Annotated in this window: 36 protein-coding genes and 1 tRNA gene; 16 read left to right on the top strand and 21 right to left on the bottom strand. The window is 54.7% G+C overall.

The features are described from left to right. Positions 1–140 precede the first annotated feature (140 nt). From ACIQ20_RS07060 to rsfS, 4 genes are all read right to left on the bottom strand, one after another. Positions 141–1580 carry a S41 family peptidase gene (locus tag ACIQ20_RS07060; protein WP_395778780.1) on the bottom strand — a complete coding sequence of 480 codons (1440 nt, stop codon included), beginning with the start codon at positions 1578–1580 and terminating at the stop codon, positions 141–143. A gap of 145 nt (positions 1581–1725) precedes the next feature. Continuing rightward, positions 1726–2922, bottom strand: coding sequence for a murein hydrolase activator EnvC family protein (locus ACIQ20_RS07055; protein ID WP_395778778.1), 1197 nt, complete (start codon positions 2920–2922; stop codon positions 1726–1728). A gap of 28 nt (positions 2923–2950) precedes the next feature. Further along, positions 2951–3427 (bottom strand): 23S rRNA (pseudouridine(1915)-N(3))-methyltransferase RlmH, encoded by a 477-nt coding sequence (locus ACIQ20_RS07050; protein WP_395778776.1) that lies wholly within the window; start codon positions 3425–3427, stop codon positions 2951–2953. Continuing rightward, entirely contained in the window at positions 3424–3744 is a 321-nt protein-coding gene (rsfS, locus tag ACIQ20_RS07045; RefSeq protein WP_367117183.1) for a ribosome silencing factor, read from the bottom strand. Before rsfS ends, ACIQ20_RS07050 begins: the two co-directional genes overlap by 4 nt. Positions 3745–3934: 190 nt before the next feature. On the opposite strand from rsfS, the gene ACIQ20_RS07040 reads away from it, so the two are divergent. Beyond that, positions 3935–5755, top strand: a complete 1821-nt coding sequence (locus tag ACIQ20_RS07040) for an HAD-IIIC family phosphatase (protein ID WP_395778774.1) — start codon at positions 3935–3937, stop codon at positions 5753–5755. A gap of 2 nt (positions 5756–5757) precedes the next feature. Next, entirely contained in the window at positions 5758–6504 is a 747-nt protein-coding gene (locus tag ACIQ20_RS07035; protein ID WP_395778772.1) for a polysaccharide deacetylase family protein, read from the top strand. On the opposite strand, the gene pgi is transcribed toward ACIQ20_RS07035, so the two are convergent. Then, on the bottom strand, positions 6501–8105 hold the full coding sequence (gene pgi, locus ACIQ20_RS07030) for a glucose-6-phosphate isomerase (RefSeq protein WP_395778770.1): 1605 nt from the start codon (positions 8103–8105) through the stop codon (positions 6501–6503). The genes ACIQ20_RS07035 and pgi overlap by 4 nt on opposite strands. A gap of 89 nt (positions 8106–8194) precedes the next feature. Here pgi and ACIQ20_RS07025 point away from each other — a divergent pair, with 89 nt between their 5' ends. From ACIQ20_RS07025 to ACIQ20_RS07015, 3 genes are all read left to right on the top strand, one after another. Next, positions 8195–9676, top strand: coding sequence for an SLC13 family permease (locus tag ACIQ20_RS07025; protein ID WP_395778768.1), 1482 nt, complete (start codon positions 8195–8197; stop codon positions 9674–9676). Positions 9677–9767: 91 nt separating this feature from the next. Beyond that, a complete protein-coding gene (locus tag ACIQ20_RS07020; protein ID WP_395778766.1) occupies positions 9768–11300 on the top strand; it encodes a helicase HerA-like domain-containing protein in 1533 nt (510 codons plus the stop codon). A gap of 145 nt (positions 11301–11445) precedes the next feature. Then, positions 11446–12885, top strand: coding sequence for an aldehyde dehydrogenase family protein (locus ACIQ20_RS07015; protein ID WP_346382795.1), 1440 nt, complete (start codon positions 11446–11448; stop codon positions 12883–12885). 59 nt (positions 12886–12944) lie between these two features. On the opposite strand, the gene ACIQ20_RS07010 is transcribed toward ACIQ20_RS07015, so the two are convergent. From ACIQ20_RS07010 to purQ, 4 genes are all read right to left on the bottom strand, one after another. After that, positions 12945–13853, bottom strand: a complete 909-nt coding sequence (locus tag ACIQ20_RS07010) for a histone deacetylase (RefSeq protein WP_395778764.1) — start codon at positions 13851–13853, stop codon at positions 12945–12947. 4 nt (positions 13854–13857) lie between these two features. Beyond that, on the bottom strand, positions 13858–14862 hold the full coding sequence (locus ACIQ20_RS07005) for a quinone-dependent dihydroorotate dehydrogenase (protein ID WP_395778782.1): 1005 nt from the start codon (positions 14860–14862) through the stop codon (positions 13858–13860). A 10-nt stretch (positions 14863–14872) separates the two neighbouring features. Continuing rightward, positions 14873–15220, bottom strand: a complete 348-nt coding sequence (locus ACIQ20_RS07000) for a DUF952 domain-containing protein (protein ID WP_395778762.1) — start codon at positions 15218–15220, stop codon at positions 14873–14875. A gap of 70 nt (positions 15221–15290) precedes the next feature. After that, positions 15291–15953 (bottom strand): phosphoribosylformylglycinamidine synthase subunit PurQ, encoded by a 663-nt coding sequence (gene purQ / locus ACIQ20_RS06995; RefSeq protein ID WP_395778760.1) that lies wholly within the window; start codon positions 15951–15953, stop codon positions 15291–15293. A gap of 121 nt (positions 15954–16074) precedes the next feature. Between purQ and ACIQ20_RS06990 the strand changes: the two genes are divergently transcribed. From ACIQ20_RS06990 to ACIQ20_RS06980, 3 genes are read left to right on the top strand one after another with little or no spacing between them, the layout of a single operon-like run. Beyond that, positions 16075–16863: a DUF547 domain-containing protein gene (locus ACIQ20_RS06990; RefSeq protein ID WP_395778758.1), complete on the top strand. Its 789-nt coding sequence runs from the start codon at positions 16075–16077 to the stop codon at positions 16861–16863. 2 nt (positions 16864–16865) lie between these two features. After that, on the top strand, positions 16866–17594 hold the full coding sequence (locus ACIQ20_RS06985) for a VTT domain-containing protein (RefSeq protein ID WP_346382801.1): 729 nt from the start codon (positions 16866–16868) through the stop codon (positions 17592–17594). Next, positions 17591–19015: a dihydrolipoyl dehydrogenase family protein gene (locus ACIQ20_RS06980; protein ID WP_395778755.1), complete on the top strand. Its 1425-nt coding sequence runs from the start codon at positions 17591–17593 to the stop codon at positions 19013–19015. The genes ACIQ20_RS06985 and ACIQ20_RS06980 overlap by 4 nt, the downstream gene beginning before the upstream one ends. A 48-nt stretch (positions 19016–19063) precedes the next feature. Here the strand turns inward: ACIQ20_RS06980 and ACIQ20_RS06975 are convergent, their stop codons facing one another. Then, complete coding sequence (locus tag ACIQ20_RS06975) at positions 19064–20905, bottom strand: von Willebrand factor type A domain-containing protein (protein ID WP_395778753.1); 1842 nt, start codon at positions 20903–20905, stop codon at positions 19064–19066. A gap of 160 nt (positions 20906–21065) precedes the next feature. Here ACIQ20_RS06975 and ACIQ20_RS06970 point away from each other — a divergent pair, with 160 nt between their 5' ends. Next, positions 21066–22070, top strand: coding sequence for an acetyl-CoA carboxylase carboxyltransferase subunit alpha (locus tag ACIQ20_RS06970; protein WP_395778751.1), 1005 nt, complete (start codon positions 21066–21068; stop codon positions 22068–22070). On the opposite strand, the gene ACIQ20_RS06965 is transcribed toward ACIQ20_RS06970, so the two are convergent. The 7 genes from ACIQ20_RS06965 to ACIQ20_RS06935 all read right to left on the bottom strand — a co-directional run bounded on the left by ACIQ20_RS06965 (position 22038) and on the right by ACIQ20_RS06935 (position 31242). Next, positions 22038–23207 (bottom strand): epoxide hydrolase family protein, encoded by a 1170-nt coding sequence (locus ACIQ20_RS06965; protein WP_395778749.1) that lies wholly within the window; start codon positions 23205–23207, stop codon positions 22038–22040. The two genes, ACIQ20_RS06970 and ACIQ20_RS06965, sit on opposite strands and share 33 nt — an antisense overlap. Before the next feature lie 2 nt (positions 23208–23209). Continuing rightward, complete coding sequence (locus ACIQ20_RS06960) at positions 23210–24877, bottom strand: sulfatase-like hydrolase/transferase (protein WP_395778747.1); 1668 nt, start codon at positions 24875–24877, stop codon at positions 23210–23212. Between the two features lie 26 nt (positions 24878–24903). Beyond that, positions 24904–25950: a glutathione S-transferase C-terminal domain-containing protein gene (locus ACIQ20_RS06955; RefSeq protein ID WP_395778745.1), complete on the bottom strand. Its 1047-nt coding sequence runs from the start codon at positions 25948–25950 to the stop codon at positions 24904–24906. Further along, on the bottom strand, positions 25950–27779 hold the full coding sequence (locus ACIQ20_RS06950) for an arylsulfatase (RefSeq protein ID WP_395778743.1): 1830 nt from the start codon (positions 27777–27779) through the stop codon (positions 25950–25952). The genes ACIQ20_RS06955 and ACIQ20_RS06950 overlap by 1 nt, the downstream gene beginning before the upstream one ends. 93 nt (positions 27780–27872) lie before the next feature. After that, positions 27873–28955 (bottom strand): MBL fold metallo-hydrolase, encoded by a 1083-nt coding sequence (locus tag ACIQ20_RS06945; protein ID WP_395778741.1) that lies wholly within the window; start codon positions 28953–28955, stop codon positions 27873–27875. 110 nt (positions 28956–29065) lie between these two features. After that, the gene (locus tag ACIQ20_RS06940) at positions 29066–29965 is read right to left on the bottom strand and encodes a formylglycine-generating enzyme family protein (RefSeq protein WP_395778739.1); all 900 of its coding nucleotides are present in this window, start codon (positions 29963–29965) and stop codon (positions 29066–29068) included. Beyond that, on the bottom strand, positions 29962–31242 hold the full coding sequence (locus ACIQ20_RS06935; RefSeq protein ID WP_395778737.1) for a DsbA family protein: 1281 nt from the start codon (positions 31240–31242) through the stop codon (positions 29962–29964). The genes ACIQ20_RS06940 and ACIQ20_RS06935 overlap by 4 nt, the downstream gene beginning before the upstream one ends. Before the next feature lie 366 nt (positions 31243–31608). Between ACIQ20_RS06935 and ACIQ20_RS06930 the strand changes: the two genes are divergently transcribed. The 6 genes from ACIQ20_RS06930 to ACIQ20_RS06905 all read left to right on the top strand — a co-directional run bounded on the left by ACIQ20_RS06930 (position 31609) and on the right by ACIQ20_RS06905 (position 42841). Then, positions 31609–32490, top strand: a complete 882-nt coding sequence (locus ACIQ20_RS06930) for an esterase-like activity of phytase family protein (protein ID WP_395778735.1) — start codon at positions 31609–31611, stop codon at positions 32488–32490. After that, a complete protein-coding gene (locus ACIQ20_RS06925; RefSeq protein WP_395778733.1) occupies positions 32487–32933 on the top strand; it encodes a DUF305 domain-containing protein in 447 nt (148 codons plus the stop codon). Before ACIQ20_RS06930 ends, ACIQ20_RS06925 begins: the two co-directional genes overlap by 4 nt. Positions 32934–33003: 70 nt before the next feature. Then, positions 33004–33080 (top strand) — tRNA-Arg (locus tag ACIQ20_RS06920). 213 nt (positions 33081–33293) lie between these two features. Next, on the top strand, positions 33294–35090 hold the full coding sequence (locus tag ACIQ20_RS06915; protein ID WP_395778731.1) for a ShlB/FhaC/HecB family hemolysin secretion/activation protein: 1797 nt from the start codon (positions 33294–33296) through the stop codon (positions 35088–35090). Between the two features lie 45 nt (positions 35091–35135). Beyond that, positions 35136–39707: a beta strand repeat-containing protein gene (locus tag ACIQ20_RS06910; RefSeq protein WP_395778729.1), complete on the top strand. Its 4572-nt coding sequence runs from the start codon at positions 35136–35138 to the stop codon at positions 39705–39707. Continuing rightward, positions 39707–42841, top strand: coding sequence for a CHAT domain-containing protein (locus ACIQ20_RS06905; protein ID WP_395778727.1), 3135 nt, complete (start codon positions 39707–39709; stop codon positions 42839–42841). Before ACIQ20_RS06910 ends, ACIQ20_RS06905 begins: the two co-directional genes overlap by 1 nt. Before the next feature lie 619 nt (positions 42842–43460). On the opposite strand, the gene ACIQ20_RS06900 is transcribed toward ACIQ20_RS06905, so the two are convergent. Together ACIQ20_RS06900 and ACIQ20_RS06895 are read right to left on the bottom strand one after the other, a co-directional pair. Continuing rightward, a complete protein-coding gene (locus tag ACIQ20_RS06900) occupies positions 43461–44372 on the bottom strand; it encodes a hypothetical protein (RefSeq protein ID WP_395778725.1) in 912 nt (303 codons plus the stop codon). A 19-nt stretch (positions 44373–44391) separates the two neighbouring features. Beyond that, positions 44392–45831, bottom strand: a complete 1440-nt coding sequence (locus ACIQ20_RS06895; protein WP_395778723.1) for a CHASE2 domain-containing protein — start codon at positions 45829–45831, stop codon at positions 44392–44394. A 477-nt stretch (positions 45832–46308) separates the two neighbouring features. On the opposite strand from ACIQ20_RS06895, the gene ACIQ20_RS06890 reads away from it, so the two are divergent. Then, complete coding sequence (locus tag ACIQ20_RS06890; protein ID WP_395778721.1) at positions 46309–46671, top strand: gamma-glutamylcyclotransferase family protein; 363 nt, start codon at positions 46309–46311, stop codon at positions 46669–46671. Between the two features lie 290 nt (positions 46672–46961). Here ACIQ20_RS06890 and ACIQ20_RS06885 read toward each other — a convergent pair whose 3' ends face one another. Both ACIQ20_RS06885 and ACIQ20_RS06880 read right to left on the bottom strand, forming a co-directional pair. Beyond that, positions 46962–47381 carry a hypothetical protein gene (locus ACIQ20_RS06885; RefSeq protein ID WP_395778719.1) on the bottom strand — a complete coding sequence of 140 codons (420 nt, stop codon included), beginning with the start codon at positions 47379–47381 and terminating at the stop codon, positions 46962–46964. Positions 47382–47838: 457 nt separating this feature from the next. Continuing rightward, the coding region (locus ACIQ20_RS06880; protein WP_395778717.1) for an ISNCY family transposase at positions 47839–48692 on the bottom strand (854 nt) is incomplete at its 5' end.

The following is a 48692-nucleotide window of genomic DNA, read 5'->3' as shown; positions in this document are numbered from 1 at the left end:
GACCACCACACGCCGTTTGATTGGGTCGACGCGCATGGTCAAGCGCTTGGACCCAAGACGGCCGGTAAAGCAGGCTTCAACACTGCGACCAGATGGCAGGCTTAATTGGGCGACCCGTGCCACCATGTGACCACCAGCCCTTAGTTTGGCGTAACAGGGGCCCCAGATACAGGCGACCTTATACCCTCGGCTGGCTTGTTCTCAGCCCGACGTGTGGTGACAGTAGGCGCGCGCTTTGGAAGACCCGCGGCCAACAATTCATAAGCACGCTTCAGCTGGTAATCTTCGGTCTCCTTCCAGCCGACCGGTGGCATTTCCGCAGGCATGTGCGGAGGCTTGCGCTTCACGCCGCTTTCATTGTCGAGCGCGTGGGGCAAATCTTCCTCACCTTGGAAGAGCGCTTTGCGTTCTTTTAATTGCTCTTCCGTGATGCGCACGGCACCGATCTCAATATCAGGCTCAATCCCTGCACCTTGGATCGAGCGGCCGGCTGGTGTGTAATATTTCGACGTCGTCAGGCGCAGCGCGCCATCACGACCATTGCGCAGAGGGATGACTGTCTGGACAGAGCCCTTGCCGAACGAAGCCATGCCGACAATCGTGGCGCGGCCACGATCTTGCAGCGCGCCAGCCACAATCTCCGACGCCGAGGCTGAGCCTTCATTGATTAAGACCACCATCGGCACCCCGGCCAAACGCTCACCCGGCGTGCCATAATAGCGTTGGATATCATCTGCGCGGCGACCACGGGTAGAGACCACTTCGCCACGATCCATAAAGATATCGGTCACCTCAATAGCTTGATCCAACAAGCCACCGCCATTGTTCCGCAAATCAAGCACAACGCCCTTCAGGCGGCCACCCAATTGACGCTGAACATCATCAATCGCTTTGTTAAGCCCTTCAGAGGTGCGTTCATTCACAAAGGTTGAAATGCGGATATAGGCGTAATCGCCTTCAATCTTGCTGGTCACCGGCTTCAGCACAATGGTCTCGCGCATGACTTTGGCGACAAAAGGTTCTTGGCTCTCGCGTGCGACCGTGATGTCGATTGACGTTCCAACCGGGCCGCGCATCTTCTTGACGGCTTCATCCAAGGGCAGGCCCAGGATAGAAACGCCATCGACAGCAATCAGTTTGTCGCCAGCCTTAATGCCAGCCCGCACTGCCGGGCTATCGTCCATGGGCGAAATTACTTTGACCGCGCCGTCTTCACTGGTCACTTCAATACCAATCCCGCCATATTCGCCCTTGGTCGATACCTGCATATTGTTGAAGGCTTCGGCATCCAAGAAGCTGGAGTGTGGGTCTAGCGATTGCAGCATGCCATCAATGGCTGCTGCCACCAATTTGTCGTCCTTGGTTGGCACAACATAATCAGTACGGACGCGCGCCATCACATCGGCAAAAATCTCTAATTGGCGCAGCGTATCTTCACCCTTCGCCGCTGGTGCTGCCGTGTCTGGGCGGCCACCAGCAGACCACGCCACTGCCGTTGCGCCCAAAGCAGCACCCAGTCCCAATGTCCCGGCCAAGACTGGCGCAATCCACCAGCGCTGCGTCTTTTGGGAATCTGTCATAAGCGGCTACTCCAAGTGGCTAAGGCCATAGGTATATCAGGAAACTTGTACACTCTATATAATCCAACCAAAGTGGTTAAGCACCACCTACCACAGTTGATTGCGGTGATTTAATCTACAGTCGGACGGGGATGATGGGGCAGGCTTAGGTGCCGTTAGGCCGCTTTAGCCACAAATTGGGGTTTTGCGGCGTGCTTTGCTTGCGTACTTCCATATAAAGATCGGGCATAATGCGACTGTCTGTCGCCATTTCGCCAATCGGCTCCCCTGCCAAAACTTCCTGACCGGCCTCCACATAAATCGTCGCCATGCCTGCTAAAACAATGTGGTAGCCATTGCCGACATTTAAAATCATCACCCGACCATAGGAGCGGAAAGGACCCGCAAATTCGACCTCGCCATCATAGGGCGAAACAACTTGTGCTGAACGGCGGGTTCGAATGGTGACCCCTTCAGATCGCCCCCCACTGTCCAATGCTGCCCCAAACCCTGTTACGACTTGGCCATAGGCCGGATAAGGCACTGTGCCCATGGCACGGTCAAAGCCGCGCGCAAAGTCAGATCCGTCTTGTTGTTGCTGTGGGTCAAGGCCCGGTACAGAGCCACCTAACCGGACGACCAAGTCGCGCAAGTCATTGGCACGCCGAACAATCTCAGAAATCCGCGTCCTCTCTGTCTCTGCGTCACGCATGATACGGGCCTGGACCATGCGCCGTTCTTGGATCAAAGAGCCAATCGTTTGCCGCGCAATCATCAGGCGGGTGTTGCTGTCCCGATAGCTGGTATTTTGCATCAGAATCGACTCGCGCAGGCTCTGCAGCTTGGCAATATCGGCGGCCGCTTGCTTTGCGCGATTGTCGAGCAAGGGCGCAACTTCTCCCATCAAAATGGCAACACGAGCTGCCTCAGCCGCATTTTTAGGTCGGACCGCCAGGGCAGGCGGGCGGTCCCGTTCCATGGCAATCAAGGCAATGACGACATCTTCCAAGGCTTCGCGATTGCTAGCGAGCTTTGTATTCAATTGCTTTTCCTGAGCGCGCATCTGAATCAAGCGGACTTCTGAACGTTCCACTTCGCGCTCGAGACGATCCCGATCTTCGGCGGCGTCAACGAGCTTTTTTCGAAGAGCTTCTGCATCGCCTGCGACACGATTGGCATCATCGACGAGCGTGCCAACCCGTTCTTCGCGTCGCTGGCGTTCGGCTTCGAGGCGCTTGAGTTCCTGTTCCGCAGAGCTTTGGCCGTAGACCGGCATGGCTGCGCCCAGCGTCACACACAACAGAAGGATCGCTCGAAATCTGCGCATGGTCGCAGAGATAACCAGATTTGGCGCTGCGGTCATCTCGCTGTTACAGGCGGGCCTCGCCGCTCTAGACCCGGTGATAGGGCGTACCCGCAAGGATGGAGACAGCGCGATAAATCTGCTCTGCCGCCATGGCGCGCACCAGCTTGTGCGGCCAGGTCCAGGAGCCAAATGCGAGCTTCATGGAGGCAGCTTGGGTCAAGGCTTGGCCGTGTCCATCCGGTCCGCCAATGGCCAGCACAATGTGCCTTTGGCCTTGATCGCGTAGGCTTGCCAATCGGTTGGCAAAACCAACCGAACCAGGCGCTTCGCCGCGCTCATCAAGTGCGATGATGAAGCTACCCGTCTCAATCGCGGCCAACAGGGCAGCGGCCTCTTTGTCGCGGTCGGGCTCCCGCAGGCGCGGGTCAATTTCAGCTAAACGGACCGACTTGATACCCAACGGCTTTCCCATGGCGTCGGCACGGCCGAGCCAGTCGAGGGTCATAGCTTGTTCAGGTTCTTGCGCCTTAAGCCGCCCAATGGCAGCCAAAGTCAGATTCAAGCAGCACCTGCCGCGTGGCGGGTTTCCCCGGTCCAGATGCGTTCAATCGCATAAAAGGCGCGCACTTCTGGCCGGAAGATATGGGCGACAATATCGCCAGCATCAATCAAGACCCAGTCAGCATTAGGCAAACCCTCAACCCGCGCCTTACCAACGCCAGCGTCTTTTAACTTGCGAACAATATGGTCTGCAATCGCGGCGACATGGCGCTGCGAGCGGCCGGAGGCGACGATAATCGCATCTGCGATGGAGCTTTTACCTGTTAAATCAATGCACAGCACATCTTCTGCTTGGTCGTCATCCAAAGATGCGAGGATGATGTCTTTCAGATCAGGGTTTTGAGTATCACTTAGTTCGGACGACAGGGTGTTGGCCTTTCAGAAATTTGAAGACTTCCCTAGCACAAGTGAAGTCGAAATGCATGCCCTGTTGCAGACAGTCCAGAACCGACGCGAAAAATGGTTTTTTAAGGCCAAGATGCTAGACAGCCACTAAAGGGGTTTGGTGATGAAAGAGACGGTGGCGTTGGATCATGCGCAGGCCCAGATGGTGCTGCCTGCAGCCATGGCCGATGCACGCGTCGCCACCTACGATTTGATTCAAAACCGCAGCATGATCGTTTGGGGCGAACATTGTTCTGAATGCGCCGCCCCCTCCTGTTATACCGCCTGTAGCTTCTTCACCCCACGCTCGGATGGCCATTGCCGCCGCTTTACAAGGGGCATCGAAACCATCGACAGCGGGACTTCTGATAAGATCCTATTGACCCGGATCGCCTTTCGCCGCTGGGGTAAGTTGGAGGGGCGAGGACCCGTCCGTCCGATGAGTAAACAAGAAGCCGCCGCCGAAGAACAATACGCACAACCCGCCCTGGGTTTAGGTCTGGCCTTTTTGGCGCGTCGGGAAGCGCGTCAACGCACTGCAGGCCATATCCAGACGAGTCGGGGCGTGCATGGCTCGTTCAATGCATTTCTGATCGAAGGGGCAGCGCTTTCTGCCAAGTCGATCTCCTTCACGCTTACATTAGTGCCCGCCGACAAAACCAATCCTACCTTGTTCCAAAGCCAGTTCTCATTGAACGCAGACTGGACAAGGATCTCAATCCCGGTCGCAGACATTGCGCGCACCATCGACCTCTCCCAAGGCTTTCTGGTCCAGATTGAGCCGATTGGGGAGGCAGAGGGTCTTGAGGTCCTTTTGGGCCTGTGCGACTTTGTCACTTGGGCCAAGGCGGTGACGCCTCCATCAGCGCCAAACATGCCAGCCGCCAAAGCCAAGGTCGTGGTCTGGGACCTCGACCATACGATCTGGGACGGTATCTTGCTCGAAGACGGGCCAGAGGGCGTGACCGTAAAGCCCGGTATCCGGGAGATGATCGAAGCACTCGACGCCCGTGGCATTCTGCAATCGGTCGCCAGCAAGAATAATCATGACGAGGCGGTGACGGCTCTCGCCCATCATGGGCTCCTCGACTTCATGCTCGCCCCGCAAGTCAGCTGGGGCCCGAAAAGTGCGGCCTTGTCTCGTATTGCAGAGACGCTCAATCTCGGGCTCGACTCCTTTGCTTTCATCGACGACCAGCCTTTTGAACGCGGGGAAGTTGGTGAAGCCCATCCTTCTGTGACTGTGCTGGCGGATACCGAGGCGCTTACTTTGCTGGAGCGCCCACAATTTGACGTGCCTGTGACGCCCGAAAGCCGAGGCCGGCGCGCGCTTTATGCGGTGGAGGCTGCGCGCGCTCTTGCGGCCGAATCTGCTTCTGGCGATATGGACCAATTCCTGCGCGGTTGTGATCTCGCTTTAAGCGTCGCCCGTTTGTCGGCAGAGGATGCTGAGCGGATCTATGAATTGTCGCAGCGGACCAATCAACTCAATATCGCCGCGACCCGCTATAGCCGCGACGACGTTGCCGCCATGCTAGCAGACTCGTCCGGGGCTGAGGCTTGGACCCTGCGCTGCGCCGATCGCTTTGGCGATTACGGCCTGATCGGATTTGCCTATGGCACCCCGCAGACCGGACACATCCGCGATTTCTTTATGAGCTGCCGCGTGCAACGCAAACGCGTGGAAGCCGCTTTCTTTGCTTGGCTGGCAGCGCAATATGAGACGGCAGGGGCTCCTGAGCTCACCATTTCTTATCAGAGGGCGGCCCGCAATGGCCCCGCATTAGACTTGTTTTTGGGCTTAGGGTTCACGCTAGACTCGACCGATAATAGCCACGGCCAGTTGCGGTGCACCCTGCCCGCCGGCTTTGAGGGGAGCGACATTGTGCGCGTCGTACACGCCGCTAATGAACCCATTCCTGCGCTCAACACGGAGGCTGTGTAGCTATGGCACCTAGACTTCTGACGCGCCTCGAAGGGGCCTTAACCCGCGCCATTCCCTTAAACCCAATCCAATCGTGGCTGACCCAAGCAGTCGCCTCGATTAGCTTTGACGATATTCCGTTTTCGGCTGCCCGCGTCGGTGCGCCTATTCTAGAACGCGCTGAAATCCAAGGCACCTTTTACGTGTGTGGTGGCCATACCGGTGAGACCTTTGAAAACCGCGCCCAGCATGAGGCCCATGACCTTTTGGCCTTGCACCAAGCCGGCCATGAGATCGCCTGCCACACCTTTGCCCACCCGCTTGTCACCAAGCTATCGAACACCGCGCGTGATCAAGATCGGCAAGCCAATGCGAACTTTATCCGCGACACGCTGGGTGACGTGATGATGACCAGCTTTGCCTATCCTTATGGCGCGGTGAGTTTGGCGGCCAAAGCCTATTATGCGCGCCAATTCTTTACCTGCCGGGGTGTTTATCGGGGGCTGAACACAGGCCGAATAGATTTCGCTGAGCTGCGCGCGATTGGGATAGAGCGCCGTCAGCACGATATTGGCCAAGTCCGCGATCGCGTGGCCGAGGCCAAAGAGCGCAATGCGTGGATCATCTTCTTCACCCACGATGTGGGGCCAGACCCATCAGACTATGGCTGCACCCCTCAGAATCTTGAGGATGTGATCACGACCCTCAAGGACGCAGGCATTGAAACCCTGCCCGTGAAGGCGGCTGCCGCCAAAGTCATGTTCGGCTAGGCCCGCAACGCACGGATCCGCTCAATCATCGCCACGCTGGATGGGTCACGCTGGTCGCTTGGGCCATTTTGCAGATCAAGGTCGATCTCGCTGGCAATCACTTTGCCCAGTTCCACGCCCCATTGGTCAAAGGAATTGACGCCCCATAGCTTGCCTTCAACAAAGGTGCGGTGCTCACAGAAGGCCAGATAGGCCCCGAAATTGGTCGGGCTTAAGCGGTCCATCAGCACAAAGCTGGACGGGCGATTGCCTTTGAAAACCCGGTGTGGCGCGATGGCATCAATCTGATCAGGGCTCGCGCCTACGGCTTGCATCGTTTTGATGACCGAAGCCAAGCTCTTGCCATGGGTGAGGGCCTCAGCTTGGGCTAAGACATTGGCCAAAGTCATGCGCGTGCGAACCGGGGCATCCTCATCGTCTTTGGCGATTGCAATAAACTCAACCGGGGTCACATCCGGGCTCTGGTGCAGATGCTGAAAGAAAGCATGCTGGGCGTTTGTACCTTCTGCACCCCAGACAACTGGACCGGAGGTTTCAACGCCTTCTCCATCCAAATTGACGGACTTGCCATTTGACTCCATCTCCAATTGCTGCAGGAATTGCGGCAACAGGCGCAAGCGCTTGGCATAGGGAATGACGGCGCGGCTTTTGAACTGCAGGCAGGTGCGGTTCCACCAACCGATCAGACTGGCGACAACAACGGGGTTTTCTGCTAGCGGTAGGGCCTCAAACAAATTGTCCATCGCGGCGGCACCCGCATGCATCTCTGCCACGACTTCTGGGCCCAAGGCGATTTCACACGATAGGCCGACTGCCGACCACAGAGAGAATCGTCCGCCGACCCATTCTTTGAAATCAAACACACGGTCAGGTCGAAAGCCCGCTGCCTTGGTCTTTTCCGGTGCAGCACTGATCGCAACCAGATGGGCACTATCATCTGGACCGATGGCGGCTTGCAACCAAGTGCGAGCAGCTTTGAGATTTTCCAATGTTTCTAACGTCGTGAAGGTCTTTGACACGCACAGGATCAAAGTCTCACGCGGATCGAGGCCAACGAGCGCTGCGGCTAATTCTCCGGGCTCAATATTGGCGGCAAAGCGCAAAATGATGTCACTGCCAGCTGTTGGGGCCAAAGCTTCATAAACGAGGCGCGGCCCGAGGTCTGATCCACCAATCCCGATATGGACAATCGACTTAAACGGGCGACCATCAGAGGCCGCAATCGACCCATCGCGAACGCCGTTGGCAAAGGCCGTTGCCGCAGCCCGGCCTGCACGCACGGCCTCGCTGATCGCTTCACCCTTAGCCATAAAGTCTCGGTCAGGCTGACGAAGCGCCATATGCATGACAGCGCGACCCTCGGTCACATTGATTGCTTTGCCGGCGAAAAGATCGGATCGTGCTTGTTCTAGTCCAATTTCTTGGGCATGGAGCAAAAGGGCGTCTAAATCAGCTTGGCTGAGAAGGGCGCGGGAAAAATCGAAATGCAATCCGTCAGCCTGAAAGTTCAAGCGTTTGTGACGCGCCAGATCGAGCAAAAGGGTTGATAAGGAGGCGGAGGCTGCCAACTGGCCACGGGCGATCAAATCATTGTGTGTCATGGCTCACCTCTGCCAAGACCGCCCGCACTTGTCGAGGCCTTAAGACCCTGACTATCAGTCATCACGCGTGACCATTTTGAGGAAATCCAATGCCACAGCCAGTCCATGAGACAGATTTCGAAGAAGGGCATGGGACGTCGGTCCTTGGTCAGAAGATCGGCTTTGCCTTGGGCTTGGTGGTTGCCAGCGTCATGTTGTGGATGGGTGCCCCAGAGGGCCTCGACCCCAAGGCTTGGAAAGCCCTTAGCCTGTTGGCTTTGATGATTGTGTGGTGGGTGAGCGAGGCAATCCCGGTTGCGGCTACCGCCCTTTTGCCGCTAGGTGCCTTGCCTTTGCTTGGCGTCTTAAAACCGGTTGATGCTGCGGCCCCCTATGCTGACCCAATCATCTTTTTGTTCATTGGCGGATTTATGATTGCCGCAGCTATTGAGCAATCAGGCCTGCACCGCCGCATCGCCATCCATGTCTTATCCGCTGTCGGTTCAAGCCCAGCAGCCATAGTCGGTGGCTTCATGATCGCGACGACTTTGTTGTCGATGTGGATATCTAATACTGCTACCGCTTTAATGATGACGCCGATTGCCTTGGCGGTCTGCACCGCAGCGGCACCAGCAGGCCCGGATCGACGGAAACTCATGGCCGCTTGTGTTTTAGGTGTGGCTTATTGCGCGTCGATTGGCGGGGTTGGCACCCCTATAGGATCGCCCACAAATTTGATCGGGGCCAAATGGCTGGAGGCCAATAATGTAGGCTTGAGCTTCCCGGAATGGATGGCAATTGGCGGTGCAATCATTCTGATCATGGTGCCCTTGGCTTGGCTGATCTTGACCAAGATCGCCTATCGACTTCCGGCCCATTTGGGTGATGACACAGCCCGCGAAGTCATCGCCGCCGAAGCGCGAGCTTTAGGCCCGATGAGCCAGAAAGAAGCGCGCGTGATGGTCATATTTCTCAGCGTGGCATTGGCTTGGATCCTGCGCGAACCCTTGAGCAAATTGCCGGGCCTGCAAGGCCTAACCGATATGGTGATCGCCATTTTGGGGGCGGTTGCTTTGTTTGTCGTACCAGCAGGCGATAAGGCAGACCCGAATAAGGCTTTGCTGGGCTGGGACGTTGCCGAACGTATTCCTTGGGGCATCGCCATCCTATTTGGCGGTGGCCTGTCAATGGCGGCGGCCTTGGAAGCTACAGGCCTGTCGACCTTTATCGGCGGCCACATGGCAGGCATTGGCGCTTTGCCGATCTTGTTAGTGGTCTTGATCCTTGTGGCAGCGACGGTCTTCCTCTCAGAACTTGCGTCAAACGTCGCCACGCTTACCGCCATGCTGCCAGTTCTGACCGCCATGGTTGCAGGTTCGGGTGGGGATCCCTTCTTGATTGGGGCGTCGGCGACCTTTGCCGCTAGCTTTGGCTTCATGTTACCGATTGCGACGGCAGCCAATGCCATAGCTTTCGCAACCGGTGCCCCCAAGCAGTCTGAGATGCTGCGCATTGGTTTTGCTTTGAATCTGTTTGGCGTTCTGACCATTGCCGCAGCAATTGGCCTAATTGGACCTTTGGTTACCGGTTAAATTCCTGCCCTTGCCCTTAACAAGCCAATCGGACCGCAATAAGGTGATGTCAGGCCTTTTCTCGAGCATTTATAAGGATTTGGTGTAACCCATGAGTGAGTCCATTCTGATCGGCGCCGGTGGCGAGCCGCTTGCCACCATTGAGCTTTTGCTGAAGCGCGCCAACCGCCATGGCCTAGTGGCCGGGGCAACAGGGACGGGTAAGACGGTGACGCTACAAGTGCTCGCTGAAGGGTTTTCGCGCGCAGGCGTGCCGGTGTTTGCCGCCGATATCAAAGGCGATCTGTCGGGTATGAGTCAATCATGGGAGCCCTCGCCCCCGTTCAAAGCGCGCGCGGAGCAAATCGGCCTGACCGACTATAAAAGCGAATCGACCCCGGTCGTGTATTGGGACCTCTATGGCCAAAAAGGTCACCCCATTCGCACTACGATCTCAGAAATGGGCCCGACCCTGCTCGCCCGCTTGATGGAAGTCAGCGACGCACAAGAAGGTGCTTTAGCGGTCGCCTTCAAGATGGCCGATGAAGAGGGCCTATTCCTCCTCGATATGAAGGACCTCAAGGCCATCCTCGATTTCATGGCCGAAAATGATGGCGTGGTCTCCAAAAAATATGGCCTTGTCACCCCTCAATCGATTGCCGCACTTCAGCGCAAGATCATGCAATTGGATCAAGCGGGAGCCGATGGCTTCTTTGGTGAGCCTGCGCTCGATCTCCGCGACTTCATGCGGACGGACTTATCTGGCAAGGGCATCGTCAATATTCTGGCGGCAGACCGTCTGGTCCAGAGCCCAACGCTGTACTCGACCTTCCTTTTATGGATGCTATCGGAATTGTTCGAGCAATTGCCTGAAGTCGGCGATATGGATCGCCCAAAAATGGTGTTCTTCTTTGATGAAGCCCACTTATTGTTCCGAGACGCACCAAAGGCGCTGCTCAATACCATCGAGCAAGTGGTGCGCCTAATCCGCTCTAAAGGGGTGGGTATCTATTTCGTTACCCAGAACCCGCAAGACATTCCAGAAACCGTCCTCGCGCAATTGGGTAATCGGGTTCAGCACGCACTACGCGCCTATACGCCGAGCGAGACAAAGGCGGTCCGCATTGCTGCCGAGAGCTTCCGGCCCAATCCAGGGTTTAAGACCGAAGATATGATCACGGCGTTGGGCGTGGGAGAAGCCTTAGTCTCAACGCTCGACGCGAAAGGTATCCCCACCATGGTGGAGCGTACCTACATCCGGCCACCGCTGAGCCAAGTTGGCCCGTGCTCGCCTGAGGCGCGCACCCGCGTAATTTCGGCAAGCCCGATTGGCCCGCGCTATGATGCGGTAATTGACCGGGACAGCGCGTTTGAAATCTTAGAGCGCAAAGCTGCAGAACTTGAAGCCCAGCAAGCCGAACTCGAACAGCCTGAGCCGACACGCTCCAAGCCCACCCGTCAAGTGGAAGAAGCCCAAGACGATGGCGGGATCATGGGGATGATTTTCGGCACCCAACGTGGTCGCTCTGGCCGCTCGCGCCAAAGCTTGGCAGAGACGGCAATGAAAACCATGGTGCGTCAAGCGAGTTCCACCATTGGGCGGGAATTGATGCGCGGGCTCATGGGATCGTTACGCCGCCGCTAGACCCTCTGGTCGACACCCCTTTTGCGTTCGAGGCTATAAATTTCATGTGTAGGTCCCTCGCCATGTCGCGTGGACCTTGGTATGAAGGGGCCGCTACGCACAAGCTCCGATCAACGGGGTTGAGAGACGCAAAAGGGAGTCTGCCATGATTGAACGCAAACAATTCTACATCGACGGCGCTTGGGTTGATCCGGTTACACCGCGCGATCACCATGTCATCAATCCGGCAACGGAAGAAGCGATTGCCGTCATCTCTTTGGGTGGTGAAGCAGACGCGGTAAAGGCCATCCTCGCCGCACGCGCCGCCTTCCCCGCTTTCTCCGAAACCAGCCATGATGAGCGCATTGCGCTCTTGGAAAAGATCATCGCGCTTTATTCGGCCAAGCTGCCTGAAATCGCCCATGCCATCAGCCAAGAAATGGGCGCGCCCATGTGGCTGGCAACAGCCGCCCAAGCCCCAGCTGGCCTCGGCCAATTGATGGGTGCTTTGAATGCGCTGAAAGAATTCACCTGGGAGCATTCGCGCGGCAACACCCGCATTCGCTATGAAGCAATTGGTGTGTGCAGCCTGATCACGCCTTGGAACTGGCCCATGAACCAAATCGGCTGCAAGGTTGGCCCTGCTTTGGCTGCTGGTTGCACCATGGTGTTGAAGCCATCCGAACTCGCCCCACTCGACGCCATGATCTTGGCCGACATCATTCATGAAGCCGGCGTGCCTAAGGGCGTGTTCAACCTCGTCAATGGCGATGGTCCAGGTGTTGGCAGCGTGTTGTCGACCCATGAAGAAGTCGACTTCGTGTCCTTCACCGGTTCGACCCGCGCAGGCATCGAAATCGCCAAGAGTGCTGCGCCAACTGTAAAGCGCATTGCACAAGAACTGGGCGGCAAGTCTCCCAATATCGTTCTAGAAGATGCCGACATTCAAAAGGCAGTTTCCTCAGGCGTGATGCAAGTCATGACCAATTCAGGCCAGTCCTGCAACGCGCCAACCCGCATGTTTGTGCCCCGCGCAAAGCTCGGCGAAGCAACCGCTGTTGCCAAAGCCACGGCAGAATCGGTTGTGGTTGCGGATCCTGCCGGCGACAAGCGCTTTGCCATGGGCCCATTGGCCAATGGTCGCCAGTTCGAGAAAGTTCAGTCCTTGATCGAAATCGGCATGAAAGAAGCCACTCTGGTGGCTGGCGGCATGGGTCGTCCTGAGGGCTTCAACAAGGGCTATTTCGTGCGCCCAACCGTGTTTGTCAGCGACACAAATGACACAACAATCGCGCGCGAAGAAATCTTTGGCCCCGTTCTGACCATGATCCCTTACGACTCCGAGGCAGACGCCGTGGCGATGGCAAATGACACGGTTTATGGCCTGTCGGGCTATGTCCAGTCCGAAAACCTCGACCATGCCCGCTCGGTCGCCAAGCAAATCCGCGCTGGCATGATCCACATCAATGGCGCCAGCACCGACACGGTCGCACCATTTGGTGGTTACAAGCAGTCCGGCAATGGCCGCGAATGGGGCGACTTCGGTCTTGAAGAGTTCCTCGAAGTCAAAGCTGTCATGGGCTATGGCGCAGTCGCGGCTGAGTAGGGTTTAGGCCACCGAACAGCCCCTCTCCCCCTAAAAGGGGGCGAGGGGAGCGCGCTGACTCACCCCGCCAAAAAATCCGCTGCCGCATGAAACACAAAACTGTGGCGGCGGGCGACGGCGCTGACATCATGGCCATAGCCGCCGCCTAGAACCGTCACCAAAGGAATCCCCCGCCTGCGCACCGCTTCGATCACGCGTCGTTCGCGCGTCATGAGGCCTTGATCGGTCAAGGCGAGCTTGCCTAAACGGTCATCCTGATGTGGGTCAACACCTGCAATATAGAAGACCAAATCCGGGCGAACCTGATCCAATAAGGCAGGCAAACAATCATCTAATGCCGCCAGATAGCCAGCATCCCCCGTCCCCTTTGGAATGGCGACATCCAAATCTGAGGGCGGCTTTTCAAGTGGCCAATTGTCGTCGCAATGCATGGAAAGCGCAAAGACGCGTGGTTCATCGTGAAAGATCAGGGCTGTGCCATCGCCATGATGGACATCTAAATCCACCACCAAAATCTGTTGCACTAAGCCTTCTGCCAGCAAAACCGAGGCGGCAACCGCCACATCATTGAAGACGCAAAAGCCAGCCCCCTGATCGGCCCGGGCATGGTGACTGCCGCCAGCACTGTTGCAGGCGAGGCCTTCTTGCAGCGCGAGACGGGCAGCCAAAAGTGTGCCCGCAGTAGCCAGCTGCGCACGCAAGACGACACGCTCTGTCAAGCTAAAGCCAATTCGCCGAACGGCCGCTGGGTCCAAGGTTCGACCCAGCACGGCATCGACATAGGCAGGCGTATGGGTGCCGATCAGGTCCTCCCGCGCGATAGGCTCTGGCGTCACAAAGCCGTGTGGCACCAAACCATCATCGCGTAATATCTCTGCCAGACGCGCAAACTTCTGCATTGGGAAGCGATGACCATCAGGCGTATCGGCTGTGTAATCAGGATGGTGGACGATCGGCAGGAGGCGCATGGGCTCAGCCTGCCCTCAACCCGTCCTTGATCTTCTGGACGAGGCCGGGCCCTTCGAAGACCAGCGCTGTGTAAAGCTGGATCGCATCAGCGCCTGCTTCGAACTTGGCTTGCGCATCTTCGGCAGATGCTACCCCGCCTACGCCGATCAAGGGCATGGCATTGCCAAGTGCACCCTTGAACTCTTTGAGCAAGCGGGTCGATTTCTCAAATACGGGTCTGCCTGACAGGCCGCCTTGTTCGCCCTTTTCTTTGCCTTGAAGATAGTCCGGGCGGTCGACCGTAGTGTTGGAGACAATCAGCGCGTCAATCTTTTGCGCCACCACCGTTTCAGCAATGGCGCGTACTTCGTCCTCATCCAAATCGGGTGCGACTTTCAGGAAGACGGGTCTGCGGCCATGGGTACGGGTTTGCGCCTCTGCCAGCACCATGACTTGACCCAACAAATCTTCCAGTGCGGCGCGGGTTTGCAGCGCGCGCAGGCCTGGTGTGTTGGGCGAGGAGATATTGATGGTGATGTAGGAAGCATGGAGCCAAACGCGCCGCAAGCCTTCGCAATAATCCGCGATACGGTCTTCGCTGTCCTTATTGGCCCCGATGTTCGCGCCAACAATACCCGGCCGATGCGCGCGGGCGCGCAAGCGGTTCACAAAGTGCATCAGGCCGTCATTATTGAACCCCATCCGATTGATGACGGCTTGATCCTCGACCAAGCGGAACAAGCGCGGCTTAGGGTTGCCTGCCTGCGGGCGTGGCGTGACGGTGCCGCATTCGACAAAGCCAAAGCCTGCCGCCAGCATCGCGTCGGGCACTTCGGCATTCTTATCAAAGCCTGCGGCAAGCCCGATCCGATTGGGCAAGGTCAGGCCTGCCAGTTGCACGGCGTCTTCAGGACGGTCTGGCTTGGCCTTTGGGCCAAAGCCTGTCTTCAGGCCAGCAATGGTGACTTGATGGGCGGTCTCAGCCGGTAGGGCGCGTAACGCCTCAGTGGCCTTGGCATAAAGGTCGATCATGGGAAGCTCATGGGAAAATCTGGGGCAGATCGTGGCTACCGTCGGCCAACAGGGGCAAGTCGATCGCTTCTTGCACTGCAGACATCGGAATGGGGCCATAGATGTGGGGGAACAAAGCCCCGCCGCGCGAGGCCTCCCACACCACATTTTCGCCCAAAGGTGCTAGATCAATCTTAGCCAAGATCAAATCAGGCTGATCCTTGAACCACATTGTCAACGTCGCACGCACTTGGTCATGCGCGGAGAGATGGATGAAGCCATCGGTCACATCGAGGGCAGAGCCGGAATAGACGCCAGCGCTCTGGGCCTTTGCCCAAGCACTGCGCGTTTCAATCTTATAAGCAAGTGAATCCATGGCCGTGACTTAATGGCAAAACAGCTGGTGTCGACCCCTGCCCGTCATTTTTGCGGCTAACAATGGCAGGCTAGGCTGCTTCCAGCAGGCTTTGGAACACCAAAGCCCCATCAGCACTACCCAGTTCAGCTTCAAACGCGCGGTCTGGGTGAGGCATCATGCCAAGGATGCGCCCGGTTGGGTCGACGATGCCCGCAATACGGCGAAGCGATCCATTGACCTCTTCCTGATAGCGGAAGGCGACGCGGTTTTCTTGCTCAAGCTCATCGAGCACCGCTTCTTCGGCAAAGTAATTGCCTTCCCCATTGCCAACGGTCATGACCGCTTCGGTGCGATTGCCAAAGGCGCGGGTGAAGGGGGTGGCGACATTGGTGACTTCCAGCGCCACAGGCTTGCAGACATATTTCAGGCTGGCATTGCGCAACAAAGCGCCGGGTAGAAGGCCTGTTTCGCACAAGACTTGGAAGCCGTTGCAAATGCCCAAGACAGGCACACCAGCTTTAGCCGCGTCTACCACCGCGCGGGTGACAGGCGACAGGGCCGCCATCGCACCACAGCGCAGGTAATCGCCATAGGAAAAGCCGCCGGGCAAAACGATCAAGTCTAAGCCATCTGGCAGGCTCGTCTCTTTATGCCAAACCATGGAGACTTGCGCATCGACTGAGCGCTCCAAAGCGACTTTGCAATCGCGGTCACAATTCGATCCGGGGTAGATGATGACGGCAGCTTTCATAGGTCTGACCTACGCGGTTTTGGCGCAGAGGTGAAGTCCACTGGGCCACCTCCTGCAGCCATTGTGCAACCGCCCTGCAGAAAAGAGCGTATTGAGAGGCAAGAATAGGATAGGAGTGGCCATGATTTCGCGCAGAAGCTTGGTAATTGGAAGTGCGGCCCTGATGACCCTGACCCCGCCTGCCCTAGATGCAGCCCCCGGCAAGACACCGCAAGCTTTGTGGGATGAGCTTCTAGGCCGCTATGTCCGCGCTGATTCTACCGGCCTAAACCGAGTTGATTATGCGGCTTGGAAGGCCAGCGCAGCGGATATGCGCGCGCTTGATGCTGTCGTGGCTGGGCTGGCGGGATTGAAGATCTCAAGTCTACCCAAGGCCACTCAATTTGCCACATGGTCCAATCTTTATAACGCCATCACCATTCAAGTCGTGCTGGCGCGCTATCCGGTAAAATCCATCCGCGACATCAAGCCAAGTCTTTTGGCCATGGGGCCTTGGAAAGAGCCACGTGTCCGGGTTGAGGGCAAGCAACTCTCGCTCGACGACATCGAACACAATATTCTGCGCAAGCAATGGAGCGACCCACGTGTGCATTATGCAGTCAATTGTGCCTCAATCGGCTGCCCAAACTTGGGTCGACGCGGCTGGCGGACGGAGACGCTCGAAGCTGATCTCGATGCAGCGGCGCGCGCCTTCATCAATTCCCCGCGCGGAGTTCGCGTTGTTGGCCCTCAAAAACTTCGTGTTTCGTCGATTTATCAATGGTTCAAAGTTGATTTTGGGAATAATGAGGCAGGCATTCTCACCCATCTCCGCCGCTATGCGGCACCCACCCTTGTGACCCAAATGACCAATGCCCGGATTGTGGGCGATGATTATGATTGGTCCATCAATGCGACGACAGGTTCTTAAACATGCAAGCCCTCAAACGTTTCGGCCCATTGGTGGGCATCGCCTTGGGCCTAATCCTCGCCATTTCGATGGGCTGGCACAAATATCTATCGTTTGACGTTTTGGCCAAGCAGAGCGAAGTCTTGCGTGATTTGGTGACGACCAAGCCGCTTCTAGTGATCGCTTGCTATATGGGCATTTATATCTTCGCCACCACGATTGCCTTGCCTGGCGCGATTTGGGTCACGATTGCCGGCGGCTTTTTGTTTGGTCCGATGTTTGGACCCATCTTCGGACCAATTGTCGCTACGGCAATTGCTTCCACCTCAGCAACCATCGGGGCCACCTTTTTGTTTATGGCAACCCAATCTGCCTTGGGCGGCGGCTTACGCGCTCGGGCTGGTGGCATTATTGACCGGTTGGAGAAGGGCTTTCAGAAGAATGCCTTTGGCTATCTTCTAACCTTGCGACTTTTGCCCATAGCCCCCTTCTTTGGCATTAATCTGGCAGCCGGCTTCTTGGGCGTGCCGCTTCGCACCTTTGTTCTCGCAACCGCGATTGGCATTCTGCCCGGTTGCTATGTTTATGCCTCGCTGGGCAATGGGATTGAGCATTTGATCTCCCAAGGCCAAACGCCGGATTTGAAGATTATTTATAACCCCGAAGTGATGGGACCTCTGGTGGGATTGGCAGTCCTAGCGCTGCTGCCCAGCGCGTGGAAATTTGTTCAATCGAAACGGAAACAAGCATGAGCCAGCAGCAACTCAACGTCGATATTTGCGTCATCGGGGCAGGTGCCGCAGGCTTGTCGGTTGCAGCAGGCGCGGCACAGCTTGGCTTGTCGGTGGTCCTTTATGAAGAAGGTGAGATGGGCGGCGATTGCCTCAACACCGGCTGCGTTCCATCCAAGGCGCTGATTGCTGCGGCCAAGACCGCCCATGCGATGCAACATGCCAGCCGCTTTGGCATTGAAAACACCAAGGCGGTGGTCGACTGGAACAAACTGCGCGGCCATATCGACGGCGTGATCGAGACCATCGCACCGATTGACAGCCAAGAGCGCTTTGAAGGCTTAGGCTGCACTGTCTTTCGCGAACATGCCTTTTTTATCGACCCGCGTACGGTTGAGAGCGCCTCCGCCAAAGTCACAGCGCAGAAATTCGTGATTGCCACAGGGGCCAGCGCCTTTGTGCCGCCTATCCCGGGCCTTAGCGAGACACCCTTCCTTACCAATGAGACCGTCTTTGCCCAAGAAACTCAACCCAAAAGCCTGATCGTATTGGGTGGTGGCGTGATCGGGGTTGAACTCGGCCAAGCCTTTGCCCGATTGGGCACACAAGTAACCGTGGTTGAGGCCATGACCATCATGGGCCCGCAAGAGCCTGAGGCGGTGGAGATTGTGCGCGCTAGCCTGACCGCCGATGGCGTGACCGTGTATGAAGGGGCCAAAGCTGTCGGTGTATCGGGTGACCACACCGAGATAGCCGTCACCTTAGAAGATGGCCGAGTGCTCAAAGCGGAGCGCTTGTTGGTTGCGGTCGGCCGAGCAGCACGGGTTGAGAACATTGGGCTGGATAAAGCTAATGTCACCTATAGCCGCAAGGGCGTTGCGACAAATGATCGCTTGCGCAGTGTGTCTAATCCTCGCGTCTGGGCGATAGGCGATGTGGCGGGGAAAGAACAATTGACCCATGCAGCGGGCTTCCACGCCAGCGTCTTTATCCGCAATGCCGTGTTCAAGGCCCCGGCGACAGCCGCTGTCCCCTATATGCCTGCGGTGGCCTATTGCGACCCGAAAGTCGCCAAAATCGGCCTGACCGAAGCACAAGCTCGCGATCAGTTTGGCAGCGACGTCACCGTCACCAAGGCCGAGTTTGAGGATAATGACCGCGCCCAGACAGAGCGGTCTACCGAGGGCTTCTGTAAGCTCATCATTGGCAAGGGTGGCAAAATCTTGGGTGCCACCATCGTCGGGGAAGGGGCAGGCGAAGCCATCCAGCTGGTTGGTCTGGCCATGGCGAACAAGAAAGGCGTAAGTGCGATCACCAGCCTAATCTCGCCCTATCCAACGCGCAGCGAAATCGTCAAACGCGCGGCAGGGGCGTATTTCACCCCCACCCTATTCTCAGACCGCACCCGAAAATTAGTGAATTTTCTGAAGCTGTTAGGGTAAAGGCCGATAGGCGTGGCGGTCGCAGAAACCACCACGCCCAACTTTAACTTAGTCTTGGCTTTGAATTGGCAAACGCTCCAAACCTTCGGCGCGCGAGACAAGATCGATAAACTCATCTCGGAACCCAAATCGATCCTCGCCCTTGGCACCCTTGGCGATGCGGGTGACATCAGCAAAACCAAAGCCTTTGCCAATCCAAGGGTCTTGGCGGAGGAGTTGGGCATAGCCGGCCACCGCGATGGCAAAGCGGGTTGCCTCTGGCGCGCGGTCAAAGCTGGCGCTGCGGTCTGCGTCGGTAATTGGCCGCTCAATCAAGCGGGAATTGGCCTCACCGGGTACTTTGTAGCGCAAGCGCAATAGCCCCAGCTCCTTGGCCTTACCTGTTGCAGGGGTTTGAGTGACGGCCCCATATCGAAGGGGATCAACACTGCCTTGGGCACCAACGGGCGTGATTTCATAAAGCGCTGTAACTTGGTGACCCGCGCCGATCTCACCCGCATCGACGGCGTCATTGTTAAAGTCCTCGCGGTTGAGGGCGCGCGTCTCATAACCAATCAAGCGCCATTCTTTTACACGGGCTGGATTGAACTCGACTTGCGCTTTCACATCGTCGGCGATGGGGAAGAGCGTGCCACCAATCTGGGTATCAAACACTTTGCGGGCCTCTTGGATAGTGTCGATATAGGTGGCGACACCATTGCCGTTCTGGGCCAAGGCTTGCATCATCGTGTCATTGTAATTGCCGCGACCAAAGCCAAACACAGAGAGATAGATGCCCTTCTTGCGTTGGTCGGTCACATAGCTTTGCAAGGCGCGCGGATCAGAAATGCCGACATTGAAATCGCCATCCGTCATCAGGATGACCCGATTGACCCCATCTTTATTGTAATTCTTGGCAGCTGTTTCATAGGCAAGGCGAATGCCTTCCCCGCCGGCGGTTGAGCCACCAGCTTGCAGGATTTCAAGCGCACAAACGATGTCACGGGTTTGGTTCCCAGGCGTTGGCTTTAGAACCACCCCTGCTGCGCCTGCATAGACCACGATGGATACACGGTCTCGACCATTGAGGTTTGGGGCTAAAAGGGCCAAGGCCCGCTTGGCCAAAGGCAAACGGTCTTCTGCATACATGGACCCCGAAACATCCATCAGCATCGTGAGATTTAAAGGTGGGCGCTCGCTACGGGCGATGTCGTAACCGGAAAGCCCGACATGCACGATCTGCTTTTCTTCGGCCCAGGGCGAAGGCACTACCGCGACCGTGGTAGAGAAGGGCAACTTGCGATCTCGTGACTTGGCATAGCCATAATCAAAATAGTTCAGAAACTCTTCGACGCGTACGGCGTCCGCGGGTGGCAGACTGCCTTCACTCACGAACCGACGCGCATTGGCGTAGGAGGCGGTATCGACTTCCATGGCGAAGGTTGAGACTGGGTTCTCTGCCGTTTGCTTGACGCTGTTAATCGCCGCGAGGGGATATTTCTCCGTTGATTGCTGCTGTGGCATCGGGGCGATACGCGTCCCCGTGACGACAACATTCTGCATCGGGGCAGCAGCTACTTTGCTTTGCGCAGCATAGGATTGAGCCGTAGCATCGGCTAAGGCAGGTGCCGGTGGGGGCGGCGACATTATAGCTTGAGCCGGCATTCCCACGGCCATCCGGGTGCGACTTGGATAGCCACGCTCTGCCCGTTCGGGCGGAACCGGACAATTATAATCAACCGCATCTGTGGAGACAGACTGGCTGACCGGGCCTGCATATTGGTTATAGGCAGCGGGATTGGTCCCGCAACTTGCCGCCAAAGCCGCGAGAGAAATGACTGAAATGACTTGCTTGGCAGCGGACTTCATTCGGGCTGTTGGTGTGGATGGGTGCGGGTAAAGTTGGATCATGTGGCTTGCCTCCAAACGCTTCTGTGAACGTTTCACACGATAGGGAGGGTGCAACAAGGCCATGTTTGGGAGGCTTCAGGGCTAAATTGGGGCAATTTTAACCAAGAACCTACTGGCGCGCAGGCTTGCCGAAGCGCGCGCACAGGCTTAATCGATTTGCATGGTTGAACGTCCTGCATTTCTCGACTTCGAGAAGCCCATTGCCGATCTTGAAAAAAAGATCGAAGAGCTGAACGCGACTGCGGAAAAGAGCGGCGCAAAAAGCGTGCGCACCGAGGTCTCAAAGCTCCGCCAAAAGGCCAATCGCGCCTTAGCCGACCTGTATCAAAATTTGGACCCTTGGCGTCGCACCCAAGTTGCGCGCCATCCAGATCGACCGCACTTTAAAGATTATGTCGAAGAGCTGATCACTGACTATGTTGAGCTGGCGGGGGACCGTAAGTTTGGTGAAGATGCGGCGATCCTGGGTGGCATGGGCCGTTTCCGTGGCCGTCGTGTTGTCGTGCTGGGCCATGAGAAGGGCCGGACGACGCCGCAACGTCTCAAGCATAATTTCGGCATGGCCCGACCTGAAGGCTATCGGAAAGCCGCACGTCTGATGGATATGGCGGAGAAGTTTGGCTTAAGCGTCCTCACCTTTGTCGATACCGCCGGTGCCTATCCCGGTCTTGATGCTGAAGCACGCGGGCAAGCCGAAGCGATTGCACGGGCGACGGAACGCTGTTTGACTTTGGGTGTGCCGATGGTGTCCGTCATCACTGGTGAAGGTGGTTCTGGCGGGGCGGTTGCCATTGCGGCGGCTAATAGTGTGCTGATGCTCGAAAATTCCGTCTATTCAGTGATTTCACCTGAAGGGGCGGCCTCCATCCTGTATCGTTCTGCTGACCGTGCCAAGGATGCAGCCACTGCGATGAAGATTACCGCTGAGGACCTATTGGGCTTTGGCGTGATTGACGGCATCATCCCTGAGCCCTTAGGCGGCGCGCATCGTGCACGCGCCAATGCGATGAAGTCTGTGGGCGACGCTATGGAGAAGGCACTTTACCAGCTTGAATCCCTCGACGCAGAGGGCTTAAGGGCTCACCGGGCAGACCGCTTCTATCGGATCGGGCGCTCCTTAGCGGACCTGCCCTCACCGAGCGATGCGCCGACCAAAGCTAACTAAATCCTGCACGAATAGGTCTGGCACCTCCCAAGCGGCGAAATGCCCGCCATAGGGCATGTCTGTCCAATGTTGGAGAGTATAGCCTAACTCAACCCAATCACGGGGTGGATTGGGGAAGATATTATCCCCCGGGAAATTGGCAAAGCCGGTGGGTACCTCAATCTTTTGACCCGGTGGAAGGAAATAGCCACTGCCTTCCTCCAAGACCCCGCGATAGAACCAGACTGACGTGGCAAAGCGGTCCGTCAGTACATAATGCATGACATTGGTCAGAAGGTCCTGCTTGCCAAAAATGCTATCGAGGGAGCCGCGAGAGGCATCGCTCCAATTCTGAAACTTCTCGACAATCCAAGCGGCTTGTCCGAACGGGGAATCGGTCACAGCCATGGCCAGTAATTGCGGACGCGTGGTCTGAAGTTGGAAATAGGCACCGCCCATTTGCATCATCGCTTGCGACTTTTGCGCCCAAGCGCCACGCTCTGGCGTGGTTAGCGTCGACAGGTCCGGGCGCAGCCCCAGCATGTTGAGGTGAATACCCGAAACCACATCGGCGTGGTCAAAGCCTAACCAGGAGGTGACGACCGAGCCCCAGTCCCCGCCTTGGGCGATGAAGGACTTATAGCCCAAGATATCGACCATCAATTTACGAAACAGGCCGGCTGTCGTGCGGGGACCTATTGGGCGGGCGGGCCGTCCCGAAAAGCCATAGCCGGGCAGGCTGGGAATGATCAGATCAAACGCATCCTCGGCCTTGCCACCGTGCTGGGTTGGGAAGGCAAGCGGACCAATGACTTTGTGAAACTCAAACACCGAACCCGGCCAACCGTGGCTGACTAAGAGCGGCCGTTTGCCCCCTGCCTCGCCCACAATATGCAGGAAGTGGAGATCTTGGCCGTCAATTGTGACTTGAAACTGTGGCAGGCGATTGAGATCGGCCTCGACCGCGCGCCAGTCATAAGTGTTGAGCCAAAAGTCCTGAAGCCCTTTCAACCAGGTTGTGGAGGCACCGCGAGACCAATCGTCAGCCCCTTCATCGGCTGGCACCTCCGGCCATTGGAAAGCCTCGACGCGCCGCTGAACTGCATCAAGCTTGGCTTGCGGGATCTGGATGGAGAAGGGCTTTAGGTTGTTGCTCATGATTAATTCGGCCAATATGCGATGACGTCATCCTTAGTCGCCTTGGTCCCTAAGGCACGGTCGATGGCAATGGGGCCTTCCAGCGTGGCTGGGTAAAGCGGCTTACGACCGCCGGCCTTATGGTCATCCAACAACTTGCGAAGTTTGGCCACCATGTCAGGTCGGGCCGCTGCTAGATTGGTTTTCTCGGTTGGGTCGGTGGCGAGATCATAGAGGTAAACAGCGCCTGGCTTTTCGATCACTTGCAGTTTCCAGTCCAGATGGCGCACAACCCGGTAGCCATCACTCTGCCAGAAGATGGTGTCATGCGGACGCGCATTCCCGGCCTTACCTTCGGCGTGGGGTAGAATGTTGACGCCATCAATCGCCACGCCCTTAGGAAGTGCCGCACCAGCTGCTGCGGCCAAAGTTGGCATAAGGTCAATGTGGGCGACGGGCGCTTGTACTTGTGTACCTGCAGGAATTTTCCCGGGCCAAGACATGAACATGGGCACGCGAATGCCCCCTTCAAACAAGGAAAGCTTCCAGCCCCGGAAAGGCTTGTTGATCTCAGGCAGGCCGATATAGCCCGGGCCGCCATTGTCGCTGGAAAACACGATTAAGGTGTTGTCGGCCATGCCTTGTTCCTTCAAGGTCGCGACAATCCTTCCTACGCTGCGGTCAAGCGATACGATCATCGCCGCATAGACCCGCTCGCGCTCGGAACCCATCGGGCCCACCGCATCATAATCAGACTTCGTGGCTTGCAGCGGCGTGTGGACAGTCCAATGCGAGAGATTGATGAAGAAGGGCCGGTTCTTATTGGCCTTGATGACTTCAATCGCTTCATCGGTCCAGTAATCGGCGAGATAGCCGCGTGGCTTGAACCATTCCCCGTCATTGTAGGAGGCCGCATATTCCATACGTGCCCACAAGAATTTGTCGATCGGGTCAAAATCAAGCTTGGCATTGACGGCATTTGGGTCATCTTCGGGCAAGTGAAGGCCGCTAGCCATCAACAGGCTTTCGTCAAATCCTTGGGCATTGGCTCCAAATTCAGGACCAAGGCCCGTGTGCCATTTGCCAATATGAACGGTATGATAGCCGCGCGTCTTCAAGACTTCGGCGATGGTGACCTCGGAGCCCGGCAGCCCTTGCTTGTCGTACTTTGGCATCTCAGCCACGCGGTCGGCATGGTAGATGGCAGGCGGCATGCCACTTTTTCCACGCATGGAGTCCGCCACCATTTTCACGATCCGGCCCATACCGTCAGGTGTTGGGGTGAACTCAAATCCCGTGCGCGTGGGATAGCGGCCCGTCATAATCATCGCGCGCGAGGGCGCGCAGCTGGCCGTGCCTGAATAGGCCTGACGGAATGCCACGCCCGAGCCGGCTAAAGCATCGATGTTTGGGGTTTTGATTTTGCCATTGCCGAGGCCACCGCCAAAGGTTGAGATATCATTGTAGCCCAAGTCGTCGGCCAGAATAAAAATGATATTGGGCGGGCGGTCGTCAGCACTGGCTTGGGCTGCTGCAGGGCCCTGCATCCACGCGATGGGCTTATTATCTGGAATATCGGTGCGCTTTTGGGAAGCTGCTAAAGCCAGAACAATGTCTACCCGCTTCACATAGGCCAGCGCGCCTAAACCCACGACGGCAATCAAGCCACCTAACAGGATTTTCTTCAGCATAAATTCAGTCTCCCCCAAGTATCGTTTTAGTTTATTTCGAACAGCACTTCGCAGCCTGTGTCGGCAAGGATCGCGCGGCAAGCCGCAGCATCGTGGGCCGACAAGGACTTTGCATGGTCTTTGAGCCAACCCAGACATTTGGCCTGATAGGCAAAGGTTGGTTGCGTCCAAGCGCGGCCATCAATGATGGTCTCAAAACTCGGCTGGCCAGCTTGGGCAGCTTGGGCGTTGGCATATAAGAAGGGCACATAGACGCGGCCAATCTCAGCGAGAAGAGGCGCGAGACGCGTAAGCGCCTGATCGCGGGCAAGCCAGTGTGTGTCTTGAGGCTCAAGGCCGGAGAGGTCTTCCATCAAATCAATCCAAGCGCGCAGGCGCGGAGCACGTTCGGCGCAGAGAGCGGCTGGGCTTGGATCGACTACGCCCAACTGGGTCAACTGGCCATAAAGGCCAAAGTCAGCGGTACCGGGTCTTGCACCCATTACAAAGCCCGCGGGCTGGATGAGGGCCTCTAGCACGTCCACTAATCGCTCATACGATTGCTCAATCGTCGCGGCTGTGGTCGCGTTGGAGCCTACGACATAAAGGCGATCAATCTGGCGCTTGGAAATAAAGTCCGAGGCGGCTTTGGCGTCCGCGTTAGACGTTGTCGTATTATGCCAGAACACCAATTGCGGGCCCGCATGGGCAATATCGGCTTCGCGCGCCCAGCGATAATGGAACATCGCCTTGGTCAACCATTCATCGGCAAAGTCTTCGATCAAATGATCGAGAAACGCGATAACCGGATCGCTCGGCACCAAGGCGCGACCTGAATATTCGCGCTCCAGCCGCGCCAGAATGGGCGTGGAATCGACTTGCGCTTCATAACCGCCATCGGCTTGGGGAAAATAGACGGTTGGCAGGAGCTTTACCTTAGCCTCTGGAAAGCCCGGCATAGGGCTGCGATGGCTACCCCAATGCAGCGCATAGGGAATGTGGCGATAGCGCAAGGCTGCAATGACTTTGCGGGTATAGGGCGAGCCTGCAGCCCCTAAGACATGAAGGCGCGACGAGGCTTTGGCATCAGACATCAGGCAGCTTTCTTTTTTCGGTTGAAGAGGGCGAGCGCGCCACGAACAAGGGCGAACAAGACTAGGATCAGGACCAAGGCAAGGCCCGCCAAGTGCCAACCATAGAACTCCAGCTGGCGCATGGTGCTGTTAAATGCGGCCTGACGCTGAACCTTATAGCCCTCAGGCAATTCAAGCACGCCATTAGCTTTGGCATAGGCGGCATAGGCGCGCTCTAGATCTGCACGGACTTCAGGTAATTGCGTAGACAAGTCAGTTGTTTGGCCGGGGTCATTGACGACGTGAAAAAGCCGCCATTGATTGTCGCCATAAGGAGGGTTGTATTTCACCAGCGTGTAATCGCCCTTGGTGATGGCCGCATTGCCAGAAACCTCTACCCCCACCGCATCATTCGGGCCGTAAACAGCTTGCGCTTGTCCCGTCAGCACCGGGGCAAGGCTGCGTCCGGAAATCGGCTTCGCATCGGGGATAGTGGGTGCACCCCCTACAAGGTCGATCAGGGTCGGCGTTATGTCTTGCACAAAGGCTGCGGCATTGACGGCCTTATCTGCGGCAATGCCGGGGCCAGCCATCAGTAACGGCACATGTAGGCCACCGCTGGAGGTATAGAATTTAAACAAATAGCTAGGCGTTGCCAAAGCGCTTGCCCATTCAGGCCCGATCCAATTATGGCTGCCGCGTTCGCCCAGATTAGCCAACTCACGCGTAAAGCCGTGTGTCTTCATCCAGAGATTAAAGCCGCGCTCACCACCGGGATTGCTGGGCTCTGGGCCATTGTCCGAAGTGATGACAAAGATTGTATTCTCAAGCTCACCCGTCTTGTCCAAATGCGCAACCAGTCGGCCAATCTCTACATCGGTGGCCTCGATCATGCCGGCATAGACTTCCATCGCCTTGGCCTGCATCTTCTTCTCGTCAGCACTCAAACTGTCCCAAGCGCGCATGCTTGTATGCATGGCAGGTGCTTTGGCGTCTTTCGACACGAGGCCTAAAGTTTTTGCGCGCTCAAACCGATCTTTGCGTAATTGGTCCCAACCGCCATCAAACCGGCCAGCATATTTCTGGGTATACTCGCGCGGCGCCTGCACGGGGATGTGTACGGCTTGCAGGGCGACATAGGCCAAGAAGGGCTTATCGTCTTTTGGTCGCGCGGCCAGATAGTCGAGCATCTTGTTGACGATCACCGTCGAAGAGAACTGGCCACTAGGATAGGAGGTAGGCTTATCATCCTCAAACCACGGCGCCTCGTTATAAAACGGCATATAGGGCTTATCATCCCAATTATCGGCGCCGGAAGCATCAAGGGCGAAAGATCGGTCAAAGCCGCGCGAGCCGGGTAATTGCCCCGGCCCATCGCCTAAATGCCACTTGCCACTCATGAACGTTTGGTAGCCCGCCAGACGCAGACGCTCTGGCAAGGTGGCGGCATTGGGCTCCAAAGACAGACCATAGCCAGGCTTGCCGACATGCTCTTTCGGTAGCACCTCTTTAATCGTCGCCACCCCGGCTTGATGATTGGTCAGGCCCGTCAGCAACATGGCGCGGGAAGGCGAGCAGAGGGGCGAGGTTGAATAGCGGTTAAAGCGGGTACCCCGACGGGCGATCGCGTCAATGTTCGGCGTCTTGGCCTCGCCACCATAAATGCCCAGATCCATCAAGGCGGCATCATCAAACAAGATGATGACAACATTGGGCTTAGTCTTGGTCGCAGCACCTTTGGGACTTGCTTGCCCAGAGGCAGACCCTGCACCTGTAATGAGAGCCAAAGAACACAGAGCGGTACCCGCCGCGCGCATCCAGCCAAACAGATGTCTATTCGTTTTGCCCACTGTCGCCCCCAAACCAGTCCCTTGTTTTGACACGATGATTGTCATTGGATGTGCGAAGGGTCAAGACAATTCCAGTCACGATCACGACCTACCTCAATTGCGCAAGACATGACGCTTCGAAAGCTTGCCCTGGCTGTCCAGCGAGACCAAGTCACCATCCTGCATGATCCAAAACGGCCCCTTAAACTTCTGCTTGGCATCGCCCAGGAAGGGCCCTTCCAAGGCCTTGAGCGGCAAAGCGGGCACGATATGGGTCAAGGCTACGGCACCGACCTTGGCGGTATTGGCAATGTCAGCAATCTGGCTGGGCGTCGCGTGATAATTCTCAATATCGTGGAAGACTTGGCTGACACCCGCCTGCCCCGAATCCTTGGCAGCTTTGCCCATGATTTGGGTGAGGTTCGGCGCGATGGCCTCATGCACCAACAGATTGGCACCTTGAGCGGCCTTGGTCACGCAGTCACAGGCCTTGGTGTCGCCGCTGATGACAATTTTCTGCCCGCCATATTCAATGCGATAACCCAAAGATGGCTCGATTGGCCGATGATCGACGCCAAAGGCAATGATTTTCAGCCCGTCCTGATCATAAACGACAGCCTCTGACCCAATAGCAGGGGCCGCAAAGGGCTTAGCTTCAAATCCAAAGCCCGAGGGTGGAACAATCGCTGCGCCATGATGGGCGACGCGGTAACCGCGATCTTGGCTGTAGACTTGGGCAAGGCCTGCCGCAATTTGCTCAACCCCTGTTGGCCCATAGAGCGGCAATGGCGACTTGGCTGAGCTGGACGCCCAGCGTTGTAGGCCCAAACCGCCAAGACCATCGATATGGTCTGAGTGGAAATGGGTTAAGAAGACGGCCTGCACTTGGCCGGTCGGCAAACCCATCAGATTGAGCGTTTCAGCCGATCCTTCCCCCGCATCAAACACAAAGAGCTTGCCGCCTGCGACAATGGCCAAACAAGGGCCTGCGCGATCAAGGTCTGGCATGGGCGAACCGGTCCCGCAAAAGCCCGCATGCAGCCCAGTCTTCAACCCTTCGATGGTCGGATTAGCAAGGGCTTGATCGGCACCGCGTTCGAGCACGGCCAGAGCGATCTTATCCCGATTCAAGAACCCGACTGCGGCCCCGCAAACAAGGAGCCCCGCGACAATAGCAAGAATTGGTTTGGTTTTCATGGCAACCTCATCAATGGCTTAACAGCAAAACGCTATATTGACACTATAAGTGCAATAATCAGCCTGTCAAACAACCAAGACCTTTTTAGTCGCGGCTCTGTTCTTCGTGCCTATCGCTCATCACGAACCAAGCGAAAGCCGATATGGTTGCTTGAAAAGTCAATATCTTGCGGCTGACGAGCTTGGGGCCGGTAGCGTCCGCAGAAATTATCTGAACACAGCCAAGACCCACCTTTGACTGTCCCTGAAACCCCGTCCTGAAATGGCGTTTCGGTCCATTCCCAGACGTTCCCAATCATATCGTAAAGGCCCAGTTTGCTGGGCGAAAAGCAGCCCACCGGCGCGGTAGATTGAAAGCCATCGCCGCCTTCATCCAAAAAGGGAAACAGCCCCTGCCACGTATTGGCAATTGGCTTCTTTTGAGGATCATAAGCACCAGATCGCGTATTGGCCTGATCGGGCAAGCCAGACTGGGCGGCATATTCCCACTCAATTTCACTGGGCAAGCGCCCGCCCGCCCAAGCCGCATAGGCTTTAGCATCCTGGCGGGAGACATGAATCACGGGCTTATCGTCCTGGCCCTCGATCGTGCTCCCGGGTCCTCTTGGACTTTTCCACGTCGCACCCGGCACGAGCTTCCACTGCCCGGGCTGGCCGCCTTTGCCAATTTCAAACACGGCAGACCCCGCCCCACCATCTTGGCGGGTCAGCGATTTTTCGGCGTCCGTGACATAGGACTTCGCAGCAACAAAAGCGGCAAACTCGCGGTTTGTCACTTCATGTGTTTGCATCTCAAACCCGTTGACCTGCACGCGCATGGACGGGCCTTCTTCTGGGAAGGACGGGTCTTGGCCCAACAAAACTGAACCTGCAGGAATCTTCACCCAGCCGCCCTGCTGTGCGACCGGCAAACCGCAATTGACCTTGGCTTCACTATTCTTGACCTCGGCTTCTGGTTGACAGGCGGAGGCGAGCAGGAGCGGCAGCAAAATGAGGATGGCACGTTTCAAGATGTGAGCTCTTTCAAGGCGTCTTCAATTACCCATAAGCGGTCCTGCCCCCATACGCAGACATTGTTGACACGAAAGCATGGAACGCCCCAATGGCCAATCTCCAAAAGCTCCAGCCGATTGGTTTCGGCTTCCTCGCGCCAGTTCTCGCGGGCCAGTTGTTCGCGCGCCTCTGACCACGGCAGGCCTGCAATCTCGACAATCTGCTTCATGCCGGAATCAGAGCCTGCGTCCACGCCTTGTGACCACACGGCACTCAAGAACGACTCTACAAATTCATAGCCCCGCCCCTTCTGCATGGCCCAAGCCAGAATGGCATAGCCGCGCTCAACCGGCTTGCCCACTGGGTCGGCAATTCGCCCAAAGGGGATGTCGAGGCGACGGGCTTCACGCGCATTGTCGAGGGTGAAATAGCGGCTCTTCATCGGTGGCACGGGAAGGCCGCGCATCACCATGGGCAGAACGAAGCGCAATCGCAATTCCGCCCCATAGGCATCGGCCAGCGCCTTGGCCCGATGAGCCGAGAGATAGGTATAAGGGCTGCGAAAGGACAAATACCAATGCAACACAGGCTGGGTGCCTGTTGCCAGCTTAGCTGGGGCAAGGTGCAAGCCAGGTGCGGGAAAGATCAGGGCGTCTGGTGCCTCGGATATTTGTGCGCCAACACCCCTCAAGCGAGTTTCAAGATAATGGAGGCGATCAATGCCCCAATACCACTCGCCACCATAATGCAGCATTGCCCCCATGAAATGGCCTAGGCGTGCGCGTTCAGCGTCTCCTTTGGCGCAAGGATCGCCGGTCGCCGGAGCGGTATCGGGCTCAATAGTGCCAGCCCACAGCGCCTTACTAATCGACAGCGCACGCGGCCAGAAATCCTCGGCTCCCAAAGCTGCCGCAAATTGGGCTTGCGCTGCACGTACCGCCTCGGGTGCTGGCTGCACACCGTGATCCTCAAACGTAAAGCCTGACTTCCTCGCCAGCTGGGCGCTATCTTCCCGAGCATAGGCGATCAGGCGATCCCGCTCTGGTGCTGCCCAATCATCAGGAGCCCCAACCAGCCAGACGTGCAGGTCCACATCATAGCGGCTGCGAAATAGGTCCAAGGCTTGCAGCGCCAGATGGCCATACGGATCATCGATCTGGTGAAAATAGTCGACGCGGTGGCGCGCACCTTGGCGCTGGCGCTCTTTTTCGAATTTGTCGCGGGCACTATCTTGGCGCTGCGCACTGGTGATGGCCTCAGCCACTCGCGAAACTACAAGCGTTTTCAGTGACATTGCTCGCTCCCCTTTTTGTTTCTCGCCAGCCTATGTTTTGGCGCACAGAATGTCAAAAAAAGGATGCCGCCATACCCATCCTTATATACCCCAATAGACCATAAGCGGAAAACGGCTTAGGTAGAGTCAATATCTTTTGAACGAGGATAGAAAATGCGGGTGTCGAAGCTCTTAGCCTTTTGCCTTTTAGGCAGTGCCGCCTGTGCGCAGGCACCGGGGCCTCTTGCCCCAGGGCTCAACCAAGCTTTTTCCACCCAGATCAGCGCTATAAGCCTGTCCCCCGAAAACATGACAGGGATAACAAGAACAGGCCCAGCCGACTTAATCTATGCCCTGCGGCTCGACACCCAACGACAGGTGTCGAGCATGCCAGCAGAATTTGGCGGTCTCTCCTCCCTGTCCGTACACGCCATTGAAGGCGACACAGTGGTTTTTGACGCCTTGACGGACCAGGGTCACCTCGCCCGCTTTTCCGCACCCAATCCACTAACTGGGGGCGCAACCGCAGTGGCCGCAGCCAGCCAAGTGCACCTTACCACACTCAAAGATGCGGCGGATAAACCGCTGCGCGGGGCCAATCAGATCGATAGTGAAGGCCTCGCCCCCACGGACACTGGCTTCCTCATCAGCTTCGAGCGCGACCATCGCCTCGTTGAGCTGGTCAAGCAAGGCGAAAGCTATCAAAGCCAAAAAGGGCCGAGCCTGTCTGGCTTTGACGGTCTTGAATCCAATGGCGGGATGGAAGCCCTAACCCGCTTGCCCAATGGCCAATTCATAGCCGCAGCCGAATATGGCCCAGATCGGTTGGGTGACTCTGCTGTGAAGCTTAAAGCGCCCTATTGGATCTTTGATCAAGCCAGCAAAGCGATGACCGCCCCGCTCGGTACGTTTGAGAACCAAGGCCGCTTTGGCATCACCGACATCCGCGTTCTGGATCAGGAGGTCTGGGTGCTTAAACGCTCCTATGACCCCGCCACCAAGATCAACTTATCTCGGTTGGAAACATGCAGCCTCTCAAGCGTTCTAGCAGGCAAGCCAATCTGCAGTTTAAAGCTCGCCCTCTCTCCGCCCTTTCCGATGGACAATTACGAGGGCCTTGCCGTGATGAGAGACCCAAAAGGCGGGGGCAATCTCGTTTTCATCCTGTCAGACGATAATTTTTCTGCCGATCAAGGCACATTCCTGCTCGCATTTCGGTTAGATGCCCCTGCCTCACCCGCAGCCTTAAACCCAGGAGCAACGCCATGACTTCCTTCAAAACCAGCCTCTATGTCGCGACCTGTCTGATGGCGAGCCTTGCCCTATCTGCCTGCCAACCGGCCCCCACCAACACAGTGGCCGTAGCGGGGACGGACAGCATGGACCATAGCCAAATGGATCATAGTCAAATGGATCATGGCAACATGATGGGGCCTGGCGATCCGGCTGCTGCAACGCCCTCAACCAAGGCCTTTCAAGCCGCCAATTCGACCATGCACCAAAAGATGGCCATTCCCTATTCAGGTGACGCCGACAAAGACTTCATCGCCGGCATGATCCCCCATCATGAAGGTGCCGTCGCTATGGCCCGCGTCGTGCTTGAACATGGCAAAGACCCTGAAATCCGCAAGTTGGCCGAGGACATCATCGCCGCTCAAGATCGCGAAATCAGCCAGATGAAGGCGTGGCAAGCCAAGAATAATACGCCATAGACGCGGCCATCTCGACTGCCCAAGCGATGTTGAATCCAACGCCCATCTGGGCTACCGACACTTCTGCGCTGCACCCGTAGCTCAGCTGGATAGAGTGTTGCCCTCCGAAGGCAAAGGTCACAGGTTCGAATCCTGTCGGGTGCGCCATTGTTCCGTATTTGAGTTCAAGAAAATTTGCACAACCAAAGATTGGCTGCACAGCCTGGGACCAACTTAAAAACAACGTGCACAAAGACAGCCTGCCACATCCACAACGTTGCTTAAAGATTTTTCGATTTTCGTCTTGATTCTCACAATCTGTATGATAGTTAAAAATGGGTTGATAGCTTATAATTTTTTATTGGAATAAGAAAATTGCTTATGTCGCACTTTCGTCATGGTATGGCTCTAGCCTTCAACAATATTTATGACTCAAGAGTATTTACAGCTACTGTATTGGCCTTTTCGGTTTTTATTGTAGCGACGAGCGCACATGCGCAAGTCCCAGTGGGGCCAACGCAAAACAATCCAAATCAACAATTACCGCGTCCGATTCCCGAAGTTACCCCGCCTCCATCTGTGCAAGAATCTACTCCAGCCCTAAAGCCTGAACTCTTTGAAGCAGGGCCGCGGTTCATTATTAACAAAATTACCTTCGACGGTGCTCTTCCAAATGAAGGAGCAATGCTTGAGGATGCTTATTCTAGCCAAAAGGGTAGAATTATTTCCCTCGGAGATTTGCGGGCAATCGCCTTGGACGTCGAGCGCCGCCTTCAAGCTAATGGGTATCGCTTCACGCGTGTTCTTGTGCCTGAGCAAGAAATCCTAAATGGCAACGTCAAACTGCAAATCGTGCGGGGTTTCATTTCTTCAATTCAAGTTATTGGTGGTTCTGAAAAGGCGCGGCAAGCTGTTGAGCGGGCCATTGCGCCATTAGCAGATGGTCGTTTATGGCGCGACGGTGACGCCGAACGCTTTATACTTCTGGCGCGGGAGGTTCCAGGGTCGGATGTGCGAACGATTGTGCGGCGTGGAACTGGTGCTTTAGGTGCGGTTGATCTGCTCGTAGAGATAACTGACCATCGACTTAATGCGATCTCAAGCATAAACAATCTAGGTGCGAAGGCTTTGGGGCCAACTGCAGGGTTCTTTCAGGTTGCTATTAATAATGTGATCGGCCAAGCAGATATGACCCGTTTTGGTGCCTACGCCTCCCTAGATGGCGATAAACAGCGGATCGTGCAATTTTCGCATAATTCTGCGCTTGGGTCGTCTGGGCTACGTGGCAGTTTGTCATTGGGACAAACAACCGCAAAGCCAGGCGGCGAAGCTGCCATCCTAGATCTTGAAGCTCGTGTTACAAACGCCCGGGTGGAGCTTACCTATCCGCTCATCTTAAGACGCGTACGCCGCGTGGATATTGGAGTTGGATTGGACTGGATCGACCAAAGTACCGATGTATTTGGTGGCAATGCGCGGCTAGTTGAAGAATCTCTTCGTGTTGTATTTGGACGACTCGAGTTTAAGCATGACTTTGCTACTCAACGCGCTGAGCGTATCCTTTCAAGTCTTGAGACACGCGCCGGTTTCGTCGGTTCTGTTTGGGGTGAATTGGAAGTTCGCCAAGGGGTCGACACTCTAAATGCTTCCAGCGCCGACGAACGCCTTTTGTCCCGTTCTGGCGCTACCCCTCAGGCGCTGCTGATGCGCTTTGATAGCAATCTCGACCTGCGCTTGCCTAGACAGTTGACAATGAGATTACGCATGCTGGGACAAACTAGTCGTGACGTCGTGACTTCTTTCGAAGAGTTTAGTGTAGGCGGCTTTACGATTGGGCGTGGATACGATCCTTCGTCATTAACTGGAAGCCAAGGGGTTGGCGCATCCTCCGAAGTCGCTTTGAGGTCATTTCCATTGCGACGGCGGGAAAGTGAATTTGGCCGTTATCAGCCCTTTGCTTTTGTTGACTGGGGTCGAGTTTGGAATTCCTCTGACTCAAGCCTATCGCGCCGCGATTCCGCTTCGATCGGCGTTGGTGTCCGGGTGGACTTCAATAGGAAGGCCAATCTGGAATTTGTATACGCTCGGCCAATTCACGGCTTGGTACCAGGCGAAAAGCCGCCAGCCCCGCGCGTTACGATAAATCTTGCGATTCGCCGCGACTGGCTGAAAAAATAGACGGCCATACGGGTCGATTGCATTTTGAAAGAAGGGTGAATTGCCATGAGTTTGTTGCCAGTCCTTGAAATTTCCAAAGATAGCCAACAGACGTCTCGGTCACTTTTGTTGAGCAGTCTGTCGCTATTTGCGCTTAGTGTGTTGATGCCAAAAACCGCGTTAGCGCTTCCCGCTGGCGAGGTCATTGCTGGAAGTACGCCAGTGATTATACAAGGACCGGCAGCAACCTTTACGCGCTCTGGTCCAAATGCAGATTTACTTGTTAGACAGAATGCGGAGCGGGTTGTAATCGACTGGACGAACTTCGATATTGCTAGCGGGGAATCTGTCACGTTTCAGATGGGGGCCCCCAATTGGATCGCTTTAAACAGGGTCGCCGGTGCTCAGACCAATATTAATGGCATCTTGCGATCCGAGATAGGAGCGGGTGGCCCAATTGGTGGGCATGTATGGATTTACAATCCGAACGGTATGATTTTTGGAACCAATGCACGCGTAGATGTTGGTGGTTTGTTGGCCACTTCCGCTGCACCTGCAATGGCTGATTTTTTAGGTACTTCATTGCAAACGTCCGGGCTGGAATTTGGCCGAGGTGCACAGACTGCTCCGTCTACGGCAACAATAGCGATCAATGCAGGAGCGGTCATTCAAAGCCCTGGTGGTATTATCTCCTTTCTTTCGCCCGTTATTTCTCAAGCTGGAACTGTCACCGCGACAAATCCGACCGGCGATGTGGGGCAAGTTTTATTCGGTTTAGGTGATAATTTTCGGGTTGGATTTGCCGCGGACCCGACCAGTCCGGGTGGCTGGGACTTAGTGAGTTATGAGGGCTTCTACTTGGGGGCAACCAGCTCTGGTGGGTTTACGCATACGGGCATAACTCGAGGCGGCCAAGTGTTAGCTATGACGCCAACAAATGCAGCTGCGACAATCGTCAACATTGATGGCCTAATGGAGGCTACATCCGCAACAATTTCACCCACTGGGGTTGTAATTTTGAGCGAGGGCGAAGCTCGTAACATAGACAATCTTGTGTCAGCTAACTTGTATGGGATCGGCGGCTCAGGCCAAACAAACATCAATGTAGCGAATAACTCTATTGTTTCTGCTGGAAACATTATTGTGACGGGTAGTAGCCTGAATATTGGGGCGATGCGCACAACTGCCGGAAGTATCAGTCTCTTCGCTGCTGGTGGGGGGCTGAATATAAATGGTGCTTTGAATGCCAGTTCGTTTATTCGGTTTGAAACCGGCGGGACCACTACGGACATTCGCATCAATGCGGATTTAACGGCTGGCGAACGTATTTCTATGTATTCCAACCGTGATCTCTACATTGGTAATGGGGTAACCCCCATTACACTTCGTAGTAATTCAGGCGGCAGTAATGCGGCCACCGACACGTTGTATGAAGCCCGCGGTAATATTACGCAGGCTGCGAATGCGCTTCTAGTCTCTGGGGCAGTGGGAACGCCATCAGGTTTGATTAGACTTGAAAGCATTGGGAACGGGCGCGGTACTGGCGTGAATGTTGGCAATGTCAGCCTTCTTGGAACAATTCAAGCAGACTCAGTTTCCTCCATTGGCAACGATATCGTCACGTCTAATACAACTAACATTAACGCGGCACAGGTGAATATTTCTGCAGATCGCAGTCTGACAATAAATGGCATTGTAGCCGGCGGGGACATGACTTTTCGGTCAAGCGGATTGAGTGACGGTAACTTAGTAGTAAATGGGAGCGTGGTCGCAACAAGTCGTTCTAATTCGATTGGGACACGATTTGCTGGGAACGTTTCTTTACAATCAGGAATTTCAACACGGCTAGGTGCTGCCAGCGATTTGATCATAGACGGCACCATTCGTGCCGAAGGGTCCCTGAACCTCTTCTCTCTTCGAGACATCGTCCTTGGGGCCGGCACTGTGATAAATGGCGACACGGACGGCAACTCCCTCAATACCCTGTTTTCCTCCCCGATCGATGACGTTGAAATAACTTCATTTCGCAATATCTTGGCGAGCCCGACTTCGCTCATTCGTAGCGGTGCCACTGGATTATCAGGCTCTATTGAGATCCGGGCTGGAGCTGTTACCAACGCTGGTTCTGGAGGCTCGGGAACGCTGGGACGCATTGAAGGACGTAGTGTCTTTGTGCGGGCGAAGCGAACTGATAACCTTGCGAGCGGCGGCAATCTGGTTTTCAACGGAGCCATAACCGCGAGTGACAGAGTGCTTGTTTGGGACGATGAATTGGTTGCGCCTCTCGGCACCTCCACAACCTTGACGTTTAATGCACCAACTTCGGCGGGCCAATCTGTAGTAATTGAGTCCAACTATGGCCAGCTGATAGTTAACGCTCCAGTTACAAGCTCTAACATTCGCTTGAGGACTAGAGAAGCACTTAATGTAAATCAAGCGATTACGGGAGACTCGATCACAATTGCTAGCACGTTCAGTGCCGATACCACGATCAATGCCAACATTACATCGACTGGGGATGCCGTATTCATCGGCCGAGACCTACTAGTGACCGCAGCGGCAAATCTCGATGCACCCTCGATGAACTTGACTGCCAGCCGAAGTCTGACCTTTAACGGAACGGCTCGTGGGGGTGAAATTGCGATGAGTTCGGGATTTCAAGCGGACGGAAACCTTGTATTGAATGGTCAGATTACAGCAAATCGTCGCCAGAACTTAGCCGGAACCCAGTTTACTGGTTATATCTCTGTGGTGTCAGGTTCACCGACGCGGACTGGTGCTTCTAGTGATCTTATCATTAATGGTGTGCTTAGGTCAGAAGGAAGAGTCTACCTAAGCTCTTGGCGTGACATCAGATTAGGCGCAGCTGCATTTATCAATGGAGATAGCGACGGCAATTCAACCAATGGCCTCCTTTCACCAGTTGATGACGTCGCAATCATTTCGGTTCGCGACATCATTTCGGCACCAACATCCGTCATAAGAAGTGGTGCTGGCACACTTACTGGTTCAATAGCAATTTATGCAGGTGCCACCACTGCAGCAGGCTATGGAGGTTCAGGGACATTTGGCCGCATTGAAGGTGGCAACATTTTTGTTGGCTCAAGGCTGACTCAAGATTTAACCAGAGGCGGAAGCCTTGAGTTTAACGGCGCTGTAACTGCAATCAATAATCTGCTCGTGATCGATGATAACTCCGGCGCAGCGCAGACTGGTACACCGACGATCGTATCGTTTAACGCTCCAATAACAGTTGGTCGGTCGGTTTCAATCGAGGCAAATTACGGTCAATTGCGGCTAAATGTTCCGATAATCGGACCCAGCATTCGTTTATCGTCCCGGGATAGCTTTGTTCTAAATCAAGCACTTTCAGGGCCAAATGTCTCAATCACTTCTGGCGATACGATTACTTTGGCTGCCGCTGTAACAGCAATTGGTTCAAATACTGGTTCAAATTATGTCCAGTTGATCGCTGGAAATGATCTCGATATTGGTGCTAGAGTTATTGCTGACGCGGTTTACATCAATGCTGGACGCCCCGGTAGCACGCGAGATATCGTGTTAGGTGGCATAGGTGCGTCAAACGAACGAAATGCTGGTGCGGCTACCCTTACTCAAGCTGAATTAGATCTCATTACTGCACCGAATCTTGTGATCGCGAGCAGGAGCTCCGGCCAAGGAGCGGCTATTGCGACTGGCAGTATTACGGTTCGGGACCTAGCCTTGGATGGAGCGCGCATTACCAATCTGACGCTTAACACAGGTCAAACTAGCACAGTTCTGGTGAGTGGAAGAGTTACCCAATCGTCAGGTTCAACCGTCCTAAATATTGGTTCGCCCCTCACCTCAAGTACGCCACAGCCGCCAATAAATCCACAATTGGCGGGTGTCGTCGGCATTTCCGACCCAATTACGGCAACCACTCCGGGACGCGTTTTTGTTACAGGTGCCATGGGAACTCGCGCGAACCCAATCGGAACCATCAACATACGTGCCTATACCGATATAATTTTTGGCACACAGGCTTTTGTCGATCTTTTGACGTCTGTGCCCAACACACCATCGCAGGCTGTGCCTGCCGCATTTGGTGGCGCATTGCCGGGCCAAGTCTGGGTCTCAAGCAATACTTTAACGTTGGGTTCCAGCCGGCAAATCGTCATGCAAAACACCGGGACGCGATTGCTCGGTGAGGGGTTAGTAACTCAAGCACCAACAAATGCCCAAGCGCTTGCTTTGATTTTGGCGGGGCCGTCTGGCGCGCCCACTCGCGTAGATCTGTTTGGCAGTTTGCTAGGCAATGGGACCATAACAAATGGATATGATGTGGCCAGAGTTACAGGACTGTTATCTGGGGATTTGGTTCCGAGTGTTAGCTATCGTTTCAATGGCTGTGTGATTCCAAGTGGGGTTGGGTGCCTCCCGATAAGTCAGCTACCTTCCACTCAAGAGACCCTCAGTTCAACTGTTAGCGGTGCACTATTTGCTAATTCCGTTGCACCACCGATTTCCTCGTTACAGCGCGAGGAGGATGAAGAGTTGGGCTCGGGCGGTCCTGTCACTGGCTCAGGACGCGAAGAAGAGTGGATTAAGCTGCCAATTGAACCAGCAGTCGGAACACAAACAGGGGGGGCTTTGTAATGACACGGTCAAAGACTAAGTCGTTCTCCCGATTTGTCCTTGGGATTTCGGCCGCCCTACCGCTTGTTTTGGTAGGATGCGCATCAAGTGTTGCACCGCTTCGTTTAGGCTCCGTCAATTTAGGCGAGAATAACAGCGGCGAGTTTTGCCAAGCCATTAGAGCAAATCGCTTACAAGAGACCAATTCTCCTGAAGCATTCCAAGTCTACTGCGGCCGTTGGAGCCAGCCTGTTGCTCAGATTTGGCTCTCAAAGGACAACAGTTCACTCCTTCCGATCAAGGCGAACCTTGAGGCAGGCTGTATCAATGGCACAGCGAAGCCAGATGGGCGTGATTGTGACGGCTTAGCACAAACTGATGCCATCGAGTCCACTGTTTTGTTGCCGGGTTTTTTCTACAATCTAGAAATTGGAGAACATTATGTTCTCGTGAGCGGCCTGAAATCAGCGAGAACTGTCTCCGCTCGCGCAACCAGGATTTTGGCGGGCATTGAATCTGCACCGGCCACGGCGGCTACAACTAATGAGGTTGGTTTATCCGCTCTTGAGGCAATTGCGAAGCGCAGCGGCGCGGACGGCTCATTGGGAACCTATCAAAGCAACTCCGATTTAGGGGCAGAATTCAATTCTCGCTGGCGCTTCCGCGAAGCCGAAGCAAGCTTTCAAGCTGCTCTCGCGGCGCATTTAGTCGCGGCACCAGCGGACTCCGCCGGACGTGCTGAGCTCTTAGGTGATTTGGCTTTGAACTTATCAAATCAAAAGAGATTTCAAGAGGCGGGCGATCAATTGAATGCAGCAGATCGTCTCGCCAGGGAGGCGATTGAAGAGGAACGTCGATTACTGGGGACCGCTTTACGAGCAAAATTTATAGAAGCAAAACTCGCAAACTATCGGGTGATAGACGCAGCAAATGCTGGACGCAGTAAAGAAGCTTTGATTTCCTCCGAACAAGTCGGTCGGCAACTTTTAAGACTAGAGCTTGAAGCTCGCCAAATACCAGCTTCAAATTTTGTTCAAGGTGTTCAACCAACGCTAGTCGAACCAAGCACAAAGATTCTAATTGATAAAGATTTATCTCGCCGATTAGGGGCACCAACGAATCTGCGCGATCCATTTGTACTTGGAACCCGGTTGATTGGATTGCATGAGCGCATTTTAGTGCTGCAAGCTCAGAACTATCATTTAAGGGCTCGCCTCTTGAATAAGCTTGAAAGGCCCGGAGCTAGAGAGGCATTGGAAGCAGCTCGATTATGCTTAACAAATGTACCGCAGTCGACTGCAGCTTGGTTACGCGCGGTCATTTCTCGTGAGCTTGCCACATTTTCAATAAGAGAAGGACGGTTTCGAGATTCCATCCTTATCCTTGATCAAGCCATTAGTGATTATCGAAAAGTCGCCAGTGGAACCCGACTTGAAGCATTACTTTTAACCAGCCTTGCAGATGCCAAAATGGCAAACGGCGACTCAAAGGGTGCTTTGGAGGCCTATGACGAAGGGTTTGGGATTTATAGGGCGCAGCTAGAACAGCCGGGAGTTTCAGCAGAGCAAGCAATCGCTTACACCCGAGCCTTATTGGATAACTCGCCCGCATCAACGTCAAAAGCGGCGAAAGCAAAAGCTTTTAGTGCCATGCAGGCGGTGGTCGAACCCGGTGTCAGCGAGGCGGTTGCTTTGATGGCCAACAGGAGCGTACCGGGTAAAGGCGGTGAAGCAATTCGCAGACTTCAAGATGCAGACAGTCGGTTATCTTCGGCTAAAATTGCTCTTGCGCGATCAGTAGCTAGCTCCAATGTACCGCCAAACAACGTGTTAAACCTTCAAGCGGACGTAAAGGAGGCAGAAAAAAGCCGAGCGCTCGCTGAAGGCACTGTTCAGGAAGTATTCCCTGAGTATTCAAGTCTGAAAACTGATACGACGGTAGATGATATCCAGAAAACCCTTAGCGAGAATGAAGCTTTCATCCAAGTGGTAGTGGGCAGAAGCGGAGGTTTCTTGGCGCTAGTTTTGAAGGATGATCTGATAATTCAAGCTCTTAATCTGAAGGAAGCCGAAGCTATTAAGATTGTGCAGGAAGTTCGAGGCTCTCTGGATCCGGTGGCTCTAAAAACCTACGAACTAGCTTCAGCAAGACTACTTTACAAGAAACTTATTGAGCCGGTCGACGGCTTACTATCCACGAGGGGAATCAATCGTGTCTCTTATGTTTTGCCGAGTTCATTGGCAGGCTTGCCACTTGCCGTCCTGGTTACCGCGGATCCGAGTGTAGCTGATCTCAAGGCAGCAAGAGACAATCAAGACTATTCCAGCATTAAGTTTGCAGGGCAAAAGTACGAATTTTCTCAATCCGTTAGCGCTTCTAGTCATGTAAGTTTACACAAACTTCCAGCTTCGAATGCGACAAAGCCATTTGTTGGGTTCGGGGGATTTGTGCAAGCTACTGAGGTCTCTGATGAACGCATTAATCAAATTCTTTCCGAGTCGAGACTTCCTCGGTCTTGTGAAAGCAATCTTCGAGCGCGCTATGACAATTACGAGGAATTACCCAACACGGCTGCTGAACTGAGAACGGCGGCACGGATTCTGGGTGCAAACGAAGCAGATGCAATCAAGCTACAGGGCAGCTTTACTGACGCATGGCTATCAGGCAACTCAGATTTCAGTGACTTCAAAGTCATTAGTTTCGCTACTCATGGTCTCTTGGCGGAGGACGATTGCTTTACTGAGCCAGGTCTTACTACAACATTAGCAAACGACTTCGGAGATGGTGTCCTTGATCTCAGTGAAATCTTGGAATTAAAGCTTAAGGCAGATCTTGTGTTACTGTCGGCATGTGACACATCCGCGGGCGGCGGCCTTGGGCCCCATCAGCAAGAAGCATTCGGTGGACTTGTTAGAGGCTTCTTTTACGCTGGGACACGATCGATTATCGCATCCCAATGGCGCCTAGCCGACGACGCGGCACCTGAGCTGACAGCATTTTTGTTTGAGCGAATGGTTGCGGGTGACTCAGTTTCTACAGCATTAGCAAGGTCGCAACGACAACTAATGAAAGACAGTCAGCGTGCCATGAGTCATCCTGCAAAATGGGGTCCTCTAGTGACTGTTGGCGATGGTGGAAGGGTCTTGCGTCTGTAAAGTCAGAATGCAGGTTGCTAAACTTAAGTTTAAACTGGGTAGATCGCAAGACGGTCTTCGAAATATTCGAGTTTAACACGGTCCGATTCAAATACTTCTGGAATCTAGCAGTTGATTTTAGCATGAACTGGTTCGAGTAAAACGAACTTTGACCTTTGTTTGACTTGAACGCTCTTTCCCAAAAGAGTTGTAAAGGGAAACGCTTCTCAGAAGTTAGGTGCAATTAGTGGGCAATTCACGAGTTGGCAGCACAGCACTGGGATCTTGGAACTTCTATGCAGAGTCCGCAGGTGTGTGTCCATTGTGCGTATTCTCAGTCACTTTCATTCCAACCTTGACAACTTAACAACGGATCGAAAACGAATGACCTAGCGAGCGCCAGAAGTTAGGCCGTTTGCGTCGACGAGAATGTCTCCAAAGCCGATACGGCATGAACACATTGCTAAAGGGCAATTGCTTTCTGCGGGCCAGTAAGTTTTGATGCCCTCGGCGACACACAAAGGCATCAAAAATTTCTTCAGATGGCTAAAAGATCGATCTAATTAGGGTAAAATAAGTAAAGGAATTCGGTTTCATTTACCCCTATTGTCCAGTTACACTTGTCAATGGATCACGGACGTTAGTTTTGAACCGGCGTGGGTTGAATGGAGTAATTTGCAATCGAGCGACGGATGAACTCTCGATCAAGGCCTTCTTCTGGTGCTGCGCTTAGAATTTGCCCCGCTTCAAGGCTAAAGCGGCTAGGATCGGTTTGGGCCATGAGCAAGGCACGCATCGCTGCCAAGTTTTCAGCGCCCATGTCAATCGCTTCAACACCAACTTCAAGTTCTGGCAGTACTAAAGTTTCAACAACAAATGCGGAGGACAAGAACGGTGATTGTTCGTCCCTAGAATACAGTTTGACCGTGTAACTTCCCGTTACCCATTCTTGGGCTGGCATCGTTAACTCCCGCTGTCTTGATGACTGCGACGAAGCAAGAGTCCCATCTTGATTGAATATTTTGATTTGAAACGGCGCACTTCCGCCACGCCAAGCCATTGATAAAGACCTTCTCCCGGGATTGAGCGATTGCGTCGTATTCTCGAGGCCAGGCGTCAACCACCTAGGAGGCTGCCCAGCGCGGGCTGTCGCCTGTTTCGAAGTAAAATTCAGGTTAGGAAGGATCTTATCAAACATAATTTGAATAATGTTATCAGTAGTTGCTGATCCGCGCTTTATTGAAGGCAATACATGGCGTGACGGGCCGTGAATACTGAGAATTTCACTGCCGACACGATCACCATCAGTCCGTCCCACTAATTTTATTCGAGTAGCTGAATTGGCGGCGGCCTCAACTATGTCATCATTGCAAACCGGCTGTAGAGGCAAGAGCTGGGTGGCAGGTAATCCTGCGCGCTTTAACTCCGCGCGACCAGTTGAGGACTGAACATGCCCGACTACTTTGGTTCCAGCAGGGCAAGCCAATGCTTGGCCAACAAATGGTGCGATAGAAATAAACGCAGTCAGGCCGACCGTAGTTATCAATTTCATCTCTGAATAACCCTCTACTCTAAACGTGGCTAATTGACTTACGCATTTCAGAAATTTGATCGTACATATTCGTCATGGCTGCGGCAAAAGCTGGCGCTGCAAATACCGCCCAATAACCATAGTCTAACATGAAGTATGTGACGATTAAACCGACGAGTGAAAATGCCTGTGTCATCAAGGCCGTCGCTGTAATTGGATGCGTTAAGGCTTGGGCGGCCCACTTTGCGAATCGTTGAATCGAGGTAACAGACTGCATACCAGCAGCAAGCGTCGCCAGCCGGGAAACCCCTTCAAGAATTGTGCAAACAAGCAAAGCCAATACAGTGATATAGAAGATTCCGGGAACATAGCCAACACGGCGGATCTGACCAGCAAGGTCGACACCGCGGGCTGCATTAGCCACGACGAGAGCGCCGGGCATTTCACCAAGTGTCGTTAACAAGATGTCGCGCGTAACTGGGGCGCTGGATCCTACAATGACAATAGCGCCACACAACCCCTCTCTAGAGGCACTCTCAGCGTTGGGCGCTAATAACAAGCTTACAGGATACGTAGTCAAAACAGGTGCGCCTACCTTGTCGCAGACCCCTCTGCTTTTTGGGCGAAAGATAGCCTCTGCTCTCGACCCCGTCCCCTTTAGTGAAAAATGGAAGTTTATCGGTGATACTTGCTTGTCGAGCAATATATCCCCTTGGGTGAGTCTGAGATCTAATCTGCCAATTGGTCTATTAAATCCACAGTTTAGCCCGATTAATTGTTCTGCAACAGCGTTCCGCGCCTCTAAGGCAGAGTCTGCGCGAGCCGCGGCCGCCGCGTATACTGCGACGTTCGCTACCGTCACATAACCCTTTTGGAAAGAAGAGTGGTCATTGGTTCGCGCGCAATCAAATTGGTTAATATAGCGTGTGATGTTGTTTTGATCTGCAAAAAAGCCAGCTGAACCCTCAACGATAGGGTCAACAGAACCTAATGGCGGCAGCTTTGCCCGCTCGAGAAGTCCCGGCGTTGAGAAATCACTTCGCACCAAAATCAATAGCGGCGGTGAAGGCAGCTTTCGCCATCGATCCACCGCGGCAGCAAAAGCTTTGTCAGCGACGGCTCCCGCTTGGACGCTGCTGTCCACGTCTATTACGACGGCGACAGCTCTGCTTGTTGAAGCGAAGTCAATAACTTCTGCCAAAGCTCTTCGAGGAACCAGCCCGGTTTCCGGGCCAAGCGGGTTCTGTTTGCTTGCGCCGAAACCTGACGCCATCTTCCAGTCTGCTTCGCCAAAATCGATAAATGTTGTGGGAGCACCAACCCCTCCGGTGCCATTTTCCCTAATCTTCATCGCGGTGAATAGACCCTGATAGTCAGATAGACCAATAAAGGATCTATTGACCGGCTCGAATTGAAGACACGTCCAAATCAATAAAGCCCAGACTACCGCATAAATCTGACGTTTGAATTTCTTAAACATGGTTCACCAAATATAATGCCGCTATTCGTCAAGCCGGTAGAAGTCAAAGGCTCCCGGCCTGAGTTACGTTGGTAGACGGTACCCAGGGCCTTGGCCTACAGGGTCGCAGGTCCGAGCGACGCTTTATCCTGCGCTGCAAGTCTCCAACTTTTCGAATTCATCCGCAAGGAAAATGAACTAGTGCATGTTCAAACATTCAGTGCAACACCTGCCTTTGAGGCCTCGCTTCTTAGTATGGCCTTTCAGGATGGTTGGCTTGATGCGCCAGACATGTTCTGCAAAGGACGTTACCATTGCCGTCCCATGGACCAGCCCTTGATAAGCCAATAGCTGAGTGAGACTTGGCTTTTGATCGAGCCAGCGAAAGCTCGAGTCCGCATCAAACGCCCCAAAGGGCTTGGACGTAATTCGACAAAAGGGACGAAACTGAGCGAAGGTGCAACAAGTATTTTCGACCAGAACACAAAGGACCTTTGCATGACGAGCAATGGACTGCGAGGCGCTGCAAGCATCCGCCTTTTTTCTTATGGCACCCTACAGCTTCAACAGGTGCAGGTTGAAACCCTTGGACGAACGCTCGCGGGCAACGCCGATGCACTTATTGGCTTTAAACAGACCCTTTTAGAGATCACGGATCCAGAGGTTTTAAAGATCAGCGGCGAACGCTTTCACCCCGTTGTGGTGGCAAGTTCAGACCCCACGGACACGGTGGCTGGAACTGTCTTTTGGATCACCCCGGAAGAGCTGGCTGCGGCAGATCGCTATGAAGTGTCGGACTATCAGCGCGTGGAGGCGAAGCTTGCGTCGGGTGGGCGGGCTTGGGTTTATGTGAAGGCTTAGCCTGCGGCAGGAGCGTTCTAAGTGGAAACACCCCTTCACCGGCTTCGCCGGCATCGGCGTATATGCCGATACCCCACGAGCGGGGATGCGGCGTGTCTCGAACGCTGCCGCCTGCCGCTTCCCCGTTTACGGGGAAGCTGTCCCGAAGGGACTGAAGGGGTATCAGCGCAAAGGAGCGTTGCTCCCTGCCATGAAAGCTCTGCAACACGCATCGCATGGTGGAATGGGTGTCTGCGAAGCCCACAAGAAAAGGCCCCCGCCAGCTTGTGGAAGGGGCCCCTAGGTTCTCGCTATTTTTTCTTTGGCTTAGGCGGTGGCGGAACCAAACCGTCAACCGATATCGCAATCGCTTCACTCTTGCGGTTTGCAGGCACCCCAAGGATCAAAGACGCAAGTTCCACCCCAGTGGAAGGCTCTCTGGTTGCGCCCAAAATCACCGCATTTGCGCCGACCTTAGCCGCCCGTTCTTGCATCGACTTATGAAAGGCAGCCATGTCGGTCAGGGTCGAGTCACCCGTGGAAGTTAGAATCGCAACTTCCTTATAGGACTTACCTACCTGATCCGCAGTTCGGTAGATCGCGATTTGCTCAGGCTCTAGCATCGCACCGGCTGGCATTGTTGAGCCATTTAAGAGGGTAGCATTGGTCGTGACGCATCCTGAAAGTAACATCAGGGCCAAGCTAGAGGCTGCGAAAGTTCTTAGTTTCATTTACAGTTTCCTTTTAAAAAGGACGTCCCGCGCACATGAGAAGTTATGACATTTAAAATGTCAATATGCTTTTCATGTGTCATTTGATTTTTCTGTGAGCCGGACTCGACGGTAGCCTTTGCCATATCATTCCAGCGGCTAACGACGGTCTCGCCATTGATAAATGCTCTGGGGCGGGTGTCGTCAATTTTGGTTCACCGGCGTTGGCGCTTCGCGTTAGCTCGACCCAAAATTCTATTATCGTCTTGGGGCTAAACCAACGGCGAACTCGCGGAGAATATCAAGATACTCTTCGATATCGATGCCGCCCTTTTCAGCCGCGCGAAAGCGGTTGTCAAAGCAAAGTTGAAACGTCATTCTTTGCGCAAAGTAGACGTGTCACTATTGTCCGCAAAACGAGCAGGGGCAGGAGCGCGTAGACCCCAAATATCGCAGCGCTCGTGCCCCTGCGGCTCACTTAGGCGCGCTTTTTCATTTGAGCAAACTTGTCCGTCCTAGCCTTCATGATTCCTGTTTTCTGATGACTTCGCTGCGGTCCAATCCGATCAGGCTTCAAGGGTTCACGACGCGCTTGTTCGGCCTGAATGTAACTCAACGCCTCGCTCAGTCGCTTGTTGTCCACAATGGCGGCAGGATCGACCCGTTGCAGCTTATCAATAGCACGATAGGGAAGGGGGATGTTGCGCCAGTGAACTTCCAAACGACCATCAGGGAAATCCAAAACCTCAATGTCCTGGCCGGCTGCGTGTCTCGCTAATTCGCAGTCTTCAATCACAAGCTGCATACGGTTATAATGGACCACCAGATTGGCGGTCATACGCCGCTTGGATCGCCAACATAGCAGCAAGTCAAGACTATCAGAATCGCGCAAGCAGCGATGCAAGTCATTTGGATTGGCGGCTGGCTTGGCAAAGCGTGCATTCCAGATGGCAATGAACTGCGGCACAAACGCGTTGGCGGCAGTCATATCATTGATGCCCGCCAGCCTCATTTCTTTAACCAAGCGGTCCTGCAAAGTCTTATTGGCGCGTTCAACACGGCCTTTCGCTTGGCTGGAGTTCGCGCAAATAATCTCAATATTAAGGCTCTGCAAAGCACGACCGAATTGCGTCAGACCATCACCAGCACGCTTGTCCGCACCGGTCACGCGAAAAATCGAATGCTTATCAGAGTAAAATGCAATCGGGCGGCCATGTTGTTCCAAGTAGCCCCGTAACGCGTCAAAATAAGCAAATGCGCTTTCGGAAACGGCAAACATCAACTGCATCAATCGTCCAGTGGCATCGTCAATGAAAACCAACAATGAGCACT

Origin of the sequence: Aquidulcibacter sp., from assembly GCF_044346625.1 — a bacterium.
In the GTDB taxonomy this organism is placed as follows: domain Bacteria; phylum Pseudomonadota; class Alphaproteobacteria; order Caulobacterales; family Aquidulcibacteraceae; genus Aquidulcibacter.
This window is presented reverse-complemented; position numbering and strand designations above follow the sequence as displayed.

Coding starts and splice junctions, on each gene's coding strand:
- ACIQ20_RS06895 (WP_395778723.1), bottom strand. CDS start 45,831: ATGTTTAAGAAATTCAAACGTCAGATTTATGCGGTAGTCTGGGCTTTA.
- ACIQ20_RS06945 (WP_395778741.1), bottom strand. CDS start 28,955: ATGAAAACCAAACCAATTCTTGCTATTGTCGCGGGGCTCCTTGTTTGC.
- ACIQ20_RS07055 (WP_395778778.1), bottom strand. CDS start 2,922: ATGACCGCAGCGCCAAATCTGGTTATCTCTGCGACCATGCGCAGATTT.
- ACIQ20_RS06935 (WP_395778737.1), bottom strand. CDS start 31,242: ATGTCACTGAAAACGCTTGTAGTTTCGCGAGTGGCTGAGGCCATCACC.
- ACIQ20_RS06980 (WP_395778755.1), top strand. CDS start 17,591: ATGAGCCAGCAGCAACTCAACGTCGATATTTGCGTCATCGGGGCAGGT.
- ACIQ20_RS06905 (WP_395778727.1), top strand. CDS start 39,707: ATGACACGGTCAAAGACTAAGTCGTTCTCCCGATTTGTCCTTGGGATT.
- ACIQ20_RS06975 (WP_395778753.1), bottom strand. CDS start 20,905: ATGATCCAACTTTACCCGCACCCATCCACACCAACAGCCCGAATGAAG.
- ACIQ20_RS06915 (WP_395778731.1), top strand. CDS start 33,294: ATGTCGCACTTTCGTCATGGTATGGCTCTAGCCTTCAACAATATTTAT.
- ACIQ20_RS07010 (WP_395778764.1), bottom strand. CDS start 13,853: ATGCGCCTCCTGCCGATCGTCCACCATCCTGATTACACAGCCGATACG.
- ACIQ20_RS06900 (WP_395778725.1), bottom strand. CDS start 44,372: ATGAAATTGATAACTACGGTCGGCCTGACTGCGTTTATTTCTATCGCA.
- ACIQ20_RS06885 (WP_395778719.1), bottom strand. CDS start 47,381: ATGAAACTAAGAACTTTCGCAGCCTCTAGCTTGGCCCTGATGTTACTT.
- ACIQ20_RS06910 (WP_395778729.1), top strand. CDS start 35,136: ATGAGTTTGTTGCCAGTCCTTGAAATTTCCAAAGATAGCCAACAGACG.
- ACIQ20_RS06930 (WP_395778735.1), top strand. CDS start 31,609: ATGCCAGCAGAATTTGGCGGTCTCTCCTCCCTGTCCGTACACGCCATT.
- ACIQ20_RS07060 (WP_395778780.1), bottom strand. CDS start 1,580: ATGACAGATTCCCAAAAGACGCAGCGCTGGTGGATTGCGCCAGTCTTG.
- ACIQ20_RS07020 (WP_395778766.1), top strand. CDS start 9,768: ATGAGTGAGTCCATTCTGATCGGCGCCGGTGGCGAGCCGCTTGCCACC.
- ACIQ20_RS06925 (WP_395778733.1), top strand. CDS start 32,487: ATGACTTCCTTCAAAACCAGCCTCTATGTCGCGACCTGTCTGATGGCG.
- ACIQ20_RS06955 (WP_395778745.1), bottom strand. CDS start 25,950: ATGTCTGATGCCAAAGCCTCGTCGCGCCTTCATGTCTTAGGGGCTGCA.
- ACIQ20_RS07000 (WP_395778762.1), bottom strand. CDS start 15,220: ATGGATTCACTTGCTTATAAGATTGAAACGCGCAGTGCTTGGGCAAAG.
- pgi (WP_395778770.1), bottom strand. CDS start 8,105: ATGACACACAATGATTTGATCGCCCGTGGCCAGTTGGCAGCCTCCGCC.
- ACIQ20_RS06990 (WP_395778758.1), top strand. CDS start 16,075: ATGATTTCGCGCAGAAGCTTGGTAATTGGAAGTGCGGCCCTGATGACC.
- ACIQ20_RS06965 (WP_395778749.1), bottom strand. CDS start 23,207: ATGAGCAACAACCTAAAGCCCTTCTCCATCCAGATCCCGCAAGCCAAG.
- ACIQ20_RS06970 (WP_395778751.1), top strand. CDS start 21,066: ATGGTTGAACGTCCTGCATTTCTCGACTTCGAGAAGCCCATTGCCGAT.
- ACIQ20_RS07035 (WP_395778772.1), top strand. CDS start 5,758: ATGGCACCTAGACTTCTGACGCGCCTCGAAGGGGCCTTAACCCGCGCC.
- ACIQ20_RS06890 (WP_395778721.1), top strand. CDS start 46,309: ATGACGAGCAATGGACTGCGAGGCGCTGCAAGCATCCGCCTTTTTTCT.
- purQ (WP_395778760.1), bottom strand. CDS start 15,953: ATGAAAGCTGCCGTCATCATCTACCCCGGATCGAATTGTGACCGCGAT.
- ACIQ20_RS07015 (WP_346382795.1), top strand. CDS start 11,446: ATGATTGAACGCAAACAATTCTACATCGACGGCGCTTGGGTTGATCCG.
- ACIQ20_RS06985 (WP_346382801.1), top strand. CDS start 16,866: ATGCAAGCCCTCAAACGTTTCGGCCCATTGGTGGGCATCGCCTTGGGC.
- ACIQ20_RS07040 (WP_395778774.1), top strand. CDS start 3,935: ATGAAAGAGACGGTGGCGTTGGATCATGCGCAGGCCCAGATGGTGCTG.
- ACIQ20_RS07025 (WP_395778768.1), top strand. CDS start 8,195: ATGCCACAGCCAGTCCATGAGACAGATTTCGAAGAAGGGCATGGGACG.
- ACIQ20_RS06960 (WP_395778747.1), bottom strand. CDS start 24,877: ATGCTGAAGAAAATCCTGTTAGGTGGCTTGATTGCCGTCGTGGGTTTA.